Source organism: Coprococcus sp. OM04-5BH (genome assembly GCF_003482105.1).
Taxonomy (GTDB): Bacteria; Bacillota; Clostridia; order Lachnospirales; family Lachnospiraceae; genus Coprococcus.
Window position 1 is genome coordinate 22,383 of the sequence record NZ_QULM01000007.1, and the last position, 57,671, is coordinate 80,053.

A 57,671-nucleotide genomic window follows, 5' to 3' on the forward strand; every position below is an offset into this window, starting at 1 on the left:
TTTTTCAAAGGTAGCAAACGCCTATCGGCGTTCGCGTAGGTCGCAAGGTATCCTCCCAACTTCGTTGGGTCCCTCCTTACGTTTTTCAAAGGTAGCAAACGCCTATCGGCGTTCGCGTAGGTCGCAAGGTATCCTCCCAACTTCGTTGGGTCCCTCCTTACGACATTTACTGGAGCTGGCGGGAGTCGAACCCGCGTCCAAAGGCCCATTCATTACAGTTTCTTCCATCACAGTCAATGCTTTGACATTCCCTTAAGCCGCCTCCCACTGACAAGATGTGACTCTTAGTAGCTTCATGAATTTTCTGACACCGCAAAGCTTAGGCACCAGAGTTTCCCGAAGGATGATACCGGGTCTAAAGGGCTCGGGGGACCCTAAAGTCGGCAGCTGCAACTAGGCAGCGTAAGCTAAATTATCGTTAGCGTTTAAATTTAATTTCCAAGTTTTAGCGTGGTCCTGGGCCACGGATGGCTTCCATAACTTCAAAACCCCTGTCGAAACCAGTCAACCCCTTACATATCTATTATCAAGCGGAACACAATCTGTTCATGAAATATCATGCTCCGTGATGATCATATATAAATCCACCGGTTGCCGGTATATATCACAAGGTCTTTCACCTATGATCTGTTATTGTTTTTACTTTTTCTTTCCGCTTATCACTTTAAAGCTTAATTCTGCTCCTCTGTGGTAGCAGCTTCTGTCTCCTCTGAAGAGTTATCATTTTCTACTGCACTGCTGTCAACCTCTGTCTCAAGGTTCTCGTCAGCAGTAGAAGCTTCTGTTGTGTCCTCTGTAGGTGTCTTGGCAGTGAATATTGAATCATATCCCTTGTCCTTCCACTCTTCGTTGATGGCTGTCTGAAGATCCTCCTTATCTATATAGGATGGACGGCTCTTAATATAGTTATACACTGCAAATGAAGCAATTATCCCGCATATAACAAGAACAGTTACAATGCCTCCTATTACCTTTCCTATCTTCTGCTTTCTCTTCTTAGCCGCAAGATTTTTCTTCTCCTGCTTTCTTTTATCTACCTTTGTCTGGCTCATTCTTAATATCCTCCCGACGTAGTGCCCATTATATCACAGGCGTAAAGAATAATCCACCTGTTTCACAGGTTTTTCACAAGTTCATCCGGATCTATCTCATCCTTACCTTAAACTCCTTCTCTGCCTCACGCCTTATGTCCTTCTTGGCGATCTCTGCACGCTTGTCGTATAATTTCTTACCTCTGGCAAGTCCGATCTCAACCTTGATGAGTCCGTCCTTCAGATAAACCTTAAGGGGCATTATAGTATATCCCTTTTCCTTTATCTGTCCTGCCAGTTTATTTATCTCATAGCTGTGGAGCAGAAGCTTTCTGGTACGAAGGGGATCCCGGTTGAATATATTTCCCTTTTCATAGGGACTTATATTCATGTGATGTATGAATATCTCACCCTTGTCTATACCTATAAATGCCTCTTTTATGCTGCAATGTCCCTGTCTTAAGGACTTAACCTCTGTTCCCACCAGGGCAATGCCGGCTTCATACTTTTCCTCTATGAAATAGTCATAGTAGGCTTTTTTGTTATTTGCGATGAGCCTGTCTCCTTTTTCCTTTGCCATGGCTTTCTTCTCCTTCCTTCATCTTTATAACGAAGTCAATGCTTTTCGTAAGCTTGTCTGTTTTCGCAACCTTTACGGTAACCTTATCTCCGATGGAATATTTATTATGACCGGTCTCACCTATCATAGCATATTCTTCCTCACTGTAACAGTAGAAATCATCATACATATCCGCCACGCTTACAAAGCCTTCTACAGTATTCTCCAATTCTACAAATATTCCGCGGTTGTTCACACCTGATATGACACCCTGGAATACCTCTCCTACATGCTCACTCATGTATTCAACCTTCTTGAGCTTCTCCACCTCACGCTCTGCGGACTCTGCCCTTCTCTCCTTCTTGGAATTGTCATCACATATCTTAGGAAGGATGGCATTATAGTGCTTCTGCCTGTTGTCGTTAAGCTTTCCCCTGATATTCTCCTTGATTATCCTGTGGATCATAAGATCCGGATATCTTCTTATAGGCGAGGTAAAATGGCAATAATATCTGCACGCCAGACCAAAGTGTCCCGTACATTCTGTTGAATACTTAGCCTGCTTCATGGTCCTTAAGGTCATCCTGCTTACCAGATTCTCACACTCACTGCCGCTTATACTGTCAATAAGCTTCTGGAACTCCTTAGGATGTACATTATCCCTTGAAGCCTTGAAGTAAAATCCAAATTTGCTGATAAGGACTCCAAGCTGCTTGACCTTTTCTGCGTCCGGTGCCTCGTGGACTCTGTATTCAAACGGAAGCTCCTGCCAGAAATAATCCTCTGCAATAGTTTCATTTGCAGCAAGCATAAAGTCCTCGATTATGCCGTTTGAACGTCTTCTTTCATAGGCACCTATATAGCTTACCTTTCCATCCTCCACCACGATCTTGGACTCGTCGAAATCAAAGTCTATGGAGCCTCTCTGACGGCGTTTCTCCCTTAACAGATCCGAAACCTCAAGCATAAGGTCGAATAACGGCACCAGCTCAGAATATCTCTCCATGGTCTCCGGATCTCTGTCCTCAACAATGGCGGATACCGCCGTGTAAGTCATTCTCTCATTTACATTTATAACGCTCTCGCATATCTTGTGACTTACGATATTTCCATTCTTATCTATATCCATAAGGCAGCTTAGGGTAAGTCTGTCTTTACCGGCATTTAATGAACATATACCGTTACTGAGCTTCTCCGGCAGCATAGGTATCACCTTGTCCACCAGATAGCAGCTTGTTCCACGGTTAAGTGCCTCCTTATCAAGAGGTGAGTTCTCCGTAACATAGTGGGACACATCTGCAATGTGAACCCCAAGCTTGTACATTCCGTTCTCCTCATAAAGGGTTATGGCGTCATCAAGATCCTTGGCGTCCTCACCGTCTATGGTAACTGTCACCAGATCCCTGAGGTCTGTTCTTGTGGCAAGCTCCCTTGGATCCACCTCATCCGGAATACGCTTCAGATCCGCCGTAACCTCCTCAGGAAACTCATATGGTATCTTAAGCTCACGGACTACGGACAGTACATCTGTCAGAGGATCCGTATAATCTCCTATGACCTCAATGATCTTTCCCTCTGCGGACCTCACTTTGTCTCCGTAGGAGGTAAGCTCTGCTACAACCCTGTCTCCGCTCTTAGCACCATTTTCAAATCTTCCCGGGATAAATATATCACTGTCGATACGGCTGTTGTCAGGAATGACAAATCCGAACTTCTTATTCTTCTGGTACACGCCCACAACTGTCTTAAGCCCTCTCTCAAGGATCTTCTCTACGGAAGCCTCTGACAGCTTCTTAACGGTTCCCGAACGTCTTCTGTTCCTTCGTTCACCATACATCTCACTTTCATCTAAGGGTCTTATAAGGACCTTGTCATCGTGGAATGCCCCACGGGTTTTATTTGCAGGGATGAAGAAATCATAATCGATCCCGTCTACCCTTACAAAGCCAAAGCCCTTCTTGTTGCTTATGAAAGTTCCCTCTAACAGCTCATCGGCAGTCTTAACATATCTGCCGTTCTCCTTTTTCTCGATCTTGCCCTCGTAGATCAATCTGTCAAGTATAGCCGAAAGCTCCGGTCTGTCCTCCTCAGGCACCTGAAGCAGATACACTATCTCCTTATATTTCAAAGGCTTGTACTTACTATCGCACATCAGATCATATATAATTTTCTTTCTCTCTTCAAATAACTCTGTTTTCTCCACCTGTTCTGCTCCAATCTCATACTGCAAATATCCCTTTAAAGTGAAAAATGCTTACATAAACATATATGTAAGCATTGATCAATCATTTATCAAATATATAATCCTACTGACTAGAATAACTTGGAATCAAGTAAAAGTGCAATGGCAATAAAAAGAAAACCAAGAACACCTGTTATCTTCTTAAGTACCTCTTCCTTTGAGCCCTTCTTATTCTTGCTCCAGTATGAATTATCATAAGCTCCTCCACTTATTGAGTTAGTAAGACTTGCCGGCTTACCTTCCTGTGAAAGGACAATAATTGTTATAACTATACATACAATAATATAAACCACCATAAGTGCTGTTCTCAATCCAGACACCTCCATTCATAATGTTCTGAATGTAAAATCACATCAACTCGTAAAATGATATCATAATATCTCCGTAATATCAACAATTATTTTAATTTATTCTGTTTTTTGTCCGTTAACCTAGTAAATTGCATCAATGGCAAATCCATGGTTCATGGGGCCACTGCCCTTTCCCAGATCCAGCATGTCATTTAAGGCTCCCGATATATAATTCTTAGCCTTATAAATGGATGTGTACATATCATAGCCCTTGGCAAGATTAGAAGCTATTGCTGATGAAAGTGTACATCCGGTTCCATGGGTATTGGGATTATCTATCCGCTTTCCTGCAAACCATGAAAGGCTTCCCTTATGGTACAGCAGATCATTTGCGTCATTTATGCTGTGACCGCCCTTAAGCAGCACTGCCGTGTCAAACTTCTCTGATATATGGCATGCCGCCTTCTCCATATCCGCCTTATCTCTGATTGTCATACCGGATAATATCTCCGCCTCCCCGATGTTAGGAGTTATCACATCTGCCAGTGGAAACAGTTCCTCCGTAAGCACAGCCACTGCAGACTCATCTATAAGCCTTGCCCCTGAGGTGGCAACCATAACAGGATCAACCACTATATTCCTTGCTTTATATTCCTTAAGGCTGTCAGCGATCACCCTTATAAGCTTTCCCGAGGAAACCATGCCAATCTTCACTGCGTCCGGATATATATCTGTAAATATAGCGTCAAGCTCACTTTTAAGGAACTCCGGAGTAACCTCCATTATACCTGTAACCCCTGTGGTATTCTGGGCTGTCAGTGCCGTTATGGCACTCATGGCATATACCTTATTGGCCATCATTGTCTTAATATCCGCTTGTATACCTGCACCACCCGAGCAGTCACTTCCGGCTATTGTAAGTGCTGTATTCATAGTATCGCCTTTCCATCAAGCTCCGTGAAGCTGTTGATATATATGTCACTGTACTGCTTCACCCGGTCTGCATACCCCTCACTTGAGCTGTCATATACACCACACACCATGAAACCTGCCTTCTTAGCCGTCTCTGCCGCGTGGTATCCGTCCTCGAATACCATTATCTCCGACTTGTGAAGCTTCATACATTCCGCACATTTTAAAAATATCAGTGGATCCTCCTTGCTCATACCAACCTCTGAGCAGGTAAATATCCTTTGAAAATATTCCATGGCTCCAAGTCTTTTAAATGCCGCCTCTATGTGGCACCTGTCCGTTGCTGTAGCCACAGTGGCAGGAATGTTCCTCGCACTTAAAAGTTCAAGAAACTCCTTTACTCCCGGCTTAAGTTCAACCTCATTTGCATAAAAATCCGCTATGGTGGAATTTATCCCTGCCTTGATCTCCTCCACTGTAAGGTCTATGTTATAGGCCCCCTTCATATACAGGGCACCCTCTGTCATGGTCCTGGTAAAAAGCTTCTCTTCCAGATCCGGCTCTGCCTTTATCCCAAGACTCTTAAGGTAGATTTCTCCTGCGTGATCCCACATCTTCATGGAATCAAGGAGAGTTCCGTCCACGTCAAATATCGCACCCTTAACAGGAACCAAGGCTCTTACCTCCAAGCATTTCAAGTGTTCTTTCCTTCAATACCTTTGTGGCTGCTGTTATATCTTTCTCTGCAAATATAGCTGATATCACGGATATTCCGCATATTCCCGAATCCTTAAGTGAAATGATATTGTCCTTTGTTATTCCACCAATGGCAACTACAGGAATGGATACAGCCTCGCAGATCGCCTTTAATGTATCATAACTTACGAAATCTGCATCATCCTTTGAGTTTGTCTGGAATACCGCCCCGACTCCCAGATAATCTGCTCCATGCTTCTCCGCAAGTACTGCCTGTTCCACTGTCTGGGCAGACACACCTATGATCTTGTCCGGTCCCAGGAGCTTTCTCACATCCAGTGCCTCCATATCGCTCTGTCCCACATGAACACCGTCTGCGTCCATCTTAAGGGCTATATCCACATTATCATTTATAACAAAAGGAACATTGTACTTCCTGCATAATTCCTTTATCTCTATGGCTTCCTTTAAGAAGTTATCCTCATCAAGCTTCTTCTCCCTTAACTGTACGAAGGTTGTACCTCCCTTAAGGGTCTTCTCTACTTGCTGGTATAAGGTTTCATCTCCCAGCCAGTATCTGTCTGTTACTGCGTATAAAAGCAGCTCCTCCGGTTTTACATTATCTGATCTCATACTTAGCACCAGCCTCAAGAGTATCTCCGTCTATGTTGTAAACAGCGTCTATTATCCTGTTTCTGTAGGTGGAATTACCCTCGCCTTCCTTAAGATTGTTGTAGCCTGTCTCTCCTGCAAGACCCATAAGACATACTGAAGCAGCACATGCCTCAAGCATATTGTCTTTATTTGCAACGGCATAGGCTGTCATAAGACCTGAAAGCTGACATCCTGTTCCTGTGATCTTGCTCATCTCAGGTCTTCCGTTTCTTATAACGTAGCACTTCTGTCCGTCTGTAACAAGGTCAATAGCACCTGTTACTGCCACAATAGCCTTTGTCTTAACTGCAAATTTCTTGACAAATTCCACTGCACTGTCAAGAGTCTCATCTGTTACAGCGTCACATACATCTGCATCAACACCCTTTGTGCTGCCTGAACCCAGAGCAAGGGTCTTTATCTCTGAAATATTTCCTCTGATGATGTCAGGATGGATCTCGTCTACTATCTTAACTGCTGTGTCTGTACGAAGCTTGCTGGCACCGGCGCCTACAGGATCAAGCAGAACCGGATGTCCCAGCTCCTTAGCTCTGTTACCTGCAATGAACATTGATGGTATTGTATTCTTATTAAGTGTACCTATATTGATGTTAAGCCCTCCGCAGATGGATGTGATATCATATACATCCTCTGAGTCATCTGACATTATAGGGCTTCCGCCACATGCCAGCAGTACATTTGCCACATCATTAACAGTTACATAGTTGGTAATATTATGTACAAGTGGCACGTTCTTTCTTACATTTTCAACACATTCTTTAAACATTTTTTCTTCCCTCTTTCGTTTTATTTGATATATCCCACCTGACTCTAGAATTAGCAGTCGTCAAATGCAATCATGCAAGCATGTTGCACTTGACTCGTTGCCATAACAAAATGACGGATGCTTCCGCAGAAACATCCGTCCTTTAAATTAAACAAAAAAGAAAGCAGATACATCCCTACGTTGGCATTACCCAAATCAGGTTGTGGGTCAAGGCTTCACATTGCCTACTCTCAGCCTGCAGCCGCAAGCTCCCCATTTGTTTTTTGTTTACTCATGTGATTATATCACAATTATTCTTCCGGTACAACCTCTGATGTACAATGCATACATCTGGTTGCCTTCTTGTCTATCTCACCGAAGCAGTATGGACACTTTCTTGTAAGTGGCGCTGCCTCCTCTTCCTTATGCTTGCCGATAGACATTACTTTGTTTATGGTCTTCATAAACAGGAACAATACCAGTGCCATTATCAGGAAATTGATAACCGCGGTTATAAAGTTACCATAGGTGATGTACTGTCCGGTACTGAATATCTCGAACTTACCACCCACACTGGCACCGCCAATGCTGTTGATGATAGGATTGATAAAACTGTCTGTAAAGGCTGTAACAATATTCTGAAATGCTGCGCCGATTATAACACCGATGGCAAGATCCATAACATTTCCCTTAAGGGCGAAATTCTTAAATTCCTCAAAAAATTTCTTCATAGTATCTTTCCTCCTTTATCCGTCAGGATACGACATGTAGATAAACACCATCACATATGGTATCCCTGCCGGAGCTTAGCATTAGTAATTTACTGCTTATTATCTGATTATAAGTGACTTTCCTGTCATCTCTGCAGGCTGTGGAAGTCCAAGTATCTCAAGTAATGTAGGTGCAATATCAGCAAGACATCCACCCTCTCTTAAGGCCTTGCACTCATCATAGTTATAGAGTATGAATGGAACAGGATTTGTTGTATGTGCTGTATGCGGAGCACCTGTCTCGTAATTGATCATCTGCTCTGCGTTACCATGATCAGCACAGATAAATAATACACCGTCAACCTTCTTAACAGCCTCTACAGCAGTTCCAACGCACTTATCTACTGTCTCAACTGCCTTAATAGCTGCAGGAATAACACCTGTGTGTCCAACCATATCAGGGTTTGCGAAGTTGATGATAATAACGTCGTACTTTCCGCCTAATATAGCCTCATTAAGGTTCTTGCTTACTTCCGGAGCACTCATCTCAGGCTGAAGATCATATGTTGCAACCTTTGGTGACTTAACAAGTATTCTGTCCTCGCCCTTGTTTGGCTCTTCTACGCCGCCGTTGAAGAAGAATGTTACATGGGCATACTTCTCTGTCTCTGCTGTACGGAGCTGCTTGAGACCATTTGCAGCAAGATACTCACCGAAGGTGTTCTTGATATCTTCCTTTTTGAATGCAACTTCCTTGTTAGGTATTGACTCATCGTAATCCTTGAAGCACACATATACTAAAGGCATTCTTCCGTTCGGTCTCTCAAATCCGTCAAAATCATCTGTACAAAATGCACGGGTGATCTCTCTTGCTCTGTCTGGTCTGAAATTGAAGAATATGACTGAATCATCTGCCTTAACAAGTGATACAGGCTTGCCATTCTCAACGATAACTGTAGGAAGGATGAACTCATCATAAACTTCCTTGTCATAAAACTCCTGGATAGCTGCTACAGGATCCTCTGCCTGAACGCCCTCACCTGTAACCAGTGACTTGTATGCAAGCTCTACTCTGTCCCATCTGTTATCTCTGTCCATTGCATAGTAACGTCCTGAAAGTGAAGCAACCTTACCTACTCCGATTTCCTTTGTCTTTGCAATAAGCTCCTCTAAGAAGCCCTTTCCTGAAGCAGGAGCTGTATCTCTTCCATCAAAGAATGGATGGATATATACTCTGTCGAAGTTCTGTCTCTTACAGAGCTCAAGAATAGCGTAAAGATGTGTATTGTGGCTGTGCACACCACCGTCTGAAAGAAGTCCCCAGAGATGAAGATCAGAGTTGTTCTTCTTACAGTTCTCTATAGCGTCAAGCATTTCCTTGTTCTCAAAGAAATCTCCGTCCTTAATAGCCTTTGTAATTCTTGTAAGTTCCTGATATATGATACGACCTGCACCGATGTTCATATGTCCTACCTCAGAGTTACCCATCTGTCCCTCTGGAAGACCTACTGCCTCACCTGAAGCGTTTCCCTTTACATATGGGCACTCAGCCATAAGCTTGTCCATAACAGGTGTATCTGCCAATGCAATGGCATTTCCCTCTGTCTTCTCACTGATTCCGTAACCGTCAAGTACCATTAACACAACTGGTTTCTTACTCATTTCAATTTTCTCCTCTTCTTTTATTTTTATTACTGTAAATATATATGCACGATCATATCCACCACGGAAAATATGATCAATCGCCTACCATTTTATTGTATATAGGAGCAATCTCCTCTATATCACCATACTCTATAAGATGTCCGTGATCAAGTATCATGGCCTTGTTGCAGATGGCACATACCTGGTCAATGGAATGGGATACAAATAATACAGTTGTTCCCCCATCCATCATACTCATGATCTTAGCCTCACTCTTCTTTCTGAACTTGGCGTCACCTACGGAGAGCACTTCGTCAAGTATAAGTATCTCCGGATTGGAAATGGTTGCAATAGAGAATCCTAATTTAGACTTCATACCTGATGAATAGTTCTTAAGAGGTACATCAATGAACTTCCCAAGTTCGGAAAATTCCAATATTTCATCAAATTTCTCATCAAGATACTTCTTGCTGTATCCGAGAACTGTTCCGTAAAGGTATATATTCTCTCTTCCGGTATACTGCTGGTCAAAGCCTGCACCAAGCTCAAGGAGAGGAACAATCTTGCCGTTTCTGATGACCCTTCCTGTAGTAGGCTTGAACACACCTGCAATAACCTTAAGCAGTGTACTCTTTCCGGCACCGTTAAGTCCCAGGATACCTAATCTGTCGCCCTTGTTCAGGGTAAAATTAATATGCTCCAGTGCCCAGAACTCATCGTAGCTTATCTGATGTCTTATAGACTTGATAACATACTCCTTAAAGCTGTCTACCTTCTCTGAACTGAGATTAAACTTCATGCCTATATCTTCAACTATTAATGCCGGTTTCTTCCCGGTGTTTTTATCAGTACTCATTGAACTCCATCCTTAATCAATCTGTTGATATTATATTCCATCGTAAATTATATATTAAGTATAAATTTATCCTGCTTCTTGTAGAATGCAATGCACCCAATAACTATCAGTATCAACGCTGAACCAAAAGCATACTCTGCATGATGTATGCTGTAGGTCTCTCCGCCTATAAGTACATATCTGAACATCTCTATGATACAGTAAAGGGGATTGTACTTAAGCAGGAAAGCATAAGGGCTGTCAAGAAGTCTCTCGGGATAATAGAACACGGCCGACATATACATTATAAGAAGCTTAAATACCTCCCAGAGATATTCCATATCCCTAAAAAATACATTTACCGTAGCAAGTATCATTCCAACACCAAAGGTAAGCATAAGAAGTAATATAAGCGGTACGAATATCAGCAGCCAGCTCGCCTTCGGATATACGCCACAATAAAGTGACAATGGTATAAGTATGATCAGTGAAATAAGGAATATTACAAAGTTAAACAGTATACTTGCCATAGGATACAGATACTTGGGCACATATACCTTTTTTATCATTCCCGCATTATCACGTATGGATTTCATTGCCGATGTTGTTCCCGATGAGAACAATGAGAAAAGCAATCTACCACATAATACATACAGCGGATAGGATTGGTCCTTTACTCCAAAAAGGGTTCCAAATACCACTGTGAGGACAATAGTTGTTAAAAGCGGTTCAAGAAGCGACCAGATTATTCCCAGATAAGAACGTCTGTACTTGAGCTTAATTCCTTTTTTTACAAGCTCTGCAAGGAGATATCTGTGTCCCCAAAAATTTCTAAAGTATTCCATAACTTTCCTTTCCAGTGATTGAATTACCGGCATGATATTTCCGGAAAACGGAGGCCGTCATCACGTTGTCCACTAAAAAATCCACATGATTATATCACAGTTATATTACATCGTCAAACCTCTTACAGATCTGTGTCCAGTCCACTTACAAATCTGTGTTCAATCCACCTACAGATCTATATCAAGCTCCACAGGGCAATGATCTGAACCGAATACTTCTGTATGTATAACTGCATCCTTAAGCTTATCCTCAAGCCTCTTCGATACAAGGAAGTAGTCAATACGCCATCCGGCGTTCTTCTCTCTCGCCTTAAATCTGTACGACCACCAGGAATATATATCCGCCTTATCGGGATAAAAATATCTGAAGGTATCTATAAAGCCTCTGTCTAAAAGTTTTGAGAATTTTTCTCTTTCTTCATCTGTAAATCCTGCATTGTGCCTGTTGGTCTTAGGATTTTTAAGATCTATCTCCTTGTGTGCCACGTTAAGGTCTCCGCAGATGATCACGGGTTTCTTCTCATCAAGCCCCATGATGTAGTCGGCGAAATCATCCTCCCACTTCATTCTGTAGGAAAGCCTTGCCAGCTCGTTCTGGGAATTAGGTGTATATACAGTAACCATGTAGAACTTATCATATTCAAGGGTGATAACTCTTCCCTCCTGGTCATGCTCTTCCATTCCTATTCCGTAGGCAACATTTAAAGGCTCTTCCTTTGCAAATATAGCTGTACCCGAATATCCCTTCTTTACTGCATAATTCCAGTACTGGTGATATCCCGGCATATTAAGCTCAAGCTGCCCTGCCTGCATTTTTGATTCCTGGATACAGAAGAAATCTGCGTCTGCGTTATTGAACACATCCATAAATCCCTTTCCTGCACAGGCTCTTATTCCATTTACATTCCATGATATTAATTTCATTTTTCAATTCCTCTTTATTATTTAAGTGATGACGTGCTTTTACTTAAAAACAATGGCTATGATCGTGTAAGCCACAATGGTAACTATTGTATAAAGGGACACTGTCGTGGCAAAGTATTTATTGCCCTTCTCATCCGAGCTGTAGCTTGTAAGGGCAAAACTTGGTGTTACAAAGAAGTATAAACAAAATGCTATTGTCTGATACTTAGATATTCCATCATTCTTAAACAACAGGAGTATTCCTACAAGCCCAACTGCCTGAAGCGCTACTCTGAATATAAGTGTCTTTATACATGATCCCAGTATCTCCTTACTCAATGTGAAATCATATCCCACGTTAAGGAGAATAAGAGCTGTAAGGGGTGCCACTATTATATTCTTCACGGAAACGTACAGAATACCCACATCTGTAGTGATGAACTTGTCCATAAGTCCCGATACTCCAAGTATTATTCCAAGGATCAATGCTATGAAGCAGGGATCGGTCATACAATTCTTAAGAAGTAACTTGGCACTGAGCTTCTTTCCAGACTCAACCACCTGAAGTACTCCGAAGAATATGCCGAAGCCGAATATTCCACCGGCTATATCCATAACGGCTATATTACCCAGATTTTCTGCTCCACATAAATTCTGGTACAGGGGATATCCCAACATACCACATTCATAAACTGTTATTAAAAAAGGAAAGAACTTCCTTATATTTTCATCTTTAACTATACCTTTACATAAAAAACCAAGTGTGAAACTAATTCCGAAAAATATTAACATTATTACAGTTATCTTAACTGTACTTTCATTAAAATTTGCTGTTGCAATAGCGTGAAAAATAGTAACCGGCAAAGCAAAAGCTGTGATATATTTCTTTATACATCTCATTCCCTCGGTGGAAATTATATTCTTCATCCTGCATATCACGCCTAATGCAAGCATTACTATAACAGGCAATACCACATTAACAACTGCCATCAAAAAACCTCTCATTCCAGTATAAAAGTGGCAAATCCACATTATGTGAATTTGCCACCCCATAATATTTACTTAAAACTGTAATACAGATAAATTACTTACCTGCGTTTACAACCTTACCAAAGTCTGCCTTGAGTGAAGCACCACCGATAAGTCCGCCATCAATGTCAGGCTTAGCAAGTAACTCTGCTGCATTTCCTGCATTCATTGATCCGCCGTACTGGATACGAACTGCGTCTGCTGTAGCCTCATCATAGATCTCAGCGATAAGATCACGGATTCCCTTACATACTTCCTGTGCCTGATCTGCTGTAGCTGTCTTTCCTGTACCGATAGCCCAGATTGGCTCGTATGCGATAACAAGGTTCTTAACGTCATCTGCTGATACGCCGGCAAGGTCTGACTTGATCTGAAGTCTGATCCAATCCATTGTAACGCCTGTCTCTCTCTGCTCTAAGCTCTCGCCACAGCAAAGGATAGGTGTAAGACCTGCTGCAATAGCCTTCTTAACCTTTGCATTTAAGAATGCATCATCCTCTTTGAAGTAATCTCTTCTCTCTGAATGTCCGATGATAACATACTTAACACCTGCATCAACTAACATTGGAGCACTGATCTCACCTGTATATGCACCCTTGTCTTCAATATACATATTCTCAGCACCAACTTCTACGTTTGTACCCTTAACTGCATTTACTACAGGTACAATGTCTATAGCTGGAACACAATATACTACGTCTACATCTGGATTAACTACCAGAGGCTTTAATTCTTCTACAAGAGCAAGTGCCTGTGAAGGTGTCATGTTCATCTTCCAGTTACCTGCAATAATCTTTCTTCTTGCCATTTTTATTTATCCTCTTTTCTTACTTATCGTTAGCTGCTACTACACCTGGAAGCTCTTTACCCTCAAGGAATTCAAGTGAAGCTCCGCCACCTGTTGAAATGTGGCTCATCTTTGGTCCATATCCTAAGATATTAACTGCTGCCGCTGAATCTCCACCGCCGATGATAGTAGTTGCATCTGTCTCAGCAAGTGCTGCTGCTACAGCCTTTGTACCTGCTGCAAGAACAGGGTTCTCAAATACACCCATTGGTCCGTTCCAAACAACTGTCTTTGCTGTCTTAACTGCCTCTGAGTAAAGCTTTATTGTCTTAGGTCCAATATCACAGCCTTCCTTGTCAGCATTCATCTTGTCAGCGTCACAGATCTCTGTTTCGATTGTAGGATCGTCAATAGGGTTAGGGAAATCGCTGATCATTACTGAGTCAACAGGAAGAAGGAGCTTCTTGCCAAGCTTCTCAGCCTTCTCCATCATTTCCTTACAATAGTCAATCTTTGTATCATCAACAAGTGACTTACCGATCTCATATCCCTTAGCCTTAAGGAATGTGTAAGCCATACCTCCGCCGATGATAAGTGTGTCACACTTCTCAAGAAGATTTGAAATAACGTTAAGCTTGTCAGCAACCTTTGCACCACCAAGGATAGCAACAAATGGTCTTACAGGATTCTCAACTGCATTTCCGAGGAAGTCGATCTCCTTCTGCATTAAATATCCAACTACTGCTGTGTCAACAAGTGAAGCAACACCAACATTTGAGCAGTGAGCTCTGTGAGCTGTACCGAATGCGTCGTTTACGAATACATCACAGATACTTGCAAGATCCTTAGAGAATGCCTCTCCGTTCTTTGTCTCTTCAGCTCTGAAACGTGTATTCTCAAGAAGGATAACTTCTCCGTCCTTCATAGCGTCAACTGCAGCTCTTACTGTATCGTCAACAACCTCTAAGCTTGGTACGAACTTAACTTCCTGTCCGAGAAGCTCTGAAAGTCTCTTGGCAACAGGTGCAAGTGTCTTTGTCTGCTTGTCTTCCTCTGTCTTAACCTTTCCAAGGTGTGAGCAAAGGATAACCTTACCGCCGTCAGCGATAAGCTTCTTGATTGTTGGAAGTGCAGCTACAAGTCTGTTCTCATCTGTGATCTCACCATTCTTTAATGGTACATTGAAATCACATCTGCAGAGTACACGAAGACCCTTAACGTTGATATCATCAACTGATTTCTTATTTAATGACATTTTAATTTCCTCCTGATTGTCACATTGATAATTACGCCTCTGCGTAAAAAAAGAGGATCCGGTCCATGTAGACCGGACCCTCTATTAGGTCTAATAAATACTTTTAAATGAGCGTTACAATTATGCTAACTCAGCGAAGTACTTGATTGTTCTAACCATCTGGCTTGTGTATGAGTTCTCATTGTCATACCATGAAACAACCTGAACCTCATATAAATCATCAGCGATCTTTGATACCATTGTCTGTGTAGCATCAAATAATGAACCATATCTCATACCGATAACATCTGATGAAACGATTGGATCTGTGTTGTAACCGAATGACTCTGATGAAGCAGCCTTCATAGCAGCGTTGATTCCGTCAACTGTTACATCAGCACCCTTAACAACTGCTGTAAGGATTGTTGTTGAACCTGTTGGAACTGGAACTCTCTGAGCTGATCCGATTAACTTACCATTTAACTCTGGGATAACAAGACCGATAGCTTTAGCAGCACCTGTTGAGTTAGGAACGATATTAGCAGCACCTGCTCTAGCTCTTCTTAAGTCGCCCTTTCTGTGTGGTCCGTCGAGGATCATCTGATCACCTGTGTAAGCGTGGATTGTTGACATGATACCTGACTGGATAGGAGCATATTCATTAAGAGCCTTAGCCATTGGTGCAAGACAGTTTGTTGTACATGAAGCAGCTGAGATGATCTGATCATCTGCTGTTAATGTATCCTGGTTTACTGAGTAAACGATTGTCTTAAGGTCATTTCCTGCTGGAGCTGAGATAACAACCTTCTTAGCACCTGCTGTGATATGAGCCATTGACTTTTCCTTTGAGCAGTAGAAACCAGTACACTCAAGAACTACATCAACACCGATCTCTCCCCATGGAAGCTCTGCTGCGTTAGCCTTAGCATAGATTGTAAGAGTCTTGCCGTCAACTGTGATTGTGTTAGCCTCATCATCAGCTGAAACTGTGTGAAGGTTCTCACCAATCTTACCACAGTAACCACCCTGTGCTGTATCGTACTTGAGAAGATCTGCAAGCATTGAAGGCTTTGTTAAGTCGTTGATTGCAACTACTTCATATCCTTCTGCTCCGAACATCTGTCTGAATGCGAGACGACCAATACGTCCAAAACCATTAATTGCTACTTTTACTGCCATTTTTTATTCCTCCTAAGTTTTGAATAATAAAAGTATTTATAATCTACCACACTTTTACATGTGGCAAATAAATCGTGTTAAAACACAAGCTAATCATACATTTTTTGTATAAAAATTTCAAGTGTTAATGTGATTTTTTTTAAACATATTAATAATATTCTACAATTCTTTTTAAGCAAATTGTATATATATGTCGTTTTTTAGATTTTTATATTGTTTTTCCGACAGAACTTTCTATGCCAGTACCGCATTTCCGGTGTAGAGCTGATAATATCTGCCCTTCTTCTCCAGAAGCTCCTCATGGGTACCACGCTCTATTATCCTTCCCTGTTCCAGCACCATTATACAGTCACTGTTCTTAACGGTTGAAAGTCTGTGGGCTATAACAAATGTGGTACGTCCCGCCATAAGCTTATCCATTCCGTCCTGTACAAGTCTTTCTGTTCTTGTATCAATGGAACTTGTTGCTTCATCAAGTATAAGTGCCGGCGGATCGGCTATTGCCGCCCTGGCTATGGCAAGGAGCTGTCTCTGTCCCTGACTTAAGTTGGCACCATCACCGGTAAGCACTGTGTCATATCCCTGTGGGAGTCTTCTTATGAAGCCATCTGCATTTGCAAGCTTTGCTGCAGCCACAACATCCTCATCCGTTGCGTCTAGCCTTCCGTATCTGATATTCTCCCTTACACTCATGCTGAACAGGTGTGTATCCTGAAGTACGATTCCAAGTGAACGTCTGAGATCTGCCTTCTTTATCTTGTTTACATTTATTCCGTCGTATCTTATCTTACCGTCCTGTATGTCATAAAATCGGTTTATAAGATTGGTTATGGTGGTCTTTCCTGCTCCGGTTGAGCCTACAAAAGCAATCTTCTGTCCGGGCTCTGCATAAAGGCTTACATTGTGGAGTACGATCTTGTCATCATTGTACCCGAAGTCCACATCATCGAATACCACATCGCCCTTAAGTTCCACATATGTTGTGGGATCGCCGTTTGTGTGCTTATGTGCCCATGCCCACAGACCTGTTCTCTTTTCACTCGGAACTATCTCTCCGTTTTCTTTCCTTGCATTTACAAGCTCCACGTATCCTTCGTCCACCTCAGGATCCTCGTCCAACAGATTAAATATCCTCTCGGCGCCGGCAAGTGCCATTACTATGGCATTTATCTGCATGCTTATCTGGTTTATAGGCATATTAAAGTTCTTGTTAAAGGTCAGGAAGCTGGCAAGTCCGCCGAGACTGAAGCCACCTACATTTCCTATGGCAAGCACACCTCCCACTATGGCACATAACACATAGCTGATATTACCTATCTGGGCATTTATAGGGCCAAGTATGTTAGAGTAGTTATTTGCCTTGTATGAGCTTTCGCATAACTGTTCATTAAGCTCATCAAAGGCTTTCTTGCTCTCCTCCTCATGGCAGAATACCTTGACAACTCTCTGCCCCTGCATCATCTCTTCAATATAACCGTTTAAGCTTCCTATATCCTTCTGCTGGGCAATGAAATGCTTCGCTGAAAGACCTCCGATCTTTCTTGTGAGCCCAAGCATTACTCCAACCATTACAAATGTAAGTACCGTAAGAGGGACATTTAACATGACCATACATACCGTCGTGCTGACAATTGTTATGGCACTGTTAAATAACTGCGGCATGGACTGACTTATCATCTGTCTCAAGGTATCTGTATCATTTGTATACATTGACATGATGTCTCCGTGGGCATGGGTGTCAAAGTACTTGATAGGGAGCCGCTCCATTTTTGTGAACATGGCATCACGGAAATGCTTAAGCATACCCTGGGTGACATTTACCATTATCCTGTTGTAAGTATATGAAGCAACAATACCGATTCCATAAAATCCTGCCACTCTGCCGATGGCCTTTAACAGTGGCATATAGTCCTTGGTCTCACTCTTTAAGAGTGGAGTTATATAGTCATCTATAAGTCTCTGCATGAACATGGTTCCCTGGACATTTGCCAGGACATTTATGATTATACATATGGCTACTATGACCACAGCCACGCCATAGTATTTCATTATCATTCCCATGAGTCTTTTAAGCAATTTTCCCGGCTCTGCCGGTCCTTTTTTACCTCCTGATCTTCCCGGAGCTGCCTGTGCCTTTTTTTCTCTCATGTTACTCATTATCCTTCACCTCCTTAACAGCCGGTTCATCAAAGTCTCCGCCCCCCGAGGTCTGGGATTCGTAGACCTCTCTGTAGATATCATTTCCCTCAAGAAGCTCTTCGTGGGTTCCTATGCCGTTTATCTGACCCTCGTTCATTACGATTATGCGGTCTGCATGTTCAACACTGGATATTCTCTGTGCAATTATTATCTTTGTTGTGTCAGGTATCTCAGTTGCAAACGCCTTCCTGATCCTGGCGTCCGTTGCAGTATCAACCGCACTGGTAGAATCATCCAGTATAAGTATCTTAGGCTCCTTAAGAAGTGCCCTGGCAATACAAAGGCGCTGCTTCTGGCCTCCGGATACGTTGGAGCCGCCCTGTTCTATATATGTATTGTAACCATCAGGCATACGCTCGATAAATTCATCCGCACAGGCAAGCTTGCAGGCACGTCTGCACATTTCATCAGTGGCTTCCTTGTTGCCCCATCTCAGGTTCTCGTATATGGTTCCGCTGAACAATGTATTCTTCTGCAGAACCACCGCAACCTTATTTCTCAGGGCTTCCATGTCATACTTTCTCACATCTATGCCACCTACCCTGACACTTCCATCAGTCACATCATACAGACGGCTGATAAGATTCACAAGACTGGTCTTGGCACTTCCTGTACCTCCGATTATACCGATAGTCTCTCCTGACTTTATATCTATATTTATATCCTTAAGAACGTAGCCCTCTGCATTCTCCTTATATTTGAAATATACATGGTCAAATACTACGCTGCCATCCTTAACCTCCATAACAGGATCATCATCATTATGTATAGTGGCCGTTTCATTTATAACCTCTGCAATCCTTCTTCCGCTTGCCATACTCATACTGATCATTACGAACACCATGGACAACATCATAAGGCTCATAAGTATGTTCATGCAGTATGCAAGAAGACTCATAAGATTACCTGTGGTAATGCTGTCACTTACTATCATGTGTGCCCCAACCCAGCTTATAAGCAGTATACATGTATATACTGTAAACATCATAACCGGCATGTTACAGGCTATTATACTCTCTGCCTTAACGAACATGTTGTATACCTTTGCACTGGCATTTGCAAATTTATTTGTCTCATACTCTTCTCTTACATATGCCTTTACAACACGGATAGCAGATACATTCTCCTGCACGCTGGCATTTAAGTCATCGTACTTCTCAAAAACAATATTGAAGTATTTATTTGCCTTTCTTATGATAAAGAACAACACGCAGCCAAGAAGCACCACGGCTATAAGGTAGATACTGGCGATTCTGCCGTTTATAAGAAAAGCTGCCACCATGGCACATATCATGCTGGCAGGTGCTCTCATGCCCATTCTGAGTATCATCATGTACGAGTTCTGCACGTTGGTCACATCTGTGGTCATTCGTGTAACAAGTCCCGCTGTGCTGTATTTGTCTATATTTGCAAATGAAAATGTCTGAATGTTGTAATACATTGCCTGTCTCAGATTTTTTGCAAATCCTGCCGAGGCATAGGCTCCGTACTTTCCACCCATGAGGCCTGCAAATAATCCCACGGCAGCCGCTGCTATCATCCATGCTCCCACTATGCAGATATGTCTGATATCTCCACCGGGAACATTTACACCATCATCAATGATGGACGCCATAAGAAACGGTACTACCGTTTCCATAAGAACCTCAAGCAGCATAAAAAATGGTGTTGCAATGGATGCTGCCTTAAATTCTTTGATCTGTTTCATTAGTGTCTTTAACATCTTTTACTCCTCCTCATGCCATATATTTCAGTATTCACCTGTTTTTCCGATGTTCATAACCTTGTATTTGTCATTTATTCTCTGTTAGCTTTTCCTTACAGGGACACTCTCCCAGAAGTTCCATCATCTTAGTATCTATCTTGTCTATGGAGCTTAAAAATATCCCGATTTCCTCTTCTGTAAGGCAACCGCTTATCTGCTGTTCCATGGCTTCAACCTTTGTATGTATCCTCCGCTCCATGGCTCTGCCCTCATCTGTCATCTCTATCTTCTTAAGTCTCGCGTCCTTCTTCACGCTTGTCCTCTTTATCAGTCCATTCTTATCCATGGTCTGTAGAGTCTGGGTCACAGTGGAACGCCTGAGATAAAAGAAATCCTCCATATCCTTCTGATATATGTCTCCCTCACTACCCCTCACTGCGATAAAACGGAGTATCCTGCTCTGGGCTCCGCTTATTCCTTCCTCCTCCGCAGCCTTGTGAAGGTAATGCTTTATTCCGTTTGACAATATAATTATCCTGTTTCCGAGCTCTTTCATGATGCGCCTCCCTTAGTTCGTATACTAACAGTTAGTAGCCGAACTATATTTTATCACTATATTTTAATATTTCAATATTAATTTGATGAGTTTATAAATAATTCATCAATGATACAAATTCTGCATTTTATGATTTATCTTTGACTGGATATGCTCTGTGTATTATTATGTCTGTATAAAGAAATGCTCAGAAAAGAGGTTTTGTCAAATGAAAATATGTGATTCACATTTACATTCGGAATTTTCTTCTGACTCATCAACACCTGTAAGTGCAGTTATAGAAAAGGCGATAGCCCTGGGACTTCCCAAGGTCTGCCTTACAGACCACTACGACATTGACTTTGTTATACAGGATGAGTCGGATCCAACTATGGATTTCAAACTTGATACACCAAGGTATCTGGCATGCTTAAAGGAAATGTCAGAGCTTTATAAGGATAAGATAGATGTACGCTTCGGCGTAGAACTTGGACTTATGCCGGGCATAGAGGAAAAGGTCAGAAACTATGTAAGTAAGTGGCCTGAATATGACTTTATCATAGGCTCCACCCATCTTGTAAGAGGACTGGATCCCTACTATCCTTCCTACTATGAGGGAAGATCCTCCAAAGAGGCTTTAAGGGAATATTTTGAATGTATCCTTACCAGTGTAAGGACCTTTGACGATTTTGATGTATATGGTCATCTTGATTATATAGTCAGATACCTTCCGGGCGGTGAAAAAGACTACTGCTTCAAGGATCACGCAGATATCTTTGAAGAGATCTTCAAGGTGCTTATATCAAAGGGAAAGGGAATAGAAATAAATACCGGAAGCCTTTATAAAAAGATGACATTTCCTCACCCACACATTGAGGCACTTAAAATGTACAAGGCCATGGGTGGTGAGATAATCACTGTGGGAAGTGATGCCCATGTTACAGATTATATATGTTACGGATTTGAAACTGTTGTGAGGGACCTGCTCACATCCCTGGGGTATAAGTACTACACAACCTTTAAGAACAGAAAGCCTGAATTTAATCCGATATAATATAACAAAACGCCATAAAAATATTCGTGAAAACTTATTCCAATTCCTCATTGCAAAAAAATCCGGCAGAAAACTATATCTGCCGGATTTTTATATCTCATTTCTGATTATATTTTTGATTTATATTATTGGTTTTTATTTTGGATTTTCATGCTCAAGCAATATTTTTAAAATTCACAGATGGTACCGCCACCTACAATATAGTCATCCTTATAGAATACTACTGCCTGCCCCTTTGTCATGGCTCTGACAGGCTCATCAAACAAAACCTCTATTCTGTCTTCGCCTGCCATTTTTATGGTACACATACAGCCCTTGTGGGCATACCTTATCTTCGCCATAACTCTCATCTCGCCATCAAGTCTGTCTATTGCCATAAGGTTAGTCCTGTCCGCCACAAGCCTTGTTTTAAAGATATCTTCATTTTCACCGATAACCACCTCATTTGTTTCAGGGATTATATCCGCTACAAATACAGGATGACCTGCAGCGATCCCCAGTCCCTTACGCTGTCCGATGGTGTAATGGATTATACCCTTGTGTCTACCGATCACATTGCCATTCGTATCTACAAAATTCCCGGGAACTGACACAAGTCCAGCCTCCCTTTCAAGATATCCTGCATAATCACCGTCAGGAACAAAACATATATCCTGGCTGTCAGGCTTATGGGCAACCGCAAGACCTATTTCATCTGCGATCTTTCTGATCTCCGTTTTGTCATAGTCTCCCACAGGCATAAGAGTTCTGCCAAGCTGCTCCTGGGTCAGGTTATAAAGGGCATAAGTCTGATCCTTGGCAATCCCCTTTGCAGTCTTTAAAGTATATCTTCCGTTATCAAGCTTTATGACTCTGGCATAATGTCCTGTTGCTATATAGTCTCCGCCTATCATCATACATCTCTTAAGAAGAGCTTCCCACTTAACATACCTGTTACAGGCTATGCATGGATTTGGTGTATGACCATTCTTATACTCATCAACAAAATAATCTATAACATATTTCTTAAAATCATCCTTAAAATTCATAACATAATAAGGAATTTCAAGGCGATCCGCAACTCTCCTGGCGTCATCCACGGCAGACAGACCGCAACAGCCACCGTTATTGCTTACAGCCATGGGATCCTCACTCTGCCATATCTGCATGGTAACTCCTATAACATTATATCCCTGTTCCTTCAACAGATATGCCGCAACTGATGAATCAACTCCACCTGACATTCCTACACATACTGTCTTCTTATCCATGTTTTATTTCCTCTTAATTTCAAAAGTCAGCAACACCTTAAATTCTCCAAGCTCCTGTCAGTCAGCCTTCTTAACCTGACCTGTAAGCCTGAGATAGGCGTCAGACATCTTTCTCTGATTTCCTATTATACGCTTAAGCACATCCACCGTCCTGTCAATTTCTTCCATGGTGTTCTCATATCCTATGGTAAATCTCACAGAGCCTCTGGCTATTTCTTCCGGAAGCCCTATGGCCATCAGCACATGAGAAGGATCTATTGAACCGGAGGAACATGCAGAACCTGCTGAAGCACATATATCTTCCATATCCAGCATTATGAGCACAGTCTCCCCCTCTACGAACTGGAAGCCCATATTCACATTGCCCGGAAGCCTGTCATTCATGCTGCCATTTACCCTGGCATAGGGTATCTCTGACATTATCCTCTTTATCATATAATTTCTAAGCTTTGTCTCGTACTCAATCCTCTTTGTCATGGTGATTGCTGCAAGCTCCGCCGCAGTCTTCATTCCCACTATTGCCGGAACATTCTCAGTTCCTGCTCTTCTGCCTCTTTCCTGTCCACCACCATGGATTATGCTGTCAAGCCGTATGCCGCTCTTCACATAGAGAAAACCCATTCCCTTAGGTCCGTTAAACTTATGACTGCTGGCACTTAAAATGTCGATGTTCATGTCATTTACATCTATGGGTATCTGTCCGAATGCCTGAACTGCATCCGTATGGAACAGCACTCCATGCATATGGGCGATCCTTCCTATCTCCTTTACAGGCTGTATGGTTCCTATCTCGTTATTTGCAAACATAACAGAAATAAGTATCGTATCTTCCCTTACGGCAGCCTCCAGCTTGTCAAGTCTCACTACACCTGCCTCATCAACATCTATATAAGTAATATCATAACCTTCCTTCTCGAGCCACTCACAGGAGTGCAGGATGGCATGATGTTCTATTTTCGTAGTTATGATATGTCTGCCTTTATTTCTATATGCCCACGCAATACCCTTTAATGCCCAGTTATCCGACTCACTTCCGCCGGAAGTAAAATATATCTCGTCACCCTTGGCATTTATTACAGAAGCTATTACATCTCTGGCATCAGAGATAACATTTTTATTCTTACCTGCAAATCCATACACGCCTGACGGATTGCTGTAATTTGTCCTGTAGTAAGGAAGCATGGCGTCAACGACCTCAGGTCTTACAGCCGTAGTCGCCGCATTGTCCAGATATATCATCAATTATCATTCCCTTCATTTGAATAAGAGTATACTGCGTCTAATATATACTATTCCCTTTAGTATCCCTTGTGAGCCATAAAAGACCTTTAGCTTAGGGAAATTTTTTCCTGATCAAGGGGCTTGATTATCTTTCTGTAGGCATAGGCAAATAATACCAACGACAGCACCATACTGAAAATTTCTGCTATAGGAAATGCAAACCATACATATGTCACATTGTGAGTAGCTTTTGCCAGTATATATGCTGCAGGAACAAGTACGAATAGCTGTCTTGCCATGGACACTATCATACTGTATATTCCCTTGCCCAGAGCCTGGAACACACCTGAGCACGCTATTGCCAGACCTGCAAATATAAACGGACTACTTAGTATCCTCATGGCAGGGATACCCATATTAAGCATATCATCTGTGGCATTGAATATCTTTAAGATAGGCACAGGTGCCACCTGGATGATAATAAGACATACCGCCATTATACACATACATATACTACAGCTTAACTTAAAGGTCTTCATCATCCTGTCAGGGCGCTTGGCACCGTAATTGTAAGCAACTATAGGGATCATACCGTTGTTCATACCGAACACTGGCATGAACGCCATACTCTGCACCTTAAAGTACACGCCGAATATTGTAACCGCAACCTCGTTAAGGGAATACAGGATACGGTTCAGAAGATATGTCATTACAGAACCTACTGCTATCATTATAACAGACGGCACACCTATACCAAGTATTCTTTTTATAATGGTACCTACCGGCTTAAATTTCTTAAAGGATATATGAAGATCAGGGTTCTTCTTAAGATTGAAATATATTGCAAGTATCGCTGCTATACACTGACCTATGACTGTAGCCAGTGCCGCACCTGTCACACCAAGTCTAGGCATACCTAAGTATCCAAATATAAGGATCGGGTCAAGTATTATATTGATGATAGCTCCAAGTCCCTGGGTTATCATGGTATAAATTGTTCTTCCCGTTGACTGAAGAAGTCTCTCAAAGGTCATCTGGGCAAACATTCCAAAGGAAAGTACACAGCACACCATTCCGTAATCTATTCCGTAGGTAATTATCTTCTGGTTTGATGTCTGACTGTGCATGAATGTACCGACGAAGAACAATCCTATGAACAGAAATATAATGTATCCTATAGCTTCAAGGAATATACCCTGTCTTGCAGCTTCATTTGCCTGTTCCTGCTTCTTCTCACCAAGAGCTCTGGATATAATGGCATTAAAGCCTACGCCAAGACCTGATGCCACACCTATCATAAGATTCTGTATAGGGAATATTGTTGATACAGCTGTAAGACCGTCAGTATCAAAATACGACACAAACACACTGTCCACCACATTGTAGAGCGCCTGTACCAGCATGGATATTACCATAGGCAATGACATAGAAACCAAAAGCTTTCCTATGGGCATAGTTCCCATTTTATTTTCTTTGGTTTTGTTGGGGGCGTCTTTTTTGATCTCATTGTCAACCTTATCATTTTCTCTTATCTGCTCTTTTTCTTTCTGCATTTCTTACCTCTTTAACACTAACTTACTCATTTTGTCTTTTTTCGCCACAGACAATATTAACAGTACTGTATATTTATATCAAGTCTTTTTTGCATAGACAAAGGAGCAACAACCATTAAAATTGCCTCTGTTTGGTATCGCCACCTCATATTAAAGGTAGCGACCCCTCGTTTACACTCGGCGTCAAGTCGATTGTGCCATTCCAATATGCGTTTTCAACGCATGGGCACAATCTCTCGGCGGCATTTCGTCAGCACCATTCTAAATGTGCCTTCGACACTTGGTGCTTCCTCTGGCAAGGGTTGCTGCAGCGTAACGATGTCATAGACATCATTACATTAATTAAAAGAGGCATGCCATACAATGACACGCCTCTCGTGGGCTATTTATAATACAATTTAAAATGACTATATTACTTATTTGCAAGCTGAGCCTTGATAGCCTCTGTAAGTGCAGGAACAATCTTATTAAGATCACCAACTACACCATAATCAGCTACATCAAAGATTGGAGCGTCCTCATCCTTGTTGATAGCAACAATGATGTCTGACTCTTCCATACCTGCTACGTGCTGGATAGCACCTGAAATACCGATAGCGAAGTATACGTTTGGACGAACTGTCTTACCAGTCTGACCAACCTGAAGCTCCTTTGGCTTCCAGCCTGAATCTACAACTGCACGTGAGCATGATACCTGTCCGCCAAGTACCTCTGCAAGATCATCAAGAAGCTTGAAGTTCTCTGCTGAACCAACTCCACGTCCACCTGAAACAAGGATCTTAGCGTCCATGATATCCTTGATATCTGAAACTGCCTTTGAAATCTCAAGAATCTCAACATACTTGTTGTTTGGTGTGAAGCCAGGATTGTAATTGATAACTTCTGCTTTCTTTCCTGCTACTCTGTCAAGCTTCTGCATAACACCAGGACGAACTGTTGCCATCTGTGGTCTGTTATCAGGACATGCGATTGTAGCGATTGTATTACCACCGAATGCAGGACGTGTCATAAGAAGCTGATTGTGCTTCTGTACCTGATTTGGAAGTGCAACAAGTGGGAAATCACCGATCTCAAGTAATGTACAGTCAGCTGTAAGTCCTGTTGCAACTCTGGCTGAAACTGTAGGACCAAGATCACGACCGATAGCTGTAGCACCAACTAACATGATCTCTGGCTTGTACTCGTTGATAACTGATGCAAGAGCATGTGCATAAGGCTCTGTTCTGTAGTCCTTTAACTCTGGATCATCAACAACGATAACTTTATCAGCACCATACTCAGCAAGTTCATCAACAAGGCCTGAAACCTCTGAACCGATAAGTACTGCTGTTACGTCTGTATCTAACTTCTCTGCAAGTCTCTTTCCTTCACCGATAAGTTCGAAAGAGATACCGCTAACTTTATTATCTACCTGCTGTGCAAAGACGAATACGCCCTTGTACTGTGCCATATCTTCTGCGTTCATTGCGCCCATTTTATTCACCACTTTTCCTTTTTATTAGATTACATGCTTCTCGCATAATTTACCAACAATGTAGTTTACTGCATCTTCTGGAGAATCAGGTACAACCTTCTCGCCTGCACCCTTTCTTACCTTATCTGATGCCTTAGCAATCTTTGTAGGTGAGCCCTTAAGACCGATATTTGAATCATCTACATCTACAAGATCAGCTCTTCCAAATGTTGTGATCTCTGCATTAACTGCATCAAAAATTCCACCTGGAGTCATGTATCTTGGCTCATTTAACTCTGAAAGTGCTGTAATAAGACATGGCATCTTAGCCTTAAGCATATGATAACCATCATCATACTGACGCTTAACGATAACGCTGTCTCCGTCAACCTTGATCTCCTGTGCATATGAGATAACAGGAAGTCCGAGATGCTCAGCGATCTGTGGACCAACCTGTGCTGTATCACCATCGATAGCCTGACGGCCTGTGATAATGAGGTCATACTCAAGCTTTCTTAAAGCACCGGCGATAGTTGTTGATGTTGCCCATGTATCAGCTCCACCAAGAACTCTGTCTGTTACAAGGACACCCTTGTCAGCACCCATTGCAATTGCTTCCTGAAGTACATCTGCAGCCTTTGGAAGACCCATTGTAAGAACTGTAACCTCTGCACCGTACTCATCCTTTAATCTGAGTGCAGCCTCAAGACCAGCCTTATCGTCAGGATTCATGATTGAGAGCATTGCTCCTCTGTTTAATGTACCGTCTGGGTTAAACTGAACGCCACCCTTTGTATCAGGTACCTGCTTTATACAAACTATAACCTTCACGTTAAGTACCTCCTATTTACTTTAATAAGTTTGCAGAAATAACCATACGCTGTACTTCTGAAGTACCCTCGTAAATTTCTGTAATCTTAGCATCACGCATCATACGTTCTACATCATATTCCTTAATGTAACCATAACCACCGTGTAACTGAACACACTTAGTAGTAACTTCCATTGCAACTTCAGCTGCACAAAGCTTAGCCATAGCTGCCTCTACTGAATATGAAGTCTTGTGGTCTGCCTGGTACTGTTCCTTCTTCTTAGCCGCCTTGTATACAAGTAACTTAGCTGCCTCAACCTTTGTTGCAAGATCAGCAAGTACGAACTGTGTATTCTGGAACTGAGCGATTGAACGACCAAACTGCTTTCTTTCCTTAACGTAAGCGATTGTTGTATCAAGAGCACCCTCAGCAATACCAAGAGCCTGAGCTGCAATACCGATACGTCCACCATCAAGTGTATGCATTGCGATACCAAAGCCCTTACCCTTCTGTCCAAGAAGAGCGTCCTTAGGAATACGGCAGTCTGTGAAGATAAGCTCATATGTTGATGAACCACAGATACCCATCTTGTTTTCCTTTGTACCGAATGTGAATCCTGGTGTTCCCTTATCTACGATAAATGCTGAAATTTCTTTCTGCTTTCTACCACGCTTCTCAACAACACCTGTAACAGCGATGATGATATATACGTCAGCTTCCTTACCATTTGTGATGAAGCACTTTGATCCGTTAAGAACCCACTCGTCACCATCAAGTACAGCCTTTGTCTGCTGTCCCTGGGCGTCTGTACCGGCACCTGGCTCTGTAAGACCGAAAGCTCCAAGCTTCTTGCCTGATGCAAGATCTGGAAGATACTTAGCCTTCTGTGCTGGTGTACCAAATGTCTGGATTGGGTCAACACAGAGTGATGTATGTGCTGAAACAATAACACCTGTTGTACCGCATACCTTTGAGAGTTCCTCTACACACATAACGTATGTAAGTGGATCACATCCCTGTCCGCCATCTTCCTTAGCTACCGGAATACCAAGGAAACCATACTTAGCCATCTTATCAACTGTCTCTCTTGGGAATCTGTGCTGTTCGTCGATTTCCTGAGCAAGTGGCTTTACTTCATTCTGGGCAAATTCTCTGAAAAGATTCTGCGCCATTTCATACTTTTTGTCTAAAGTGAAATCCATTGTTTATTATCCTCCTAAAACAATTTGCGTCTTAATTACTGAGCATCTACAGGGGTCTTTGTACGGTCTGCATTGTATACATAAAATCCCTTACCGCTCTTGACACCGAGATTACCGCCACGAACCATCTTACGAAGAAGTGGACATGCACGATACTTGCTGTCGCCTGTCTCATTGTAGAGAACATCCATAATTGCAAGGCAGATATCAAGACCAACAAAATCACCTAACTCAAGTGGTCCCATTGGATGATTTGCACCAAGCTTCATAGCAGCATCGATACCGGCGATATCTGAAACACCTTCCATCTTGATGAAAGCAGCTTCGTTGATCATTGGGATAAGGATACGATTTACAACGAAACCAGCAGCCTCATTTACCTGTACCGGAGTCTTACCGATCTCTTCTGCGATCTTAACGATTGTATCAACTGTCTCCTGTGGAGTATTAACACCTGCAATAACCTCAACAAGCTTCATACGATCTGCCGGGTTAAAGAAATGCATACCGATCATTGGACGTGTAAGGCCATTTCCAATCTCTGTGATTGAAAGGCTTGATGTGTTTGAAGCAAAGATACACTCTGGCTTGCAGATCTTGTCAAGCTCTGAGAATGTTGTCTTCTTAACTTCCATGTTCTCGAAAGCAGCCTCAACGATAAGGTCACAATCTGCACAAAGGTCTTCTTTGAGACCAGGAGTAATGCTGTTAAGGATTGCATCAACCTTCTCCTGTGTCATCTTTCCTTTTTCAACAAGTCTTGCATAGCCCTTGGCGATCTTATCCTTACCGCCTTCTGCCCACTCCTGCTTGATATCGCAGAGTGCAACTTCATATCCGTCAACCATAGCAAATGCCTTAGCAATGCCCTGTCCCATGGTGCCTGCGCCAATTACGCCAACCTTCATTTTACAATTCCTCCTAAATGATTTTTTTGAAAATGTACCGTAAAAATTCATATACGTTTCGTTTATACAGCCATTTTCTTTTATATCACACTTTTAGGATGGTTTGTTGGGACCATCCTGAAAGTGATAATATCTTAATGATAAAATATACAGTTTAACTGCACATCTTATTTGTTCTGGAATGGAACAACCTTAACTTTCTTATCCTTAGGTGCAAGGAAGTTGCCCATGCCTGCCTTCTGATCCTCTGTCTCGAAACAGTCGCCAAAAAGCTTCTCCTCAATAACGATAGCTTCATCAATATTAACCTGAAGACCATCATTTATTGCCTTCTTGCAGTTACGAACTGCGATAGGTGCGTTCGCAGCAATACCAGCAGCCATCTTCTTTGCTCCTGCAAGAAGATTCTCCTGTGCTGTTGCTGTAACATTACCCTCTTCATCTACTGTTGCCTTGAATACGTCATTTACAAGACCTATTCTGTAAGCATCTGCAGCCTTGATGTTTCTTGCTGTATAGATAAGCTGCTTAGCCATACCAGCGCCCACAAGTCTTGCAAGTCTCTGTGTTCCGCCAAATCCAGGTGTGATACCGAGACCAACCTCAGGTTGACCGAATACTGCATTGTCAGAGCAAAGTCTGATATCACAGCTCATTGATATCTCGCATCCACCACCGAGAGCAAATCCATTAACAGCTGCAATAACAGGGATTGGGAATGTCTCGATCATTCTGAACACGTCATTACCCTTCTTACCAAAGGCTTCACCTTCTGCCTTTGTAAGAGTTGACATCTCTCCTATATCTGCGCCTGCAACAAATGACTTGTCGCCTGCACCTGTAAGAATAAGACATCTTGTTGCCTCTAAATCTACAGCCTTAAATGTAGCTTCGAGTTCTTCAAGAACTGCACTGTTAAGTGCATTTAATGCCTTTGGACGATTAATTGTTACGATTCCAACGTAACCTTCCTGCTCGTATGTAACGAATTCCATTAGGTATCTCCTTTATATAACTGATTTATTGTATATAATTAGTCCTCAATCTTAACGACTGTTGAGCAACCCATTCCACCACCGATACAAAGTGTAGCAAGACCTGTCTTAGCACCTCTTGCCTGCATCTCATGGAGAAGTGTAACAAGGATACGGCATCCTGAAGCTCCAACCGGATGTCCGAGTGCGATAGCACCACCGTTTGGATTAAGCTGCTTCTCAACGTCGATTCCAAGATCCTTACCAACTGCTACTGACTGAGCTGCAAATGCCTCATTTGCCTCGATGATATCGAAGTCTTCAATCTTAAGACCTGTCTTAGCCATAACCTTCTTTGTTGATGCAACAGGTCCGATACCCATGATTGAAGGATCAACACCACCAAGTGCACCGGCTACCCATGTAGCCATTGGCTTAACACCAAGTTCCTTAGCCTTCTCTTCGCTCATTACAACGATAGCTGCAGCACCATCATTGATACCTGAAGCGTTACCTGCTGTAACAAATCCGTTAGGATTGATAGTTCTGAGTCTTGCAAGTGTCTCTGGAGTTGTTCCAGGTCTTGGGCCCTCATCCTTAGCGAATACAACTGTTTCTTTCTTCTTCTTGATCTCTACAGGAACGATCTCAGCGTCAAATGCACCAGATTCCTGAGCTGCAACTGCCTTAGCCTGGCTGTTAGCTGCAAATACATCAAGCTCTTCACGAGTAAGTCCCCACTGCTCACAGATATTGTCAGCTGTCTTGATCATGTGGTAATCATTGAATGCATCCCAGAGAGCATCATGTACCATTGTATCTACTAACTTGCCATCATTCATTCTGTAACCGTAACGACCCTGCATTACTGCATATGGAGCCATTGACATGTTTTCCATACCACCTGCAACAACGATATCAGCATCGCCTGCTTCAATCATCTGTGCAGCCATGTTTACACAGTTAAGACCTGAACCACATACAACGTTTACTGTAACTGCTGTTGTCTCAACCGGAAGACCAGCCTTGATTGAAGCCTGACGGGCAACGTTCTGTCCGAGACCAGCCTGGATTACACAGCCCATGTATACATGGTCTACCTTGTCAGCTGGAACTCCAGCTCTCTTTAAAGCTTCCTTGATTACGATTGATCCTAATACTGGTGCTGGAGTTGTTGAGAGTGCACCACCCATTGTTCCGATAGCTGTACGGCATGCGCCAGCTAAAACGATTTTCTTTGACATATCCTTTTATCCTCCATGAAATATTTTAAATGTGTTCAGTGAAATATTCTGAAAAAAGCATTAAAATTCCTTACAAATATTCCATTAAACTACATAGACTGCACTCATTCTATCACAAAAGAAAAAAGGGTGCAATATAAATTGCCCCTTTAGTCTGTTCTAAAAATAATACAAGTCATGATAAAAACGACTTATTTTCTGCCTTTACCGGTGTTTCTTTGCTGCCCTCGGGTTTTATTTTTTGTTCCCGGATTATTTTTATCAGCACGTTTCCCTCTATCCGTCTTGTTACTATTTTTACCGGTGCCTCTCTTGTCATCCGGTCTGTTTTTATTTCTACCGATACCTTTTCTACCATCCGGAGCGCCGTTCTTATTATTGGTTTTACTGCCGCTTTTACTTTTATGTTTATTGTCAATTCTTCCATTATCATTTACGGCATTGTCATCCCTGCCGGCATAGGATTTTTTGTCCGTATCCGACGCTGGCTTCCTCGGCCTTATGAGGCACTTCTCACTAAATCCGATCAGATCTTCACGGTGCCCCTTTATAAGAGCTTCCTTTACAAGATCATAGTTTTCCGGCTTCCTGTACTGGATAAGTGCTCTCTGCATGGCCTTTTCATGAGGATTTCTTGGCACATAAACCTTCTCCATATTTCTTGGATCCACGCCTGTATAATACATACATGTAGATATAGTTGAAGGCGTAGGATAAAAATCCTGAACCTGTTCCGGCATGTAACCTATATCTCTTATATACTCCGCCAAAGCAATAGCGTCTTTCATGGTGGAACCCGGATGTGATGACATAAGATAAGGCACAAGATACTGTTCCTTGCCCGTCAGATTATTCACCTTACGGTATTTATTTATAAATGCTTCATATACAGAATTCTCCGGCTTACCCATAAGCTTAAGCACATTATCGCTTATATGTTCCGGAGCCACTCTAAGCTGGCCGCTTATATAATATCTGCACAACTCCTTTAAAAACCTGTCATCCTTGTCTGCCATAACATAGTCAAACCTTATACCGGAACGTACAAATACCTTTTTCACTCCCTCTATGTTTCTTAGCTTGGCAAGAAGATCCAGATAATCCTTGTGATCCACCACAAGATTTTTACACGGTTTAGGGAAAAGACATTGTTTCTCCGGACAGGCTCCGTATTTCTCCTGTTTCTTACATGCCATGTGTCTGAAATTCGCCGTAGGGCCTCCCACATCATGTATATATCCCTTAAAATCCGGATTTTTTGTCATATTTACAGCTTCTTTTATAATGGACTCGTGACTTCTTGTCTGCACTATCCTTCCCTGATGGAAGGTCAGGGCACAGAAGCTGCAGCCTCCAAAGCACCCTCTGTTGCTGGTAAGGCTGAACTTAACCTCGGAAATGGCAGGTATACCACCACTCTCCCTGTACATAGGATGATAGTCATTCATGTAAGGAAGATCGTATACATCATCCATTTCCATCTCAGTCAAAGGCATGGCAGGTGGGTTCTGCACCACATACCCCCTGTTGCCGTACCCCTCAACCAGAGTTTTTGCCACAAACGGGTCCGTATTTTTATACTGGATCCCGAAGCTTTCCGCGTACTTCATCCTGTCGGCCTGAAGCTCATTATACGACGGCAGAAGCTTATAGTCATATACGTCATCTAAATGCCTTGTCTTATAAACTGTTCCCCGGACAAATGATATATCCTTGACATCAATGCCGCTGTCAAGAGCGTCTGCGATCTCAACAATGCTTTTCTCGCCCATGCCATAGGATATGATATCCGCCTGGGAATCTATAAGGATAGAATGTTTAAGCTTGTCAGACCAATAATCATAGTGGGCAAGCCTTCTGAGGCTGGCCTCTATACCGCCTATGATTATAGGAGTGTTCTTGTAAGTTCTCCTGATCAGATTACAATATACCACCGTGGCATAATCCGGACGCAATCCCATAACTCCTCCGGGAGAATATGCGTCCCTGCTCCTGTGTTTTTTATTTACAGTGTAGTGATTGACCATGGAGTCCATATTTCCTCCACAGACCAGAAATCCAAGTCTCGGTTCGCCAAACACATCTATACTGTCATCCCTCTTCCAGTCAGGCTGAGGTATCATGCAGACCTTATATCCATGAGCCTCCAGGACTCTGCTTATGATGGCAGAACCAAATGAAGGATGGTCAACATACGCATCCCCCGTGACATACACGAAGTCCGGCTGTTCCCATCCCCTCTTATTCATGTCTTCTCTATTTACAGGTAAAAAATCTTTCATAGTAAATTATTCTGTCCCTCTGCTGTATTCAGGAATATCCTCAGCCATACCTGCGCCAAGCACTACCGCCTCAAGAGCACGGTCACTTACATAGGTATCAATTCCGGTCTTTTCCTTTATGAGCTTGTCCATTCCATACATAAGACTTCCGCCACCGGTAAGAGTAATACCCGAAACCGAAATATCCGCAACCAGCTCCGGAGGGGCCACTTCCAGTATTCCATGTATGGCATTAAGTATCTGCATGGTAGGCTCACTGAAGGCTTCTATGGTCTCATTTGCATTTATGGTAATCCCCTTAGGAAGCCCCCTTATAAGATCTCTTCCCTTAACTGTATACGTAAGTTCCTCAGGTCTTTCATAAACTGATCCTATAGCAATCTTGGCATTCTCTGCTGTCTGCTCACCTATAAGAAGATTATACTTCCTCCTTATATACTTTATCATGGCAGCATTATAATCGTCTCCGGCACATTTTATGGACTGGCTTTCCACTGTACCTCCCAAGGATACCACTGCAATATCCGTAGTACCTCCGCCGATATCGACCACCATACTTCCTCTGGCACTGTTTATATCAATTGATGTTCCTATAGCGGCTGCCAACGGCTCTTCCAGAACATAAACAGTCTTGGCTCCGGTTCTGTATACTGCGTCCTCAACAGCTCTTCTCTCTACCTCTGTTATCCCACTTGGCACACACACACACACCTTGGGTCTCCCTACGCTTATACGTTTCTCCATAGCCGTCTTGATAAATGCCTTTAACATCCTCTCTGTGATAGTAAGGTCGAACACAACGCCCTTCTTAAGCGGCCTCACAACCTCTATATTCTCAGGGGCCTTACCTATCATCTTCTTAGCCTTGGCTCCAATAGCCAGTATCTTCTTCGAATAAACATCATACGCTACTACGGAAGGCTGGTTTATGACAATTCCCCTTCCCCTCACATACACAAGTACATTTGATGTTCCTAAATCTATTCCTATATCCATGGTTGGCATGGTATCTTCTCCCTTTAACTAAAAATGGCATCTAGCCTATAATAATACAATTATAAGCATAGATGCCATTATTTTCAACAAATTATATCAATAAAATTTTTATTGGATATCTGCCTTTAAAAGCTTCTTTGAAAGCGGATCTCTGGCTTCTGCTCTTGCTATGCCATCATCTACTGCCTTGAGAAGTCTGTCGATATTTCCTGTTTCCATAGACATAAGCAGGTTCTTAATAGTTCCACTCATGCCGCTCTCAGGCTTATATCCCTTCTCACTCATGTATCCCTTGGCAATATCAACCATGTTTGCTTCCTGAATCTGATCAAAGTAAACTCTGTTATTAAAGTGTCTTGCCTGACTCATATTATCTGCAAGCATATTTGAAAGAGCCACCTTCTCACCTGTAAGGATTATCTTAACATCACTCTTTTCAGGTGCGCATAATTCTATGATCTCCTTAAACTTATCAGGTCTTACAAGACCGGCATTCTCGATTATGAGACATCCGCCCTTAAGCTTATTCATAGCACCTGTAAGCTTATCCCTGCTTGCTGAGTTGATACCCTTCGCACTGATCTTAGCCTTTGCAGCATTCTTGCACCATCCAAGATCAAGATATGTTCTTGCAAAATCTTCTCCGATATTCGCAAGACCGAATCCGTGAAGACCAAGAACCACAAGATTCTTTGTTCTGTTTGAATCCATCTTTATTGTCTGGAGGATATTTACTATCTGTCCGCCTGCAGGATTTACGCTGAGATACTTATACAGGTACTTGGCTTCCTTAGGAAGTGCCTTACGCTTCTCATCGATAGATGATGTATCCTGCTCTTCAACCTGTACTCCATCAGCAGCCTCTGCCTCCGACGCAAGCTTAGCAGCCTCTTCTTCCTTACCCTGTTCAATAAGTTCAGCTTCCTTACGAGCCTCTTCTTCTCTCTTTATAGCTTTTTCAAGAACAGCCTTTGCTGCACTTGCTTTATTTCTGTGATCCTCAAGAGTATTCTTCACCTCTGTCTCAGCCTTTATGATAGTCTCAAGATCCTTGCTTCTCTTAGCCTCAACTGCCTCTTTCTCTTCCTTGGCGGTTTGCTTACGGGCAACAACTCTCTCTGCCTGCTCTGTTCTGAGATCAGATATCTTCTTCTTAAGTTCACTTTCCTTCTTATCTGCGTCGCTTAACAGCTTCTTGGCATCAGCCTCTGCCTTCGCCTTAGCATCGGCAGCTTCCTTGTCAGCCTTAAGTGCTGCAGTCTTAACCTTTGTAAGCTCTGCTGACTCTGCAGTAGCGTAACTCTCTTCCTCCGAAGCAAGATACTCCTCTCGCTTCTTCTCACTTTCCTTCTTATCTGCCTCAAGCTTATCCTTAGCTTCCTTGGCAACGGCCTCTGCATTCTTAAGCTCAACCTCTTCTGTAATTTTTGCTTCTTCAACGATCTGTTCGGCCTGCTCTTCAATATCCTGAGCCTTTGAAAGAAGATCCTCAGCCTCAACAAGAGACTTCTTGGCTGCGTCAAGGGCTTCCTGTGCCTCAGCTTTTGCCTTCTTAAAGGACTCAACATCCTTCTTAACCTCGGCGATTTCCTTGTCAGAAGCAGCCTTCTCATCACTGATCGTCTTGATCTCAGCCTTTGCCTTTTCGAGATCAGCGGTAACTGTCTTGATCTTAGCGTCTGCTGCTTCTTTCTTCTTGATAGCTTCATCAAGAAGCTTCTTGATCCTCTCTTCTTCCTTTTTAGCTGTCTCTAATGCCTTCTCGGCGTCTGAGCATGCCTTAGCCGCTGCGGCCTCCTTCTTATGAGCCTCACTTTCTCTGTTAAGGATGCCCTTATGGCTGTTTGTGAGCTTATCAAGCTTCTTGCTTGACTCTGCTTCCATGTCAGAAGTATTCTTCAGATTATTTGAAGCTTCCTCTTCAGCCTTCTTGGAATCACTGAAGATAACGCCTGCCCGTTCCTTATCGCCCGCAGCTTCCTTCACTAATTTATCAGCGGATGCTTCTGCATCAGCTTTCTTCTTCTTGGCAGCCGCAATAGCACTATTTTTGGTATCCTCGATACTCTTGGCATCCGCCTCGAACTTCTTGACAGCCTCAGCGTAACCGGCTTCATACTTATCAATGTTTGCCTTCTTGTTATCCGCAAGCTTCTTTATAGCTTCATCAGCAGCAGCCTGGGCGTTGCTGATAATCTTATTCTTGATCTCCTCTGTGTTAATTCCGCTTAAGATTTTATCTGACTCTTCCTTGGCAGTCTTCTTGTTCTCGTCAATCTGCTTTTTAAGTGCCTCAACATCACTGTTAAGTTTAGCCTCTTCCTTCTCAAGAAGCTCTGAGTTTGCCTTAGCCTTAGCATCAGCGTCAGACTTGAGCTTAAGATCGTAATTTTCACGTTTCTTAGCATACTCTTCAATCTGCTTTGTAAGCTCTACCTCAGCCTTCTCGGCCTCATCTATAGTCTTCCTGGCTGTCTCGGCAACCTTCTTAGCTTCCTCAGCCCTGTTCTTTGCATTATCGATTGCCTGCTTCTTCTTGGCTTCCTTTTCAGCCTTAGCCTTTTCGGCAGCAATCTTCTTACGCTCTTCCTCGGCTTTCTTTCTCTTAGCTTCCTCTTCTGCCTTTCTCTTGGCCTCTTCTTCAGCTTTCTTCTTAGCTTCTTCCTCAGCCTTCTTCTTAGCTTCTTCCTCAGCCTTCTTCTTAGCCTCTTCCTCAGCTTTCTTTCTGGCAAGTTCTTCTTCACTTGTCTCATCAATGTTAGAAAGATTCTTTATGCCTGCTCCAAGGAAATCTTCATCTTCGTCATCATCATCAATGTCATACATTGAATTGACATCACTTCCTGCTGCTACATCTCTGTCCGGAAGAATACTGAACAGATCTCCGTTTGCATCATTACCCTTTGGAGTCTTAACCTCTTTAACCTTGACATTCTTACCTGCAATCCACTCTGTATCATCGTCAGCAATAACTGCCTCTGTGTCCTCTGAGAAGGTTTCTTTCTCAGCCTTCATGTCAGACTTAATGCCACCGGATACAAACATATTCTTCTTGGATTTACCAGCTTTATCTTCAGATTTCTTGACATCTGTATCTATTCCAAGAGACGGCTTATTCTTTGACTTCTCTTCCTTATCACCGAGACCTCCAAGACTTCCGCCTAAGCCGCTGCCAAGACCTCCGGAGCTGCCAAGCCCACCGCCAAGGGTAGGTGCATCATCATCATCATCACCGGCAATACCTCCAAGATTAAGGCTAAGGCTTGGACCGCCCAGGCCCCCACCAAGGCCACCAAGGCCACCAAGGCCTCCGCCTGGCTTCTCTTCACTCTTTTCTTTGGCACCTTTCTCATCGGTCTTCGGTTGTAGTATAGCAGCCTCCTCAGCCTCTCTCTCCGCTTTTTCTTTAGCAAAAATCTCGTCCGGGTTAAGTCCCATGGCTTCAAGTTTCTTACGCCGTTTCTTCTCCTCGATACGAGCTAACTCTTCAGCAGATAATGTCTTGTATTGGCTCTTTTTGCCACCGTCGTCGACTTTTTTCTTTCCCCCATTTTTAAGTGCCTCTTCTTCTTCAAGGCGCTTCTGTTTTACGGCTTCAGCAGCTCTTTCTTTTTCAAGCTGGGCTTTAATTGCAGCAATCATTGCCTCCGTTTGATCCATAGCCAATTTGTTCGCCTCCTTCCATTAATACATTCAAGTCAAGTATGCAGAATTATATTTAATAATCATCTTAATTTGAATCTTGAATTATCTTCCTTTGTTTTTTTATCTTGTTTTTGATTAATACTGGCATCCATCCTCTTTACTGCCTCATGATCTTCTTCGAACTGTTCCTTGGTAAAATAATCCGAACCGGAATAATACTTGGTTCCCAATTCGATTCCAAGCCGTGCAAGCAGCTCATCAGTCTCTTTAAGAAGTGCCTCCTCCTTTGCAAGATGTTCATCTATTTTCTCCTGATTTTCAAGTTTAATGTCATCAGGATTAAATACTTTGTTGCCGCCAATCTTATCATCACTGTTATACTCAGGGAACAGTTCTGATCTGAATATCGGAAATTCATAGCCTTCGTCACCTACAAGCTTATCTGACTGGAAACCATATTTTACCGGTTCCGGTTCTTCTTCCTCTACCGGCTGCGCTTCTTCTGCCCTTGCAGTATCTTCATACTCCTTGACTATCTTCTCATTCTCTCTGGAGATCATTTCAATCTCCCTTAACATCTGATCCAGTTCATCAGGAGTTGTTATCTCCTCCGGCTCAGCCTCAGGTGCAGCTTCTGCTACCGTCTCCGGTTCAATGTCACCTTCCGCCTCTGTCACCGTCTCCGGCTCAACTTCAGTTGCCGTTTCATCTTCAACAGCTTCTTCTGTTTCAGCTTCTGTCATTTCTATCGTTTCGGTCTCTGTTGTTTCAACCGGCTTGACTTCAGTCTCCGCTGTTACTTCTTCTGTTTTGCCCTCTGTTGTAGCCTCCTCAGCTTCTGTTTCAACCACAGACTCAAAAGTTTCTGTTCCCGGTTCAGTCTCAACTATCGGAGTGGTTTCCCGGTCAGTTTCAGCTTCCACTATCACCTCTGTTTCAAGCTGTTCCGACTGCTTGCTTTCTTCAGATTCCGTTTTCTCTTCATCAACCTCAAGCCCGGAAGTCTTAGTTTCAGAAATTTCAAGTTCAGAAGTCTCAGGTTCAGAAGTCTCAGGTTCAGAAGTTTCTTCGACTATATCTACTGAAACCTCACTGACATCTGTGAGTGTATCCATAAGATCTACAAGCTTTACGTCCTCTGATTTTGAGAGATCTTCAATCTCTACTTCTTCCATAGAGTCAGTAAGCTGCGAATGATCTATTGTGACCATGTCATCTTCATCTGCATTCTCTGCAAATGAAACTTCATCGTCTTCATCGACACTTATGAAATCAAATTTCTCCGTCTCATCATCAGAGTCATTACTCTTATTATTTGTTTCCGTGTTTTCTTTACTGTCTATATTATCTTTATCCGTTACAGTCTCTGAATCGATCTTTCCTTCAACATCAGCAGTGTGTGTTTCACTGCCCTCCGCTGTAGCTTCAACACCGTAAAGTTTCGTATTATCTGTTACATATTCAGGAGATACAGCCTTACTGTCAGAGCTGTCAGCCGAAGCATTCGCCTTGTAGCTCATACTATCTTCTGTAAGCTCCATGTTTGATATCATGGAATCTCTATCCTTATCAAGTCCCATATCTGAGCTTACACGCTCATCTCGCTTACGCTTTCTCTCCATTTCCTGCTGTTCAACTTCCCGTACAACATCATTATATGCAAGAGAATCTCTGTCTCCATTGATTTCGCTTTCTATAATGCTGTTTATCTGATCATCAAGATCGTTTTCATCAAACATCGGATCAAAATTATCTGATGTATAATCATCCCCGGACATAGTTGTTATCTTAATATCACTTATATCAGGCTTTATCTTTACGCTCTCAAGAACTATAGACTTGCGTGTCGGAGCCGCCGCCACCCTATCAGCCTCAGATGCACCAACTTCAGCAGCCTTTTCAGTGCCTTCATCAATGTCAGCGTCCTTTGCTTCTGCCTGCACTGTATCCGTGTTTTTCTTACTGATAGCGTCCTGTGCTTCCGTCTGTGCTGTATCGGTATTTTCTTCACTGCTGTCAACAGCCTGAGCTTCAGCCTTCTGAATCTCAACAGGCTGTTCTGTTTCATCCGAATCAGTCTTATCAGTTTCCGCAGCCTTGCCTGTTTCTCTGGACTCACCCGCCTCTGAAACCTTAGGTTCTTCCGATGTCTCAATCTCCTTCGGATCTTCAGCTTTTTCTGTGGCCTCAGCCTCCGTAATCTGCGGTGTTTCAGGTTTCTCCACAGTCTTTCCGGTATCTTCGCCAGCCTCGTTATTCTCTGTCTGAGCTGCTTCCTCATCCATTATTTTATTAAGAAGTGTGGTGTTATCATCATTGCTCTCCTTTATTCCTGCAAGAGCCTCCATGATCTCTTCCTCTTCCTGCTTCGACATTCTCCGCTTAAAAAAGCCCCTCTTCTCATGCTTCTCGGATGCAGTCTCTGAATTCTCCCCCTCTGTATTCTGAACATTACTTTCAGCCTCCGCCTTGGCAAGCTTCTTCTTTTCTTTCTTTTCTTCTCTTTTAGCCTTATTTCTTGCAAGAGTCTGTTTTATCTTCATTGTGCCTGAAACAGGCTCATCATTTTCAACCATAAGGGTTATGGTAGGAGCTGTAGGATTAAGTCTGTAGTCATCCGCCTCAAGAGCCTTCTCTTCCATCTTTCTTGTATCAGCATCCTCAGCAGCGTCATCGGCGGTCTCGTTTTCAGGGAAGCAATACAATTTTTTTTCTGGATCGGCAGTTCCTGCCAGGAGCTCATTTACATCATCTATGTAGATGGACTTCTTGTACGTAGCCTTAAACACTTCTCCCTCGTACTTAAGTTTTTCTTGCTCCTTCAAGGCAGCAAGAATGAGCAGATGCTCGTATTCCCACCGCTCTGCCTTTTCCTTATCATTTGCCGCTGCCAGCATGGCACGAAGCTCCTGCACCGGCTTCCTGTCCGCCTTGGCAAACAAATACTCCAAACGTATCTCTCCGGCATCCTCTCTACCTTCAAGATTAAACTTGTACACTTCATAATACTTATCTGCCAGCGTTCTGAGACCCATGGTCAGATACAACTGTATCAGAGAAAATATGATCTTATTTCCTGCAGGTGCCATGGAGTGTGCTCTTACCAGAGCCGCCCTTGCTTCATGGTACTTATGATTCTCGTAGTAGACCTCTCCGCATACCCTTATAAACTGCGGGCTTAGCGACTTGGACAGATCTTGATTCTCAAGTATATCTAATGCAAGACCATACTCTCCGTTTTCAGCAAGTTCCTTTATTTTATTTACGCTGGACATACTAATTCCTGTAGCCACTTTTGATTGCTCCTATGTATTTATAATCACCCTGAAATTTTATCATAAAAAGCGTTTCTTTACAACCTTTTGATAGTAGGGTGTCATTAAAAGTCCAAGGACTATTCCAAATACCAGTCCCACGATATGTGCGGCATTATCTATGCCATCCGACACATATCCATTTGCAATGGTAAGAAAACAAAGCATAAGAAGGTTTCTTAAGGATATATCTCCCACACGTCCCTTGTTAAAAGATGCCATTACTATGAGCAATCCCATAAGTCCAAACAACGCTCCCGATGCTCCACCCGCATAATCATATGGGTGCCCCAGATAACATGCCGCAAGGGAACCTATGGACGCCACCATCCCTGTAACTATATAGCATATTGGATATATCACCTTTCCAAGCAAATGCTCTACCCTTGCTCCCAACGCTTCAAGTATGATCATATTGCTTACCAGATGTTCAATACCAAAATGAACAAACATGGCAGTAAACAAACGATAATACTGATGACCTTCAATGACAGCTGAAGGATTTATTGCAAGATAGTAATTGAGTCTGAAATTATATTTTCTTGTAAGTATGCTGTCCAGAAAAAATATAATAACATTTATGGCAAGCAATATAGGAGTAACAACTCCGAATATCCTGAGAAGCCTGTTGCTGTCCTTCTTTTTTTCAATCTTTATCTCATGATCGAGTATATCTGCAAGGCCATCAAAATCACCTATCTGATTCTCAAAGACATAAAACTTTCCATAATCCTCAGTGAACAGCCACAGGTTATCCATGACCTCTATCATATGATTTATCCGGTCATCGAAAACACCGTCCGGCATTAACAATATGTTCAGCAGCCTTATGTCCTTGTCTGTGTCCTGGGAAATGTCACTTATTATCTTATTGTTAAATCTCTTCAGATCGTCCGCATCAAGATTATGACCGCTACCTATGACAACAACGTATATGGTACCGCCCTCGGCTCGACCATATACGTTGTTAGTGTCAGGGTTTAGTTTTACATATCCCTTTTCTTTAAGCTTGTTTACGATCTGCAACATATATTGCTGCATACTCTACTATCTACAGGCCAAGGAACAGATTCTCAATCTTCTCGATAACCGTATCCTTAGCGTTTCCTCTCTTTCGCTCGTACTGGCTTCCTGATTCCATGATCTCCAATAACTGTATTCTTATGCTTGCGTCAAGACTTGGCAGATATTTCTTAAGCACATCTTTAAGCTCAACCACGTACTCCTTGGTCTGCATTTCTGCAAGCATTGGCTCATAATCAAATGTAACAGTACTCTTAAGATCTTCCTGCTTTCTTCCACATATTACACATTCCTCTGCACCGCCTTCATTCACATGTCCGCAGTTACATGTCCATACAAGTCCGTCTGACTTGTAATTTGCAACAGCGTCAAGACCCCTCTTATTCTTCAGGGCATTGAACTTAACAGGGCTTAGGTTTATATCAATAGGATCATCTCCGCATGCATATACACCTCTTGACGTTACGTACTTCTTTATATAAACCTTTGAGCTTGAAATAAGCTTTATGTACTTATCAGGAAGCTTACAATCTGCATAATCTGACTTTAAAAGCGACAGATTGATCTGACTGTCAAATACGAAATCAACACCTGTAAGTGTTGTTATATCTCCGTATATATTAACGAACTCTATATCTGCCTTGATCGCCTTGATATCCTCACGGCTGTAATTATTAAACCAGGCAGCAATCTTTGTTCCGTCCCCCTCTGATGCAAGTATTACCTTGACTGCTCTTGGAACTGCCTTGTTATAGTAGTTCATTACATACAGCTCATTTCTTACAAAATTAGCCTTCTGAAACTCAGATACATACTCCTTGTTCACCTTAACGAGTGTACCACTGGCAACAACTGCCGATACATTACTTGAGTAGTCAACAACATTGATATTAAATCCAATAACTCCATTGTATGCTGTCTCACCGACCATCTCCTTAAATGCAACGATTGCATCATTCATAGCTGCGTCAAGCTTCGCCTGATAAACGCTGCTTCTGTCTGTTGCAATATCTGCGATTGATGAGCCAATTTCCTTAACAAAATTTGAGCTTAATATTATCTGTGTAAACTTATACGGACCATACTCCATGATCTCATAACCCTCAAATCCTGTTCCGGATGTAATCTTAATTTCCTCCATGTCTACTCCTCCAAAAAAACATGCAAAAATTTCCGCCAGTCCCTGCCTAGCAGATTATTTAATGGGATGTACGCATCCCAATGTAACCAATGTAAAAATTGTATCACATGGAATTAAAATATACAAATAAAAATTGTTAAAAATATCAAAAAATCAAAGTGGTTTTTGTCTATTATCACAAGTTTTCAGGATTGTTGTTTACATAAGTACAGAATTTGAACCTATGCCCCTTCTCCTCATATTCCTCTGACTCATCCACCATCTTCCATCTATCCATATCATCAAGCACAGGCAGATATGCATCTGCAATAAACTCTTCATCTATCTTTGTTATTACCGCTCCGTCACAATATTGCAAAAGCTGTTCATAAACAGACGCTCCTCCTATGACAAATACCTTATCGCTCTCCTGTCCGGCCAGAACTTCCTTAAGCTCTTCAATAGAATGTACAACCATTGCTCCCTCTATATCAAGCTCCTTATTTCTACTTAAAACTATATTCTTCCTTCCCGGAAGAGGTCTCGCCCCCGGAAATCCCTCTATAGTCTTTCTTCCAAGTATGACCGTGCCGCCTATTGTAAGAGTTTTAAAATTTTTGAGGTCAGAAGATATCCTTGTAAGAAGCTCTCCTTTATATCCTATACCCCAGTTTCTGTCTACTGCTGCTATCATCTTCATGGCAAATATCCCTCTCCATTTCTGTATCTTTACTATATTGCTATAGGTATGTTCTTAACCTGCGGGCCGGTAACATAGTCCTCTATAGTGAAATCATCCAGTGTGAAATCATAGAAGTTCTTAACATCCGGATTCATGCTGAATTTAGGTGCCGGATATGTCGGTCTGCTTATAAGCTCCTTAACAATAGGTATATGCCTGTCATATATATGTGCGTCCGCGATAACATGCACAAGCTCTCCTGCCTTGAAGCCTGACACCTGGGCTATCATATGGAGCAATGCCGCATACTGGACAACGTTCCAGTTATTTGCAGCCAGAACATCCTGTGAACGCTGGTTAAGGATTGCATTAAGCCTGTCTCCCGTAACATTAAAGGTCATGCTGTAGGCACATGGATAAAGGTTCATCTCAGACAGGTCAGCATGAACATAGATATTGGTCATCATTCTTCTGCTGTATGGATTCGTCTTAAGATCATATAAAAGTCTGTCTACCTGATCCATCATTCCCTCTTTATACTTGTGCTTCACGCCAAGCTGGTATCCGTATGCCTTTCCTATGGAACCGTCCTTATCAGCCCAGCTATCCCATATATGGCTCTTAAGATCATTGACATTATTGGATTTCTTCTGCCAGATCCACAATATCTCATCTATGGCAGACTTTATATAAGTCTTTCTGAGCGTTATGGCTGGAAATTCCTTTGAAAGATCATACCTGTTCACCACGCCGAATTTCTTTATGGTGTAGGCATATTCTCCATCCTCCCATTTTGGTCTGACTTTTTCCCCCTCGGTACTGTATCCGTTTTCTATTATATCCTTGCACATGTTGATAAATAATTCATCAGCTCTGCTCATACTGTTTCTCCTCCGTATACTTTATAAACACTTCCTCTATTCTACATTATTCCCGGCAAAAAAAGAAGAACAAATATTATTTGACATATTTCCTCTGCAAATATACCAATTATACCCATAAACCATACCAGTTATACCCATACAGACAAATTCCGCGTCTTTCGTTATATACTACATTCACACGAACCACATAAGCTTATTTGTTTCGCTATCTAAAAAGTCGGCGGATATCAGCCCCTAATATGCAAGGAGAAATAAAATGTCCAAAAAAAACACAAACAGTAACAACACAAATACATCACCTGCTGCCACAGCCGGGAACAAAGACATGTTCTGTAAGCTTCTCCGTCACTACAGGCAGAAGAAGAATTTAAGTCAACGTGAACTGGGTCTTATGCTGGGTTTATCAAGAAGCGGCTATGCCAATTATGAAAATGGAGCCTGTCTTCCCTGTATAGACCAGATAAATCTACTATCCGAAATACTCGATTATGATTTTTTATTTGCATTTACCAGGGCAAACGCCAGCATTGCAAGTTATGAGAGAAAAAAAGAACCTGCGATGCTTGTATGCGACAACGCAGGAAATTATCATTACGATTCACGATTCCCGGGAGAAGCCGAAGATCTCCAACCCACCGAGACCATAAAACCCGATCCGGATCAGGTTGAATTGCTTAGGCTATACAATGACATAACAGACTGGGACAAACGCCTCATAAAAGAATATATGAAATTGAAAAGGAGTACATACAATGAACAACACATGCACATTTATGAAAAACCTGAGGGTGCTGAATAACCTCACCCAGGAGGAACTGTCACAGCGCATAGGCATAACAGCCTCTGCCTACTCGCACTTTGAAACCGGTATTCGCCAGCCGGATATTAACACTCTTGTTAAGCTCTGCTGTTTCTACAAGATAAATATCATGCATTTAATATATCTGGTCTGTATGGATATGTGCCCCACAGAGGATCAAGACCCCGGAATGTTCCAGATATTCACATACGGAAGCCTCTGTTCCTCAGATGAGAATACTCTTATCACAAAATTCCGACGGCTTGATCCTGATGATAAGCAAAACGCCCTGCTTTTCATTACCGCTGCCGAGATCACTGAAAATGAGAATCATTAAGTACCCGCCTGTTGATCTCATTTAACACTTTCTTCTTGTCACCGCTCCACAGCGGAGCAACAAGGAGACTCTTAGGGCCATCCCCTGTGAGCCTGTGTACCACCATACCCGTCGGTATGACTTCTATGCAGGCTCTCAGGATATCTATATACTGATCCAGTGTCAGCACTTCAAAGTCTCCTTTCTCATACATTTCACACAAGGCAGTATTCTTAAGCACATGAAGGAGCTGGAATTTTATACCTTGTACACCCGAATTTCCTATATACTCTGCAGTCGCAACCATATCCTCCTTTGTTTCGTAGGGAAGTCCTATTATCATATGGGTTATTATATGGACGTCTATAGTCTTTAGCAGAGAAACCGCGGCGTCATATTCAGAAAGCTCATAGCACCTGTTTATAAGCCTTACGGTATCCTCATGTATAGTCTGAAGTCCCAGTTCCACCCATACAGGCTTTATACGGCATAACTCATCAAGAGCAGCCACAACTCTTTCATTAATGCAGTCAGGTCTTGTGGCTATGGACAGCCCACATATACTGTCATTTTCTATAGCCTCCATAAACTTGGCACGGAGCACGTCAATATCTCCGTAGGTATTGGTAAACGACTGGAAGTATCCGATATAATGATCTCCCTTAAACTTCCCATTTACCCTTTCCTTTGCCTTTTCTATCTGTTCAGTTATACTTAAATTTCTTTTCTGGGAAAAATCTCCGGAGCCTGATTCACTACAGAAAATGCAGCCTGCATATCCTCTGGTTCCATCCCTGTTAGGACATGTGCAGCCTGCATTTAATGATATCTTGTATACCTTCTCCGAGAATACATCCCGCATATACTGGTTTGCTGTATATATCTTCATATTCACCCGATATTTATCTGTTATTTATATGCACTAAAGCTTCTCCATGGCACGTATCAGCTCAGGCACAACCTGTTTCTTTCTGGATACCAGACCTTCCACATATGCGTAGTTATCATCAAAAGACTTGCCAAATGCCACCTGGCAAAGCTGCTTGGCGATACTGCCCTTACACAATACTCCTGAACCTTCATCCAGTATATCTGTCATAATGAACAGACATATATCGCAATCGGCAAATTCCGTATCCTTCATGTACTTCTTCATCTTGGCTGTTATACCGCTAAGTTCATCCTTGCTTATGGATGTTATCTGTCCTATACCTACAACTTTATCTCCAACATCAAACTTCTTATAATCCTGATGGAGTATCTCTTCAGTGGTCTTTCCCGTAAGATTACTTCCGGCTGTGAACATGGACATGGCAAGTTCCTTGAGATCTACCTCGGCTATACCTGCCAGTTCCTTGGCATATAGTTCATCCACCGGTGTACAGGTAGGTGACTTAAACATAAGCGTATCTGAAAGTATGGCGGCACACATAAGTCCTGCCGTAGCCCTGTCAGGGAAAATATTCTGCTCCTTGTACATCATATATATAATGGTAGCTGTACAGCCAAGAGGCAGATTTCTGAAATAAACCGGAGCCACAGTTTCAACGCTGCCTATCCTGTGGTGGTCTATTATCTCAAGAATCTCAGCCTTGTCTATATTATCTACCGACTGGCTTCTCTCATTATGATCCACAAGTATAATCTGTTTTTTTCTGGAATTAATAAAGTTTCTTCGTGATACAAGACCCTTGTACATTCCGTACTTGTTCACCACAGGGAAATATCTGTATCTGGTCTTAGACATAACTCCCTTAAGGGTCTCTATGGTGTCCTCTTCTCTGAATGTGTATATATTGTCCTTTATCATAAAATGCTTTATAGGCATACTCTGACCTATAAGTCTCGCAACGGTGTAAGTGTCATACCCGCTTATGATCACAGTGCATCCTGCTGCCTTCGCCTCCTCAAGCACCTTATCTGACACACAGTCAACCAGACATACAATAAGCATGCCTGCACCATTTTCAATAGCTGTATGCTGAGGTTTCTCCCTGTCTCCAAGAATTATTATATCATGGGGCTTTATATATTGCTTCATAACGTCCACATGAGCAGCGCCTATCATGACCTTACCGGATGGAACCACTGCATTTTCATCTCCAACCAGCATCTCCCCATGTATGGTATCTATAACATCCTTACAGGTGGTTCCTGCCCTATAGAGTACATCAGAATCATTTGTAAGAAAATACGCCTCTGCTATATCACCTACGGTAACAAGCCCCTTAATCTTTCCATCATCTACTACAGGAAGTGTCGTGGCGTCATTTTCCTGCATAAGTTCAAACGCTTTCTTTAAGGTAATATCTCCCGACACTCCATCCACCAGTCTATAGGTTATGTCCTTAACCTGAGAATCAACGTCTGAAAGCAGTTCCGGTGTCTTAACTCCAAATCTCTTAAGTACATATTCTGTCTCTTTATTCAATTTTCCTGCCCGCTTAGGGAAATACTTATTCTCAGTCAAGTTCTTAAGGTTTGCATAGGCAATGGCAGAACATATGGAATCCGTATCAGGGTTCTTATGTCCTATTATAAATACCTCATCAGCCGGTGTATTATGCATATACTATACCAAATACAGGCGTGATATATATCACGCCTGCTATCCTTCTTTTTAAATTTTAAGCGTAACATCTTCTTATATTGTGTTTCTTAATAAGAAGATTATACTACTATATTTCACTGATATCTACAAGTGAAAGTTTTCTGTCAGCAGATGTCTCAAGACTTGTTAAGAGTGCGTCTGCTGTGTCAAGGCTTGTAAGACATGTAACTCCTGTCTCTACTGCATGACGTCTTATTATAAATCCATCCTTGCTCTTCTCAATACCCTGTGAAGGAGTATCTATGATCAGATCTATCTCATGGCTCAAGATAAGATCAAGAAGGTTAGGTGATGGCTCCTCTACCTTGTTTATAAGCTTGGCAGGCACACCATTTTCATTGAGTACTCTGCAGGTGCTTCTTGTGGAATATATCTCGTAACCGATATTTACAAATCTTCTTCCGATATCTATTGCATCCATCTTATCGGAATCCTTTACTGTAAGTATCATCTTCTTGGTCTTAGGAAGATTTACACCGGCTCCAAGGAATGCCTTATACAGTGCTTCATTGTAATCCTTTGAAATACCAAGACATTCGCCTGTTGACTTCATCTCAGGTCCAAGGCTTATCTCAGCGCCTCTGATCTTCTCAAATGAGAATACAGGCTTCTTGATGGCAAAATACTCTGATTCAGGCTGGAGTCCCGGCTCATACTCCATATCCTTTATCTTCTCACCAAGGATAACCCTTGTGGCAAGATCTACGATAGGTATTCCTGTAACCTTGCTTATATATGGAACTGTACGGCTTGAACGTGGATTTACCTCTATTACATATACTTCATCATTAAGAGCAATAAACTGTATGTTTATAAGTCCTATAACGTGAAGGCTGTTGGCAAGCTTCTTGGTGTAATCAACTATTATCCTCTTTACCTTTGGTGAAAGGGTCTGGGCAGGATATACGGATATACTGTCACCTGAATGTATTCCGGCTCTCTCTACATGCTCCATGATACCAGGGATAAGAATATCCTCTCCATCACATACAGCGTCAACCTCAACTTCCTTACCCATAAGGTACTTATCCACAAGAATAGGATGCTCCTGGGTATATCTGTTGATGATATCCATGAACTCTATTATATCCTTATCTGATATGGCAATCTGCATACCCTGACCACCAAGAACATATGAAGGTCTTACAAGAACAGGATATCCAAGGCTGTTAGCTGCTTCAAGAGCCTCATCCCTTGTAAATACTGTATGTCCGGCAGGTCTTGGGATACAGCACTTCTCAAGGATCTCATCAAAGAGCTCTCTATCCTCTGCTGCGTCAACATTCTCTGCGCTTGTTCCAAGGATCTTAACTCCCATCTCCATGAGTGCTTCAGTAAGCTTGATGGCTGTCTGTCCTCCAAACTGCACTACCGCACCGTCCGGCTTCTCAAGATTTACAATTGCTTCAACATCCTCTGCTGTAAGAGGCTCGAAGTAAAGCTTATCTGCTATATCAAAGTCTGTACTTACAGTCTCAGGGTTATTATTTACAATAATTGTCTCGTAACCCTTTCTTGCAAATGCCCATGTGCTGTGTACTGAACAGTAATCGAACTCGATACCCTGACCTATTCTGATAGGACCTGAACCAAGTATCATTACCTTCTTTTTGCTGTTGTCCTCCACAACCTCATTCTCACCATCAAAGCATGAATAATAGTAAGGTGTGGCTGCGTCAAACTCTGCGGCACAGGTATCAACCATCTTGAATGAAGCTGTGATACCATAGTCATATCTCATCTTTCTGATCTCTTTTTCTGTCTTTCCTACAAGACGGGCAATAACCTTATCAGGAAACTCAACTCTCTTGATCTCCTTCATGAGCTCATAGGAGATATCTCCCTTAGACTGTATGATCTGTCTTTCCTTTCTTACAAGGTTATGGATCTTATCGATGAACCACCTGTCTATCTTGGTGATATTGTATATCTCATCATATGAAATGCCTCTTCTTATGGCCTCGGCAATAACATATATTCTTCTGTCATCTACTCTGTGGAGAAGCTCAACAACCTCTTCATCAGTCATATCCTTATATCTGCTCGACCAGAGACTGTCTACATGCTGCTCAAGTGAACGGAGAGCCTTCATAAGGGCACCCTCGAAGTTTGTACAGATACTCATAACCTCACCGGTAGCCTTCATCTGTGTGGTAAGATCATGGTCTGCCTTTATGAACTTATCAAACGGAAGTCTAGGTATCTTGACAACAACATAATCAAGAGCAGGCTCAAAGCTGGCATATGTCTTCTTGGTAATGGCATTTGGTATCTCATCCAGATTGTAGCCAAGAGCGATCTTGGCTGAAACCTTTGCTATAGGATAACCTGTAGCCTTTGACGCCAGTGCTGATGAACGGCTTACTCGAGGATTTACCTCTATAACGCAGTATTCAAATGATGTTGGGTGAAGTGCGAACTGTACGTTACATCCACCTGTTATCTTGAGTTCTGATATGATATTAAGTGCTGCACTACGGAGCATCTGGTATTCCTTGTCTGCAAGAGTCTGAGATGGAGCAACTACTATTGAGTCACCCGTATGGACTCCCACAGGATCAAGATTTTCCATGTTACATACGGTGATACATGTGCCGTTAGCGTCACGCATTACCTCGTACTCTATCTCTTTCCAGCCTGCGATACATCTCTCTACAAGAACCTGTCCGACTCGTGAAAGTCTGAGGCCGTTCATAAGTATCTCTACAAATTCTTCCTCGTTGTTGGCGATACCGCCGCCACTTCCTCCAAGGGTGTACGCAGGACGGAGAACAACCGGATACCCGATCTTCTTTACAAATTCAAGACCATCATGAACTGTTGTTACAACCTCTGATGGGGCAACAGGCTCATGGATCTTCTCCATGGTCTTCTTGAACTCAAGTCTGTCCTCTGCCTTCTTAATAGTCTGGGCTGATGTACCTATAAGTCTTACATCCTGCTCCCTTAAGAAGCCGCTCTCCTCAAGCTCCATTGCAATATTAAGCGCTGCCTGCCCTCCAAGGGTAGGAAGAAGACTGTCAGGCTTCTCTTTCTCTATAACCGCCTTTACAACATCGGCAGTAAGGGGCTCTATATACACCTTATCGGCAATATCCTTATCTGTCATGATAGTTGCCGGATTTGAATTTATAAGTACAACGCATATGCCCTCTTCCTTAAGGGATCTGCACGCCTGGGTTCCGGCATAGTCAAACTCTGCTGCCTGTCCGATTACAATAGGACCTGAACCTATAACTACAACCTTTTTGATATTTGCATTCTTTGGCATTACTTAGACACCTCCATCATGTTCATAAATGTATCAAACAGATAACCGGAATCAAGAGGACCTGCACAGGCCTCAGGATGGAACTGGACTGTCTGTGCATTCTTTCCAAGATAATGTACACCCTCAACGGTTCCATCATTTACATTTACAAAGCTTACCTCAGCTATCTTTCTGTCAAGAGTCTCCTCCTTAACCATGTATCCGTGATTCTGGGTAGTAATATAAACCTTTCCTGTCTTAAGATCTCTTACAGGATGATTTGCACCTCTGTGTCCGTATTTCATTTTCTCTGTGTCCGCACCATTGGCAAGAGCCATTAACTGATGTCCAAGACAAATTGCAAATATTGGAATATCTGTTTGGAATAATTTCTTGATCTCATTGATTGTTACCTGACATGATTTAGGATCGCCAGGGCCATTAGTTAACATAATTCCGTCAGGATTGTCTGCGATGATCTCTTCAGCCGGTGTTTCAGCCGGATATACTGTAACCTGGCAGTCTCTTTCAAGTAAAGATTTGACTATATTGTTTTTAACACCAAGGTCAATAACTGCTACCTTATAACCTGTTCCGGGATAGAACTCCTTCTCCTTGCATGTTACCTCAAGAACAACATGTCCCATCTCCCATGCCTTGATCCTGCTTATGCATGTATCAAGATCATATGCCTCATCAGTAGTTATCATGCCCTTCATGGTACCCTTATTTCTAAGGATCTTTGTAAGAGCACGGGTATCAATTCCCTCAATGCCCGTAATTCTATTATCTACAAGGAATCTGTTGATGTCTTCATTGCTTCTGAAGTTACTAGGATACTTACACAGCTCTCTTACAATAAATCCTGACTGCCATGGCTTTGTCGCCTCCATATCATCATAACATATTCCATAATTACCAATAAGGGGATATGTCATACAAACCGACTGACCTGCATAAGAGGGATCTGTTAGAATTTCAAGATAGCCGGTCATTGAAGTATTGAATACGATCTCACTGATTATCTCTTCGGTAGAACCAATGCTGCTACCTTCAAATACATGTCCATCCTCCAGTATTAAAAAAGCCTTCATAATACACGTTTTCCTTTCTTTTTTCTATTTTTGCTCAAAAAAAAAGAGTGAACAAAGGGATTTTCTGGAGATCCTTAACTTTCTTCATTGCCTCTTTTTTTCTAATTTAATCAATATTAACACAATCATTTTACTAATACAATATTTTTTTCGTCAGTTTTTTTGTGAATTTGCTTTAGAAAACTCACAGCCGCAGAAATTCTGCCTGTACAGTCCGTATTCATGGGACAATTCTATGGAATGTTTGTATCCGTTCTTCTTTTTGAAGTCACTGTACAGATATGGTATTTTGTATTCCTGTTCCAGCTCTCTTCCTATCTCATTAAGCCATGCCGAGTTTTTATGGGGACTTATGGACAGGGTTGTGGTGAAATAATCGTATCCGTGGCTTACTGCATAAGCGGCAGACTTGTCAAGTCTTAATCTGTAGCACTTATAACACCTGCTGCCTCCCTCAGGCACCTCCTCAAGACCTTTGCTCATTTCTAAGAACTTCTCGCTCTCATGCTCCTCAAGAAATGTACCTACTTCATCATGGTACACATTGTCCACAAATCTCACCAGTTCTCCCCAGCGTTTCATATATTCCTCATACTCTGTGATATTTGGATTGTAAAAATATGCCGTAATATGAAAATATTCACTTAGTACAGACAGGCAGTGGCTGCTGCAGGGAGCACAGCAACAGTGTAACAGAAGTCTTGGTTTTGTTCCTTCCGGTATATTTTTTATCTGCAACTCCATAATTTTATTGTAATTTGCATCTTTTTGAATATATTTACTAATTTCAAACATGTTTTTTTCTCTTTTCTATAATTATTTTTTTTAATTTTTTTGGAGTTTTTTCGTTTTTTGTGCATATTTTATAATTGACATTGTAATTTATTTACAATATACTAAGGGTAGTTATTAAAGCATGTGTCTATACGATTCGGAGGTGTTAGCCATGACAGTACAACAAGCTGTAAAAAAGTATAAGCTCGAGCCATTAAGCATTTCTATGGCAAAGCAGAAAGCTAAGGAGCTTAACGTCGATGACGTTTTGTACATGAATGTGCAGAAGAACAAGTATGCGTATATCGTAAAGGACGGAAGCAGAGGCATTATGCTATATTCTGACGAAAGAAGCCTTTACACCAAGCTATACAAGGGACTCAAGGTTACTCCGCTGGAGCCTTGATCTACCGTATATCTACATCAGCTGTTCTACATTCACACATACATAGTACACATTATGGGAGTTTCCCCTTTCATTCATCTGAAAGAGATTCTACTATATCAAAATGGGAAGATGTTTCAAGTCTGATCCCCCATCAGACCCGAAGCAATCTTCCCTTTTTATTTTTCTCTTCTACTTTTTCAGCTTTCCTCTGAAGAATGAGCCTATATGTTCCATAACTCTGTCATTTGTCTCTATAAGGACTTCCTCCGGCTTACCATTTACATTAAGGATAAACGCATATACATTATCCCCTGCTTCATCCATCACGAACACATGGCTTCTTATATCAGGATTTGCCTGATGTTCATTGTCTCTGTATACGGAATCTGCCTTTGTGATGATCTTCACATCCTTACCTGTAAATGAATAAACTTTCTTTCTTGATGACTTGGCAACTATCCTTGAAATATCCACATCATCATTTGTCATTATATATTCATATTCAACATCTCTCTTTGACATTGCCAGGACAATAACAGCAATTCCGATCAGCAGAAAGGAGAAGCCTATACCGCCGGTTGCAAATACCAGTCCCATTCCTATAAGTGATATGATCACTCCGATCACCGTTGCCAATATCACCCCTGCAGGTGTCTTTCCTTTAACTATATGCTCCACATAACCATTTTCATTAAACATTTCTTTCCTCTTTTCCTTTTTTTACTTCCTCTGAACCATCAGAACCATTTATACGATCTCATTTATGAGCATGTTGTCAGCCATTATCTTTTCCTTGAAATCATCATTGATAATATTGAACATTATGCCCTTTCCCGGTCTTAATATAAGGTCTTCGTCCGATATACTCCTTCCGAACAATTCTATCTCATCTGCCGGATTGCTAAGGGTATGGATCATGTATCCAAGGGACTCCAGATCCTTTTCTGTAGTGATATACTGTATTATCTCCTCTCCTTTGTCACCATTCATAAATCCTGCAATGGCAATTATCCTGTCGGACTTTGTGACCACAAGAACCTCACCGCCCTCAGACTGGCAGCAAAGGTCAAGCCCGCTTATATATTCGCTGTTCCTCATGGTAAAAACGTCATAAGTCTCAGCTATCCTTGAATTAAAATCCTTCCAGAGATAGTCAGACACATCGCTGTAATGTATCATATCCATGTCCTCATAACGATCCTCGTATCTTGCAGCAAGAGCGTGAGTATCATATATGTGGCTTTCCTCAAGTCTGAAGAAACCCTGACTCTCATAATACCTGTTATCCTCCGGCATAAGATATGTGAAATCCTCCCCATCATTCTTAATCCATTCTATAACATGCATCATAAGCTCTCTCATTATACCCTTCTTCCTGTATTCAGGCAGAGTTCCCACCCCCACTATATAGTGGACATCCTTTCGTCTGCCGTTAAACACTATGGTATACGGGTTAAGATGTGCCATTGATACCAGCTTTTCTCCGTCAAAAGCTGCAAATATAACATTTCTGCTGCACACCTCATTAAAATAATAATCTATAAAATCATTTGAATCATTAAAGCATATCTTCCACAAGCTCCTAAGCTGAAGAAAATCCTCCTTATTGCAAATCCTGTATTCCATATACTTTCCTCCTGTGAATAGAACATCAGCCCATTAAAATTTACCTTCGGCAAAGGGGCTGAAGCTACATGTCAAGTTTTCATATAAAACTTGACACAATAAATAGAACATCAGCCCATTTAAAATTCTCCTTTTTTGCCGGGCTGGCTCTTATCGGTCTGTCTGTGTCATGGCACATCCGCTGCAGCCTGCACATGCTCCTGATACGGTGTTCACCTGATAGCTGAAGGTATCCACAGTTTCAAGAAGACATACCGCCTGTGAACTTATGCCAAGTCCTTCACCTGTAAAGCCCAGTTTCTCTTCCGTTGTCGCCTTAACATTAACAGCATTTACCGGTATACCAAGCACTCCGGCAATCTTCTCCCTCATAGTATCTATATAAGGTGCAAGCTTAGGCTGCTGGGCTATTACCGTTGCATCAATATTGCTTATGAACAG

At 42.2% G+C, this 57,671-nt stretch carries 49 protein-coding genes, 1 other RNA gene and 1 riboswitch (1 of these 51 only partly in view); of the genes, 4 read left to right on the plus strand and 46 right to left on the minus strand.

What is annotated here, in order from left to right:
- Positions 1–167: 167 nt before the first annotated feature.
- The 21 genes from ssrA to DXB54_RS11215 form a co-directional block, all read right to left on the minus strand.
- Positions 168–512: a transfer-messenger RNA gene (gene ssrA, locus DXB54_RS11115) on the minus strand.
- Between the two features lie 159 nt (positions 513–671).
- Positions 672–1,052, minus strand: a complete 381-nt coding sequence (locus DXB54_RS11120; RefSeq protein ID WP_021937636.1) for a hypothetical protein — start codon at positions 1,050–1,052, stop codon at positions 672–674.
- Between the two features lie 91 nt (positions 1,053–1,143).
- Positions 1,144–1,611, minus strand: coding sequence for an SsrA-binding protein SmpB (gene smpB, locus DXB54_RS11125; RefSeq protein WP_021937637.1), 468 nt, complete (start codon positions 1,609–1,611; stop codon positions 1,144–1,146).
- Complete coding sequence (gene rnr, locus DXB54_RS11130; RefSeq protein WP_118695251.1) at positions 1,574–3,793, minus strand: ribonuclease R; 2,220 nt, start codon at positions 3,791–3,793, stop codon at positions 1,574–1,576. The genes smpB and rnr overlap by 38 nt, the downstream gene beginning before the upstream one ends.
- Before the next feature lie 110 nt (positions 3,794–3,903).
- The gene (secG, locus tag DXB54_RS11135) at positions 3,904–4,152 is read right to left on the minus strand and encodes a preprotein translocase subunit SecG (RefSeq protein ID WP_330426399.1); all 249 of its coding nucleotides are present in this window, start codon (positions 4,150–4,152) and stop codon (positions 3,904–3,906) included.
- A 111-nt stretch (positions 4,153–4,263) separates the two neighbouring features.
- The gene (gene thiD / locus DXB54_RS11140; protein WP_021937640.1) at positions 4,264–5,055 is read right to left on the minus strand and encodes a bifunctional hydroxymethylpyrimidine kinase/phosphomethylpyrimidine kinase; all 792 of its coding nucleotides are present in this window, start codon (positions 5,053–5,055) and stop codon (positions 4,264–4,266) included.
- On the minus strand, positions 5,052–5,708 hold the full coding sequence (locus DXB54_RS11145) for an HAD family hydrolase (protein ID WP_243104799.1): 657 nt from the start codon (positions 5,706–5,708) through the stop codon (positions 5,052–5,054). The genes thiD and DXB54_RS11145 overlap by 4 nt, the downstream gene beginning before the upstream one ends.
- Complete coding sequence (thiE, locus tag DXB54_RS11150; protein ID WP_021937642.1) at positions 5,695–6,363, minus strand: thiamine phosphate synthase; 669 nt, start codon at positions 6,361–6,363, stop codon at positions 5,695–5,697. The genes DXB54_RS11145 and thiE overlap by 14 nt, the downstream gene beginning before the upstream one ends.
- Complete coding sequence (gene thiM, locus DXB54_RS11155; protein WP_021937643.1) at positions 6,350–7,171, minus strand: hydroxyethylthiazole kinase; 822 nt, start codon at positions 7,169–7,171, stop codon at positions 6,350–6,352. The genes thiE and thiM overlap by 14 nt, the downstream gene beginning before the upstream one ends.
- A 155-nt stretch (positions 7,172–7,326) precedes the next feature.
- A riboswitch (TPP riboswitch) is annotated at positions 7,327–7,436 on the minus strand.
- Positions 7,437–7,461: 25 nt separating this feature from the next.
- Positions 7,462–7,881, minus strand: a complete 420-nt coding sequence (gene mscL / locus DXB54_RS11160; protein WP_021937644.1) for a large conductance mechanosensitive channel protein MscL — start codon at positions 7,879–7,881, stop codon at positions 7,462–7,464.
- A gap of 99 nt (positions 7,882–7,980) precedes the next feature.
- Positions 7,981–9,522: a 2,3-bisphosphoglycerate-independent phosphoglycerate mutase gene (gene gpmI / locus DXB54_RS11165; RefSeq protein ID WP_118695223.1), complete on the minus strand. Its 1,542-nt coding sequence runs from the start codon at positions 9,520–9,522 to the stop codon at positions 7,981–7,983.
- Positions 9,523–9,598: 76 nt separating this feature from the next.
- Positions 9,599–10,360, minus strand: a complete 762-nt coding sequence (locus DXB54_RS11170; protein WP_118695224.1) for an ABC transporter ATP-binding protein — start codon at positions 10,358–10,360, stop codon at positions 9,599–9,601.
- 47 nt (positions 10,361–10,407) lie between these two features.
- On the minus strand, positions 10,408–11,184 hold the full coding sequence (locus DXB54_RS11175; protein WP_118695225.1) for an ABC transporter permease: 777 nt from the start codon (positions 11,182–11,184) through the stop codon (positions 10,408–10,410).
- A 168-nt stretch (positions 11,185–11,352) separates the two neighbouring features.
- The gene (locus DXB54_RS11180) at positions 11,353–12,108 is read right to left on the minus strand and encodes an exodeoxyribonuclease III (RefSeq protein ID WP_021937648.1); all 756 of its coding nucleotides are present in this window, start codon (positions 12,106–12,108) and stop codon (positions 11,353–11,355) included.
- A 39-nt stretch (positions 12,109–12,147) separates the two neighbouring features.
- Positions 12,148–13,077 (minus strand): AEC family transporter, encoded by a 930-nt coding sequence (locus tag DXB54_RS11185; protein ID WP_158578241.1) that lies wholly within the window; start codon positions 13,075–13,077, stop codon positions 12,148–12,150.
- Positions 13,078–13,171: 94 nt separating this feature from the next.
- Positions 13,172–13,924 carry a triose-phosphate isomerase gene (gene tpiA, locus DXB54_RS11190; protein ID WP_021937650.1) on the minus strand — a complete coding sequence of 251 codons (753 nt, stop codon included), beginning with the start codon at positions 13,922–13,924 and terminating at the stop codon, positions 13,172–13,174.
- Between the two features lie 19 nt (positions 13,925–13,943).
- Positions 13,944–15,158 (minus strand): phosphoglycerate kinase, encoded by a 1,215-nt coding sequence (locus tag DXB54_RS11195; protein ID WP_021937651.1) that lies wholly within the window; start codon positions 15,156–15,158, stop codon positions 13,944–13,946.
- A 120-nt stretch (positions 15,159–15,278) separates the two neighbouring features.
- Positions 15,279–16,316 (minus strand): type I glyceraldehyde-3-phosphate dehydrogenase, encoded by a 1,038-nt coding sequence (gene gap, locus DXB54_RS11200; RefSeq protein WP_118695227.1) that lies wholly within the window; start codon positions 16,314–16,316, stop codon positions 15,279–15,281.
- Between the two features lie 234 nt (positions 16,317–16,550).
- Entirely contained in the window at positions 16,551–18,464 is a 1,914-nt protein-coding gene (locus tag DXB54_RS11205) for an ABC transporter ATP-binding protein (protein ID WP_442872139.1), read from the minus strand.
- 1 nt (position 18,465) lies between these two features.
- Entirely contained in the window at positions 18,466–20,238 is a 1,773-nt protein-coding gene (locus DXB54_RS11210) for an ABC transporter ATP-binding protein (RefSeq protein ID WP_021937528.1), read from the minus strand.
- Between the two features lie 70 nt (positions 20,239–20,308).
- Entirely contained in the window at positions 20,309–20,776 is a 468-nt protein-coding gene (locus DXB54_RS11215; protein ID WP_021937527.1) for a MarR family winged helix-turn-helix transcriptional regulator, read from the minus strand.
- Positions 20,777–20,984: 208 nt separating this feature from the next.
- Here DXB54_RS11215 and DXB54_RS11220 point away from each other — a divergent pair, with 208 nt between their 5' ends.
- On the plus strand, positions 20,985–21,809 hold the full coding sequence (locus DXB54_RS11220; protein ID WP_021937526.1) for a histidinol-phosphatase HisJ family protein: 825 nt from the start codon (positions 20,985–20,987) through the stop codon (positions 21,807–21,809).
- Positions 21,810–21,976: 167 nt separating this feature from the next.
- On the opposite strand, the gene mnmA is transcribed toward DXB54_RS11220, so the two are convergent.
- From mnmA to thyA, 17 genes are all read right to left on the minus strand, one after another.
- Positions 21,977–23,059, minus strand: coding sequence for a tRNA 2-thiouridine(34) synthase MnmA (gene mnmA / locus DXB54_RS11225; protein ID WP_021937525.1), 1,083 nt, complete (start codon positions 23,057–23,059; stop codon positions 21,977–21,979).
- 57 nt (positions 23,060–23,116) lie between these two features.
- Complete coding sequence (gene nifS / locus DXB54_RS11230; RefSeq protein ID WP_118695229.1) at positions 23,117–24,298, minus strand: cysteine desulfurase NifS; 1,182 nt, start codon at positions 24,296–24,298, stop codon at positions 23,117–23,119.
- 89 nt (positions 24,299–24,387) lie between these two features.
- Entirely contained in the window at positions 24,388–25,833 is a 1,446-nt protein-coding gene (locus DXB54_RS11235) for an MATE family efflux transporter (protein ID WP_118695230.1), read from the minus strand.
- A gap of 412 nt (positions 25,834–26,245) precedes the next feature.
- Entirely contained in the window at positions 26,246–27,307 is a 1,062-nt protein-coding gene (locus tag DXB54_RS11240) for an electron transfer flavoprotein subunit alpha/FixB family protein (RefSeq protein ID WP_021937522.1), read from the minus strand.
- 24 nt (positions 27,308–27,331) lie between these two features.
- Entirely contained in the window at positions 27,332–28,117 is a 786-nt protein-coding gene (locus tag DXB54_RS11245; protein WP_021937521.1) for an electron transfer flavoprotein subunit beta/FixA family protein, read from the minus strand.
- A gap of 16 nt (positions 28,118–28,133) precedes the next feature.
- Entirely contained in the window at positions 28,134–29,300 is a 1,167-nt protein-coding gene (locus DXB54_RS11250) for an acyl-CoA dehydrogenase (protein WP_021937520.1), read from the minus strand.
- A 35-nt stretch (positions 29,301–29,335) separates the two neighbouring features.
- Complete coding sequence (locus tag DXB54_RS11255; protein ID WP_021937519.1) at positions 29,336–30,208, minus strand: 3-hydroxyacyl-CoA dehydrogenase family protein; 873 nt, start codon at positions 30,206–30,208, stop codon at positions 29,336–29,338.
- 167 nt (positions 30,209–30,375) lie between these two features.
- Entirely contained in the window at positions 30,376–31,203 is an 828-nt protein-coding gene (locus DXB54_RS11260; protein ID WP_021937518.1) for an enoyl-CoA hydratase-related protein, read from the minus strand.
- Between the two features lie 38 nt (positions 31,204–31,241).
- Positions 31,242–32,426, minus strand: a complete 1,185-nt coding sequence (locus DXB54_RS11265) for an acetyl-CoA C-acetyltransferase (RefSeq protein WP_021937517.1) — start codon at positions 32,424–32,426, stop codon at positions 31,242–31,244.
- A gap of 191 nt (positions 32,427–32,617) precedes the next feature.
- The gene (locus DXB54_RS11270) at positions 32,618–34,708 is read right to left on the minus strand and encodes a YgiQ family radical SAM protein (protein ID WP_118695231.1); all 2,091 of its coding nucleotides are present in this window, start codon (positions 34,706–34,708) and stop codon (positions 32,618–32,620) included.
- Between the two features lie 6 nt (positions 34,709–34,714).
- Complete coding sequence (locus DXB54_RS11275; RefSeq protein WP_021937515.1) at positions 34,715–35,713, minus strand: rod shape-determining protein; 999 nt, start codon at positions 35,711–35,713, stop codon at positions 34,715–34,717.
- 99 nt (positions 35,714–35,812) lie between these two features.
- Positions 35,813–39,364 (minus strand): hypothetical protein, encoded by a 3,552-nt coding sequence (locus DXB54_RS11280; protein ID WP_118695253.1) that lies wholly within the window; start codon positions 39,362–39,364, stop codon positions 35,813–35,815.
- Between the two features lie 65 nt (positions 39,365–39,429).
- Positions 39,430–42,642 (minus strand): hypothetical protein, encoded by a 3,213-nt coding sequence (locus DXB54_RS11285; protein ID WP_147361033.1) that lies wholly within the window; start codon positions 42,640–42,642, stop codon positions 39,430–39,432.
- Between the two features lie 42 nt (positions 42,643–42,684).
- Complete coding sequence (locus DXB54_RS11290) at positions 42,685–43,692, minus strand: rhomboid family intramembrane serine protease (protein ID WP_021937999.1); 1,008 nt, start codon at positions 43,690–43,692, stop codon at positions 42,685–42,687.
- A gap of 22 nt (positions 43,693–43,714) precedes the next feature.
- On the minus strand, positions 43,715–44,827 hold the full coding sequence (locus DXB54_RS11295; RefSeq protein WP_021937998.1) for a heavy metal-binding domain-containing protein: 1,113 nt from the start codon (positions 44,825–44,827) through the stop codon (positions 43,715–43,717).
- 175 nt (positions 44,828–45,002) lie between these two features.
- Entirely contained in the window at positions 45,003–45,506 is a 504-nt protein-coding gene (locus DXB54_RS11300) for a dihydrofolate reductase (RefSeq protein WP_118695234.1), read from the minus strand.
- 32 nt (positions 45,507–45,538) lie between these two features.
- Positions 45,539–46,369: a thymidylate synthase gene (gene thyA / locus DXB54_RS11305; RefSeq protein ID WP_021937996.1), complete on the minus strand. Its 831-nt coding sequence runs from the start codon at positions 46,367–46,369 to the stop codon at positions 45,539–45,541.
- Between the two features lie 259 nt (positions 46,370–46,628).
- Between thyA and DXB54_RS11310 the strand changes: the two genes are divergently transcribed.
- Positions 46,629–47,171, plus strand: a complete 543-nt coding sequence (locus DXB54_RS11310) for a helix-turn-helix domain-containing protein (RefSeq protein ID WP_021937995.1) — start codon at positions 46,629–46,631, stop codon at positions 47,169–47,171.
- Complete coding sequence (locus DXB54_RS11315) at positions 47,125–47,508, plus strand: helix-turn-helix domain-containing protein (RefSeq protein WP_118695235.1); 384 nt, start codon at positions 47,125–47,127, stop codon at positions 47,506–47,508. Before DXB54_RS11310 ends, DXB54_RS11315 begins: the two co-directional genes overlap by 47 nt.
- On the opposite strand, the gene DXB54_RS11320 is transcribed toward DXB54_RS11315, so the two are convergent.
- The 5 genes from DXB54_RS11320 to DXB54_RS11340 all read right to left on the minus strand — a co-directional run bounded on the left by DXB54_RS11320 (position 47,486) and on the right by DXB54_RS11340 (position 55,237).
- On the minus strand, positions 47,486–48,376 hold the full coding sequence (locus DXB54_RS11320; protein WP_021937993.1) for a TIGR01212 family radical SAM protein: 891 nt from the start codon (positions 48,374–48,376) through the stop codon (positions 47,486–47,488). The genes DXB54_RS11315 and DXB54_RS11320 overlap by 23 nt on opposite strands.
- A 33-nt stretch (positions 48,377–48,409) precedes the next feature.
- Complete coding sequence (locus tag DXB54_RS11325; RefSeq protein WP_021937992.1) at positions 48,410–50,056, minus strand: putative manganese-dependent inorganic diphosphatase; 1,647 nt, start codon at positions 50,054–50,056, stop codon at positions 48,410–48,412.
- Positions 50,057–50,165: 109 nt separating this feature from the next.
- A complete protein-coding gene (carB, locus tag DXB54_RS11330) occupies positions 50,166–53,369 on the minus strand; it encodes a carbamoyl-phosphate synthase large subunit (RefSeq protein ID WP_118695236.1) in 3,204 nt (1,067 codons plus the stop codon).
- Positions 53,369–54,442, minus strand: a complete 1,074-nt coding sequence (locus DXB54_RS11335) for a carbamoyl phosphate synthase small subunit (RefSeq protein ID WP_021937990.1) — start codon at positions 54,440–54,442, stop codon at positions 53,369–53,371. The genes carB and DXB54_RS11335 overlap by 1 nt, the downstream gene beginning before the upstream one ends.
- A gap of 153 nt (positions 54,443–54,595) precedes the next feature.
- A complete protein-coding gene (locus DXB54_RS11340) occupies positions 54,596–55,237 on the minus strand; it encodes an epoxyqueuosine reductase QueH (RefSeq protein WP_118695237.1) in 642 nt (213 codons plus the stop codon).
- 151 nt (positions 55,238–55,388) lie between these two features.
- On the opposite strand from DXB54_RS11340, the gene DXB54_RS11345 reads away from it, so the two are divergent.
- Entirely contained in the window at positions 55,389–55,622 is a 234-nt protein-coding gene (locus DXB54_RS11345) for a hypothetical protein (RefSeq protein ID WP_021937988.1), read from the plus strand.
- A gap of 171 nt (positions 55,623–55,793) precedes the next feature.
- Here the strand turns inward: DXB54_RS11345 and DXB54_RS11350 are convergent, their stop codons facing one another.
- The 3 genes from DXB54_RS11350 to ispF form a co-directional block, all read right to left on the minus strand.
- Complete coding sequence (locus tag DXB54_RS11350; protein ID WP_021937987.1) at positions 55,794–56,303, minus strand: DUF6106 family protein; 510 nt, start codon at positions 56,301–56,303, stop codon at positions 55,794–55,796.
- 48 nt (positions 56,304–56,351) lie between these two features.
- Entirely contained in the window at positions 56,352–57,230 is an 879-nt protein-coding gene (locus DXB54_RS11355; protein ID WP_118695238.1) for a GNAT family N-acetyltransferase, read from the minus strand.
- Between the two features lie 150 nt (positions 57,231–57,380).
- Positions 57,381–57,671, minus strand: partial view of a 2-C-methyl-D-erythritol 2,4-cyclodiphosphate synthase gene (gene ispF, locus DXB54_RS11360; RefSeq protein ID WP_118695239.1) — the 3' portion only. 264 nt of this gene lie beyond the right edge of the window; only the last 291 of its 555 coding nucleotides appear in the window; the start codon falls outside the window, past its right edge; it ends in the stop codon at positions 57,381–57,383.

Coding starts and splice junctions, on each gene's coding strand:
- DXB54_RS11350 (WP_021937987.1), bottom strand. CDS start 56,303: ATGTTTAATGAAAATGGTTATGTGGAGCATATAGTTAAAGGAAAGACA.
- carB (WP_118695236.1), bottom strand. CDS start 53,369: ATGCCAAAGAATGCAAATATCAAAAAGGTTGTAGTTATAGGTTCAGGT.
- DXB54_RS11250 (WP_021937520.1), bottom strand. CDS start 29,300: ATGGATTTCACTTTAGACAAAAAGTATGAAATGGCGCAGAATCTTTTC.
- DXB54_RS11185 (WP_158578241.1), bottom strand. CDS start 13,077: ATGGCAGTTGTTAATGTGGTATTGCCTGTTATAGTAATGCTTGCATTA.
- DXB54_RS11335 (WP_021937990.1), bottom strand. CDS start 54,442: ATGAAGGCTTTTTTAATACTGGAGGATGGACATGTATTTGAAGGTAGC.
- DXB54_RS11310 (WP_021937995.1), top strand. CDS start 46,629: ATGTCCAAAAAAAACACAAACAGTAACAACACAAATACATCACCTGCT.
- gpmI (WP_118695223.1), bottom strand. CDS start 9,522: ATGAGTAAGAAACCAGTTGTGTTAATGGTACTTGACGGTTACGGAATC.
- DXB54_RS11345 (WP_021937988.1), top strand. CDS start 55,389: ATGACAGTACAACAAGCTGTAAAAAAGTATAAGCTCGAGCCATTAAGC.
- DXB54_RS11260 (WP_021937518.1), bottom strand. CDS start 31,203: ATGGAATTCGTTACATACGAGCAGGAAGGTTACGTTGGAATCGTAACA.
- DXB54_RS11300 (WP_118695234.1), bottom strand. CDS start 45,506: ATGAAGATGATAGCAGCAGTAGACAGAAACTGGGGTATAGGATATAAA.
- nifS (WP_118695229.1), bottom strand. CDS start 24,298: ATGATATATCTGGACAATGCGGCGACTACGGCTGTAAGACCTGAGGTC.
- DXB54_RS11290 (WP_021937999.1), bottom strand. CDS start 43,692: ATGTTGCAGATCGTAAACAAGCTTAAAGAAAAGGGATATGTAAAACTA.
- thiE (WP_021937642.1), bottom strand. CDS start 6,363: ATGAGATCAGATAATGTAAAACCGGAGGAGCTGCTTTTATACGCAGTA.
- DXB54_RS11255 (WP_021937519.1), bottom strand. CDS start 30,208: ATGAAGGTTGGCGTAATTGGCGCAGGCACCATGGGACAGGGCATTGCT.
- tpiA (WP_021937650.1), bottom strand. CDS start 13,924: ATGGCAAGAAGAAAGATTATTGCAGGTAACTGGAAGATGAACATGACA.
- DXB54_RS11215 (WP_021937527.1), bottom strand. CDS start 20,776: ATGAAAGAGCTCGGAAACAGGATAATTATATTGTCAAACGGAATAAAG.
- DXB54_RS11315 (WP_118695235.1), top strand. CDS start 47,125: ATGAACAACACATGCACATTTATGAAAAACCTGAGGGTGCTGAATAAC.
- DXB54_RS11265 (WP_021937517.1), bottom strand. CDS start 32,426: ATGTCAAAGAAAATCGTTTTAGCTGGCGCATGCCGTACAGCTATCGGA.
- DXB54_RS11240 (WP_021937522.1), bottom strand. CDS start 27,307: ATGGGCGCAATGAACGCAGAAGATATGGCACAGTACAAGGGCGTATTC.
- DXB54_RS11210 (WP_021937528.1), bottom strand. CDS start 20,238: ATGTTAAAGACACTAATGAAACAGATCAAAGAATTTAAGGCAGCATCC.
- gap (WP_118695227.1), bottom strand. CDS start 16,316: ATGGCAGTAAAAGTAGCAATTAATGGTTTTGGACGTATTGGTCGTCTC.
- DXB54_RS11205 (WP_442872139.1), bottom strand. CDS start 18,464: ATGAGAGAAAAAAAGGCACAGGCAGCTCCGGGAAGATCAGGAGGTAAA.
- DXB54_RS11340 (WP_118695237.1), bottom strand. CDS start 55,237: ATGTTTGAAATTAGTAAATATATTCAAAAAGATGCAAATTACAATAAA.
- DXB54_RS11280 (WP_118695253.1), bottom strand. CDS start 39,364: ATGGATCAAACGGAGGCAATGATTGCTGCAATTAAAGCCCAGCTTGAA.
- thiM (WP_021937643.1), bottom strand. CDS start 7,171: ATGTTTAAAGAATGTGTTGAAAATGTAAGAAAGAACGTGCCACTTGTA.
- DXB54_RS11295 (WP_021937998.1), bottom strand. CDS start 44,827: ATGGAGGAAATTAAGATTACATCCGGAACAGGATTTGAGGGTTATGAG.
- DXB54_RS11275 (WP_021937515.1), bottom strand. CDS start 35,713: ATGCCAACCATGGATATAGGAATAGATTTAGGAACATCAAATGTACTT.
- DXB54_RS11170 (WP_118695224.1), bottom strand. CDS start 10,360: ATGAGTACTGATAAAAACACCGGGAAGAAACCGGCATTAATAGTTGAA.
- DXB54_RS11220 (WP_021937526.1), top strand. CDS start 20,985: ATGAAAATATGTGATTCACATTTACATTCGGAATTTTCTTCTGACTCA.
- DXB54_RS11270 (WP_118695231.1), bottom strand. CDS start 34,708: ATGAAAGATTTTTTACCTGTAAATAGAGAAGACATGAATAAGAGGGGA.
- DXB54_RS11195 (WP_021937651.1), bottom strand. CDS start 15,158: ATGTCATTAAATAAGAAATCAGTTGATGATATCAACGTTAAGGGTCTT.
- thyA (WP_021937996.1), bottom strand. CDS start 46,369: ATGAGCAGAGCTGATGAATTATTTATCAACATGTGCAAGGATATAATA.
- mnmA (WP_021937525.1), bottom strand. CDS start 23,059: ATGGATAAGAAGACAGTATGTGTAGGAATGTCAGGTGGAGTTGATTCA.
- smpB (WP_021937637.1), bottom strand. CDS start 1,611: ATGGCAAAGGAAAAAGGAGACAGGCTCATCGCAAATAACAAAAAAGCC.
- DXB54_RS11235 (WP_118695230.1), bottom strand. CDS start 25,833: ATGCAGAAAGAAAAAGAGCAGATAAGAGAAAATGATAAGGTTGACAAT.
- DXB54_RS11325 (WP_021937992.1), bottom strand. CDS start 50,056: ATGCATAATACACCGGCTGATGAGGTATTTATAATAGGACATAAGAAC.
- thiD (WP_021937640.1), bottom strand. CDS start 5,055: ATGAATACAGCACTTACAATAGCCGGAAGTGACTGCTCGGGTGGTGCA.
- DXB54_RS11355 (WP_118695238.1), bottom strand. CDS start 57,230: ATGGAATACAGGATTTGCAATAAGGAGGATTTTCTTCAGCTTAGGAGC.
- DXB54_RS11175 (WP_118695225.1), bottom strand. CDS start 11,184: ATGGAATACTTTAGAAATTTTTGGGGACACAGATATCTCCTTGCAGAG.
- DXB54_RS11180 (WP_021937648.1), bottom strand. CDS start 12,108: ATGAAATTAATATCATGGAATGTAAATGGAATAAGAGCCTGTGCAGGA.
- DXB54_RS11120 (WP_021937636.1), bottom strand. CDS start 1,052: ATGAGCCAGACAAAGGTAGATAAAAGAAAGCAGGAGAAGAAAAATCTT.
- DXB54_RS11320 (WP_021937993.1), bottom strand. CDS start 48,376: ATGAAGATATATACAGCAAACCAGTATATGCGGGATGTATTCTCGGAG.
- mscL (WP_021937644.1), bottom strand. CDS start 7,881: ATGAAGAAATTTTTTGAGGAATTTAAGAATTTCGCCCTTAAGGGAAAT.